The sequence below is a fragment of the Demequina pilifera genome, from assembly GCF_048814985.1.
GTDB lineage: Bacteria > Actinomycetota > Actinomycetes > Actinomycetales > Demequinaceae > Demequina.
The window spans coordinates 354,745-412,146 of the sequence record NZ_JBMDTW010000004.1 but is presented as its reverse complement, the minus strand read 5'-3'; the positions used below and the strand labels follow the sequence as shown (position 1 = coordinate 412,146).

Here is a 57,402-nt window from a genome sequence, read left to right as displayed (position 1 = left end):
GCGCTACCTCGCTCTCATCGACCGCATGCTCGACCGCGGCGCTCCCCTCGACGGCATCGGCCACCAGTTCCACGTGAACCTGGCCCTGCCCGTGGGGGCACTCGAGGACGCCATCGTCGACTCCATGGGTCGCGGCCTCAGCCAGGCGGTGACCGAGCTTGACGTGACCACTGGGGTGCCGACGTCTGAAGCCAAGTTCATCGATCAGGGCTACTACTACCGGGACGCATTCGACATCTTCCGGGAGTACCAGGACGAGTTGGACTTCGTCACCATCTGGGGTCTCGTCGACACCCGGTCATGGCGCAACGACAATGGCGGCCCGCTCGTCTTCGACGGCGCCTACCAGGCGAAGCCCGCCTACTACGGCATCGTGGAAGGTGCAGGGACAGGGGAGCCGCCGCTGCCGCCCCGCACGCGCACTGCGAACGCCTTCGAGGGATCAGTCGAGCTGAACGACGACGCCACCACCTCTCCGGTGTGGGAGCGGCTCCCGCTGCTGCCGATCGAGAGCAAGGGTGACTTCCAGTTCCGGTGGGCTCAGGACCACCTCACGGTGTTCGTCACCGTCGAGGACGGCACTGTGGACGCCGCTGATGGGCTCGAGTTCACCGTCAACGGCACGGACTATGCAGTCGACCGCTCTGGCGATGGTGACGCAGACGCCGTCGTGACCGCGACGGCGGGTGGCTACGACGCAGTCGTGCACCTGCCTCTTGCAGCGGCGGCAGAGTCTGACGACCTGTCCTTCGATGTCCGCATTGTGGACGGGGATCAGACCGTGGGTTGGAACACCGCAGGCGCCACCGGCTCAGTGACGTTGGTGGAGCCGCTGTCGTACGTGGAGATTCCACAGACCGCGGTCATGCCGACGATCGACGGCGAGGCGGAAGCGGCATGGTCCGCCGCCCCGATGGTGACCACCGACAAGTTCGTCGACGGCAACACCGCCGCACCGGGCGAGTTCTACACGCTGTGGAACGACAACACCCTGTACGTCTACGCCGAGATCCCAGATCCCAGCGTCGACGTGACGGGTTCGGACCCGTGGACGCAGGACTCGGTCGAGATCTACGTCGATGGGGGCAACTTCAAGAATGGCTCCTACCGCTACGACGACATGCAGGTGCGGATCAACGCCGACAACGTGGTGTCGTTCGGAACCGGTGACGAGGGCTTCCAGGCCAACCGTGTCGAGTCGGCCACCAGCCGGTTCGATGGCGGTTGGACGGTCGAGGCAGCGATCTCGCTGCTGGAGTACGGCGGCGAGGGCAGCTTCCACGGCGTCGACTTCCAGATCAACGGCGCGACCGACGGTGCGCGTCACACGATCCGCAACTGGGCAGACCCCACGGGAGCCGGCTACCAGTCGACTGCTCGCTGGGGTGTCGCACAGCTGGTGGACGGCAGCATGCCGTTCTCGGACGTCGACGACTCGTTGGAGCACTACGAGGCGATCGAGTGGATGTGGGAGAACGGCCTCACGACCGGTTTCGAGGATGGGACCTTCCGTCCCTTCGCTCCGCTGTCTCGTGACGCCATCGCCGCATTCCTCTACCGTCTCGAGGACCCCGAGTACACGGCTCCCACCGAGCCGATGTTCTCGGACGTCACGCCGGACAGCTCGGAGTTCTACACCGAGATCAGCTGGATGGGCGACACGGGCCTGTCGACCGGATGGGAGGACGGCACCTTCCGCCCGTTCGACTCGACCACGCGCGACGCGATGGCGGCCTTCCTCTACCGGTACGTCGACCCAGAGGGCTACGAGGCGCCGGCGCAGCCGATGTTCTCGGACGTCACACCGGGCAGCACGGAGTTCTACACCGAGATCAGCTGGATGGGCGACACGGGCCTGTCGACGGGGTGGGACGACGGCACGTACCGGCCGCTGGAGCCGCTGACGCGAGACGCGTTCGCTGCGTTCCTGTACCGGCTCATGGGTGACGACGCCTAAGTCTCAGCCCGCAAGCCTCTCGCGGAGGCGCCTGTCCGCATCGCTCGGAACGGCGTCTCCGCGGGAGCACGGACGCGGTGTTTCGGGGCGTGTCAGCGTCGCTCCGACCCGACTCTCGAGTCGTGGTCGGAGCGACGTGCGTCCACCCACTGCCGGTGCCGACCGGCGCCGGTGACGGGCGAGGCCCACTCCCCGTCGACATAGAGCAGGCGGGTGCCGGGACGCTCCAGCCAGCGCAGGACGATCTCTTGCTCCTCCACCAAGGGTGCGTCGATGTCAAGAGCGTCCCAGCGCAGGCGCAGGGAATCAGCCGCCTCCCACACTCCCGCCTCCACACGCCGCGAGCCGGCCAGGACGCCATGAGCGATCGATGCCAGCTCCCACGCACCGTCGACCCATCGCACCGCGACGATCCGGCACGCGCGCAGCGCTGCGAGCCGGTCGCGTCGCATGGCCCCGTCGACGAGCGCGCTCAATGCGTCTCGCATCTCGCCGGCCCTCTCGTATTCGAGCCGGTCCGCGCGGGCGGCCACCTCCGTCTGCATCGCGGCGACGACCGGGGAGACGTCACGGTCCAGCGCGTCTCGTGCCGCGAGCACCGCGACGTCGTAGCCCGATTCCTCGCCCCGAACGCACGGGGCGGCGCAGGCGCCCAGGTCCTTCAGAATGCACGCGTGCGCGCCCACGCGCGGAACGATGGTGAGCCGCGTCGTGCAGGTCCGCACGCGCATGGCTTGCTCGACCGCGGACGCGGCGAGGCGCGCATCCGCCATCGAGCGCATCGGCCCCAGCCAGGAGGACTGGCCGTGGGCGGACTTCACCGCGGACAGGCGCGGATAGCGCTCGTCCGTGAATCTCAGCCACGCGGTCCGCTCAGGACGGGTCGACCTGCGGTTGTACCGCGGTCGCCACTGATCGATCATGCGGACCTCGAGAACGTTCGCCTCGAGCTGCGTGGGGCACACCACGGTGTCGACGTCCACCGCGAGCTCCAGCATGTCTCGGATGCCGCGCCGGCTCTCGCCGCGAGTGAAGTAGGACTTGACCCGTGAGCGCAGATTGCGTGACGTGCCCACGTACAGTCGCTCGCCCAGGGGGCCTCTGAACGTGTACACGCCCGGCTTGGCCGGAACGCGGTCGGCCATCGTCGCCTTGCGTCGCAGGGTGCTCGGCACCGGGTTGCGCAGCGTGTCGAGGTCCTCGCGGTGCGTGACGCCGAAGGCGGCGAGGCGCTCGAGCATGCCGTGCAGCACCTCGGAGGTGGCACGGGCGTCCTCGAGGGCGCGGTGGTTCGGGGTCACTCGCGTACCGAAGACCCGGGCCAGTGTGGCGAGCTTCTTGTTGGGGGCCTCTTCCTTCGTCGTGGCGCGGCGTGCGAGCAGCACGGTGTCGACGATCTCGGGACCGGGCCACGCGTATCCGTGCCGGCGGCACGCCTCCTTCAGGAACCCCACGTCGAAGCGCGCATTGTGCGCCACGAGTACGGCGTCACCCAGGAACTCGAGGAAGCTCGGCAGCACCTGTGCGATGGGCGGCGCGGTCGTCACCATCGCGTCGGTGATGCCCGTGAGGGCGACGATGAACGGCGGGATCGGCCCGCCCGGATCCACGAGCGTCTGGAACTCGCCGATCACTTCGCCGCCTTGCGTCTTCACCGCGCCGATCTCAGTGATCTCGCTCTCGCGGGGCGAGCCGCCCGTGGTCTCCAGGTCGACGACCACGAACGTCGTCGCGGACAGGGGCTCGCCGATGTCTGCAAGGCTGCCCTGCACCGCCGCTGTCATGGCGTCGACCCTACGTCGCGGGTGTGACACGGCCGCGGAGCGGGGAAGCGAGACGCGATGTCAGAGGTCGGTCGTAGCGTGCGGAGCATGATCATTGATTGCGATTCATGCGAGGTCCGGGGCAAGGCCTGCGGCGACTGCGTCGTGTCCTTTCTGACGATTCCGGTGCGAGAGCCGCAGCCGGTCGAGATGGACGACGATCAGGCGGCGGCGGTGGACGCGCTCGTGGAGGGCGGCCTCGTGCCGCCACTGCGCCTGGTGAGCCGCGGCATCGCTAGCTGACCGGGACAGGACGTCAGTCGGGGCGGCCGTGTGCGTAGATGTCCTCGATGCTGTCACCGTGCGCTTCCAGCACTCGGTTCCTCTTGACCTTGAGCGAGGGCGTCAACATGCCGTTGTCGATGGTGAGGTCGCCGTCGAGGATGCGGAACGCGCGCACCGACTCAGCCCGCGACACGGCACCATTCGCACGGTCGATCGCCTTCTGAATGCGGGCCACGATGCGCTCGTCCTTCGCGGCCTCCGCAGGCGACATCGCCTCGATGCCCTTGCTCTCCAACCAGCCGGGAAGAGCATCCGCGTCGATCGTGACCAGGGCGGCGATGAAGGGCTTCCCGTCGCCGACGACCACACACTGGCTCACCAGCGCGTACGCGCGGATGCGGTCCTCGAGCTCCGCGGGGGCGACGTTCTTGCCCCCGGCGGTCACGATCAGCTCCTTCTTGCGTCCCGTGATGGTGAGGTATCCGTCGTCGTCCTGAGCGCCGATGTCTCCGGAATGGAACCAGCCGTCGGCGAACACCGCGCTGGTCGCGTCGGGGTTGTGGTGGTAGCCCTCGAAGAGCTGCTCTCCACGCAGCAGGATCTCGCCATCGTCCGCGATGCGGACCTCGATGCCGGGCAACGGCGGCCCGACGGTGCCGATCTTGGCGAGGTCGGGCCGGTTCACGTGCGAGGCCGCGTTGGTCTCAGTGAGTCCGTAGCCTTCCAGCACCGTCAGGCCGAGCCCGCGGTAGAAGTGACCCAGCCGGTCTCCCAGCGGCGCCGACCCTGAGATCGCCCACTCGGCTTTGCCGCCGAGCACGTCGCGGATCTTGCCGAGCACGAGCGCATCGGCCACCTTGTGACGCAGGCGCAGCGCCGCGCCGGGACCGGCGGCGGTGTCGAGCGCCTTCGAGTAGTCGATGGCCTGCTTCGCGGCCCACCTGAAGATCCGCACCTTGCCGCCCGCGGCGGCCTTCTGTTCCGCAGAGTTGTAGACCTTCTCGAACACTCGGGGCACCGCGAGCACGAGCGTGGGGTGGAAGGTCTGCATCGCGGGAACGAGCTTGGACGGGTCGGAGCAGTAGCCGATCACCGTGCCGGAGGCCACCAGGGCGATCTCCACCAGTCGCGCCAGCGAGTGCGCGAGGGTGAGGAACAGCACGGTCGAGGCGCCCTCCCCGAACAGCACGGGCCGCAGCTCCTCGTGGATGCCCGCGATGTGGCGCACGTAGGAGAAGTGGGTGAGCCGCACGCCCTTCGGCCGGCCCGTGGTGCCGGACGTGTACATGATCGTGGCGAGCGAGTCGTGGCCCAGCGTCGCGATGCGGGACGCAAGCGCGTCGTCCGAGACGTCCGCTCCGGCCGCAGCCAGGTCGTCGAGCGCGCCATCGTCGATGACGAGCACGCGGCTCACCGGGCTCTCGGCGTCGTCGGCCACCGCGCGCGCCCGAGCGGCGTGCTCGCTGTCCTCAGCGACGACGACGCTGACCTCCGCGTCCGAGGTGATCCAATCGACCTGCCCCTGTGAGGAGGTGTCGTAGATGGGAACGGGGATCGCGCCCGCGGACATGATCGCGAAGTCGAGGACGGTCCACTCGTAACGGGTGCGGGAGTAGATCGCGACCCGGTCTCCTGCGGAGACGCCCGTGGCGATGAGACCCTTGGCGACGGCGTTGACGTGGGCCTGGGCCTGGGCGCCGGTCACGTCGACCCACTCGTCGTCGGCATCCGGGTAGCGCAGCACCACCTTGTCCGCATGCACGTCCCACGCATGGCTCACAAGAGCGATGATGCTGGCCGGGTATCCGGCGGCCGGGCTTTCCATGGCGCCTCCGTTGGCATTCACGACAGTGAGGCTCACGATACCCTTTTCCCCAAAGCCAACCGAGCACCCAGGGAGCACCGTTCATGCACGCGATCGGCGTAGACATCGGTGGAACGAAGATCGCCGTGGGCGTAGTCGACGAGTCCGGCCACATCGTGGAGAAGACCCGCCGCGCCACTCAGCCTGAGGACGCCGCGAGCATCGACGCCGCGATCGCCGATGCGGTCGCAGACCTTGCCGATCGTCACGAGATCCATCATGTGGGCCTCGCCGCCGCCGGTTTCGTCTCGTCAGATCGTCGGCGCGTGCTGTTCGCGCCCAACATCGCATGGCGCGAGTACCCGCTCGCCGAACGGGTCGAGGCGCTGATCGGTCGGGATGACGTCCACGTGGTGGTGGAGAACGACGCGAACGCGGCCGGATGGGGCGAGTACCGCTACGGGGCGGGTCGTGACGTGCGTGACATGGTGATGCTCACCATCGGCACCGGACTCGGTGCGGCCATCATCTCCGAGGGGCAGCTCGTGCGCGGTGCGTACGGTTTCGCCGCCGAGCTGGGGCACATGCGCGTGCAGCCTGGCGGCCACCCGTGCGGCTGCGGGCACCGCGGCTGCTGGGAGCAGTACGCGTCCGGCTCGGCGCTCGTTCGCGAGGCACGCAGGGCCGCCCGCGAACGCCCTGTTCGGGCCGCGGGCCTGATCGGCCTCGCAGGCGGAGACGCCGCCGCGATCTCTGGCCCCGACGTCACCCAGGCGGCTGCCGATGGTGATGAGCTGGGGATCGAGCTTCTCGCCGAGTTGGGCGAGTGGATCGGTGCGGGCTGTGCCTCGCTCGCCGCGGTGCTCGACCCCGAGTCCTTCGTCGTCGGCGGTGGGGTCATCGCCGCCGGCGACCTGATGATCCTCCCTGCGCGCGCGGCGTACCAGGAGCACCTGCCGGCGCTCGGGCATCGACCTGTCGCCCCCATCGTCGCCGCCGCCATGGGCAACGACGCCGGAATCGTCGGCGCCGCTGCTCTCGCACGCGAGGTCCCGCATTCCCACGACTGATAGAGGATTGCCCACGAACGTTCGAGCACAGGAAGTCGAGATCGTCTCCCGATGAGCGCCTACTACACGCTGTTCAAGCACGTGCTGATCGGCCCACCGCTGAAGGGCTACTACCGCCCGTGGGTCGAAGGCGCGGAGCACGTTCCCGATTCGGGCGGCGCGATTCTGGCCTCGAACCACCTCGCGGTGTCCGACTCCTTCTTCCTTCCGCTCGTGATCCAGCGCAAGGTGGTCTTCCTCGGCAAGTCCGAGTACTTCACCGGCAAGGGCGTCAAGGGCTACGCCACCCGCTCCTTCATGGAGGGAGTGGGCACCATTCCCGTGCATCGCGGTGGCGGACGCGCCTCCGAGGCGGCTCTGCGCACGGGTCTCCAGGTGCTGCAGTCCGGGCAGCTGCTCGGGGTGTACCCCGAGGGCACGCGCAGCCCCGACGGGCGTCTGTATCGGGGCAAGACCGGCGTCGCGCGCATGGCGATCGAGGCCGGCGTGCCCATCATCCCCATCGCGATGATCGGAACCGATGTGGCGCAGCCCATCGGTCAGAAGGTGCCGAGTCGCACTGACATCGGCGTGCGCATCGGCGAGCCGCTGCGGATCGATGCCTACGCCGGACGCCAGGACGACCGCGAAGCGTTGCGTGAGGTGACGGACAACGTGATGGTCGCGATCCAGTCGCTGTCCGGCCAGGAGTACGAGGACCGCGATGCCGCGCAGTACAAACTCGAGTTGGAACGGGGCGATCACACGCGCCGTGACTCACAAGACTCCCCCTAGAATGGGCGGGAATCCAACCCTCCACGAAAGGTTCACTATGTCGGTCCGCCGTGTCGCCCTCCTCACCGCGGGTGGTTTCGCTCCGTGCCTGTCGTCCGCCGTCGGCGGCCTGATTGAGCGCTACACCGAGATTGCGCCGGAGATCGAGATCATCGCGTATGAGCACGGCTACTGGGGGCTGCTTCAGGGCAAGTTCACGACCGTGTCCGATGAGGTGCGCAAGAAGGCCGGCACGCTCCACGAGTTCGGCGGCTCGCCCATCGGCAACTCGCGGGTGAAGCTCACGAACGCCGGGGACTGCGTCAAGCGCGGGCTCGTCCAGGAGGGGCAGAACCCCCTCGAGGTCGCAGCCGAGCAGCTCAAGGCCGACGGCGTCGACGTGCTGCACACGATCGGCGGCGACGACACGAACACGACCGCAGCCGACCTGGCGGCGTACCTGCACGACAACGGCTACGAGCTGACGGTCGTGGGGCTGCCCAAGACGATCGACAACGATGTCGTTCCGATCCGCCAGTCGCTTGGCGCGTGGAGCGCTGCCGAGCAGGCGAGCGAGTTTGCGCAGAACGTCATCGGCGAGCACCGCTCTGGACCCCGCATGCTGATCGTCCATGAGGTCATGGGCCGAGCGTGCGGATGGCTCACCGCCGCATCTGCGCTCAAGTACCGTCAGTGGCTCGATGGGCTGGACTTCGTCCCCGAGATCGGCCTGTCGCGTGAGCGCTGGGAGATCCACGGCCTCTACCTCCCCGAGCAGAAGCTGGACCTGAACGCCGAGGCCACGCGCCTCAAGGCGGTCATGGACGAGATCGGCAACGTCAACATCTTCCTCTCGGAGGGCGCCGGAGTGCCCGAGATCATCGAGGAGATCGAGGCATCGGGCGGCGAGGTCGCCCGCGACCCGTTCGGCCACGTGCGCCTGGACGAGATCAACCCGGGCCAGTGGTTCGCCAAGCAGTTCGCGGAGCGACTGGGCGCGGAGAAGGTGATGGTGCAGAAGTCCGGCTACTTCTCGCGCTCCGCCAAGGCCAACGCGCAGGATCTTCGCCTGATCAAGTCGATGACGGACTACGGGGTCGAGTGCGCGCTGCGCGGCGAGTCCGGTGTGATCGGCCACGACGAAGAGGACGGCGACCGCCTGAAGGCGATCGAGTTCCCGCGCATCGCGGGTCACAAGGCCTTCGACGTCACGACGCCCTGGTACACCCGCACCCTGAGCGAGATCGGCCAGGCCTGACACGATGACTGAGGCAGCCCTCGAGGCCGCCGGCGTTGACTCCTACCTCCAGTGCGAGGCGAAGCAGCAGCCGGAATGGCCCGACCGCCAAGCGCTTGAGCGCACCACCGAGCGGCTCCGGCAGGTTCCGCCGTTGGTGTTCGCCGGTGAGGCCGACGTCCTGCGAGATCACCTCGCCGCAGCCGGCCGTGGGGAAGCGTTCGTGCTCCAGGGCGGAGACTGCGCGGAGATCTTCGCCGAGGCGACTGCGGACCGGATCCGCAACAAGATCAAGACCATCCTCCAGATGGCCGTGATCCTGACCTACGGCGCATCGACGCCGGTCGTGAAGATCGGTCGGATGGCCGGCCAGTACGCCAAGCCGCGTTCCGCAGGCACCGAGACCCGTGACGGCGTCACCTTGCCGACCTACCGCGGCGACATCGTCAACTCCTCGGCGTTCACCGAGGAGGCGCGGATTCCCAACCCCGAGCGCCTCGTGGACGCATATCACGTGTCCGCGGCGACGCTGAATCTGATCCGGGCCTTCACGCACGGCGGCTTTGCCGACCTGCGCCGGGTGCACGCGTGGAACAAGGGCTTCGCCGCCAACCCCGCGTACGCGCGGTACGACCAGATGGCCGCGCAGATCGACCGCGCCGTGCGCTTCATGGGGGCAGCCGGGGGAGACTTCGACGCCCTCAAGACCGTCGACCTGTTCTCGAGCCACGAGGCGCTGCTGCTCGACTACGAGCGCGCGCTGACCCGCATCGACTCGCGCTCCGGGCTGCCGTACGACTGTTCGGCCCACTTCCTGTGGGTGGGCGAGCGCACGCGCGAACTTGATGGTGCGCACGTCGAGTTCATGTCGCGTATCCATAACCCCATCGGCGTGAAGCTCGGCCCGACGGCCACGGGCGCCGATGCCGTGGCGCTTGCGGAGCGCCTCAACCCGGACAACGTTCCGGGCCGGCTGACGTTCGTGGCGCGCATGGGCGCCGACAAGGTGCGTGACGCACTGCCGCCGATCGTCGAGGCCGTCCGTGACGCCGGGGTGTCGGTGACCTGGCTGACGGACCCGATGCACGGCAACACGTTCACGTCCGAGTCCGGCTACAAGACGCGCCGCTTCGACACGATCCTCGACGAGGTGACCGGCTTCTTCGAGGTCCACCGTGCGGCGGGGACCATTCCCGGAGGGATGCACGTCGAGCTCACCGGCGACGACGTCACCGAGGTGATGGGCGGCACGGAGGACATCGACGACGAGGGCCTGGCACGGCGCTATGAGACCAAGGTCGACCCGCGTCTGAACCACCAGCAGTCGCTCGAGCTCGCCTTCCAGGTATCGGAGCTGCTCAGCGAGCGGTGACCGCGGCCCGTCGGGTCGCGGCTCAGTTCAGCTGTCGTAGATCAGCGTGACCGTCGAGCCCACCTCGAGCTGAGTGCCCGGGTCCGGACGCTGGCCGACGACGAACTCCGGTGTGGTCCACGGCCAGATGTTGTCCGCCTCGAGGTTGACCTCGAGGCCCAGCTCCTCCAGGTCGGCGGTCGCGCGGTCGACTCGGTCGTAGGTGAAGTCCGGGATCTCGACCAGCGGGGGACCGTCTGACACCCAGATCGTGATCTCCTGGGTGCGCACCCCATCCGCCCCGGCCCCGGGGTCCTGGCGGAACACCTCGCCTGCAGGGGCCTCGGTGGTGCGCTCACGCTCCACGGTGACCACCAGAGCGAACTCCTCGAGGGCCGCTTGTGCCTCGGCCTCGGTGTTGCCCACCACCTCGGGTACGGTGATCGGCTCGGGTCCGTCAGACAGTTCGAGAGACACCTCGGTGTCATGTCTCTCGGTAGCGCCCTGCTCGGGAGTGGAGCCCATCACCTCGCCCTCAGGAACGGTGTCCGAGTACGTGAAGGTGGGGTCACCCACGGGGAAACCTACCTCGCGCAGGCGATCGATCGCCTCGCTCTCCTCGAGTCCGACCACCTCGGGAACAGTCTCCTGACGGGCGCCCTGGGACACGATGAGGGCGACGTCCGAGCCATTGAGCGCCCTGGCCTGCTCGCTCGGCTCGGTGCCGATGGCGATGCCCTCGGCGATCACGTCGTTGTATTCATACTCAGGTGAGACCACGAAACCGAGCGCCTCAAGTGACGCTGTCGCATCGGCCTCCGTCTGTCCCTCGACTGACGGGACGGTCGTATAGGCACCTGGGCCGATCGAGCTGTACCACCAGAGACCCAGGCCGCCCAGAACGACGAGGGTCGCGAGCACCGCTCCGATCCACCACCCGGTGCGCCTGGTGCGGTGCTCGGGCTCGATGGCCTCGGGGTCGTCGTCGAGGATCTCGGCGTCTGCGTGGCCGGTGACGACGGCAGTGGATCCGCCCAGGCCGATGGGAAGCGCGATCGTCGACCCTGAGGGAGCGTCGGAGAGCACGGTCGTCGCGCCGTCGTCGTGCGTGATGGGCAACGATCCCGACGGGGGGTCGGCCCTGCGGTCAAGAGTGGGGTCGTCGATGAGCGCGCGAGTGTGGCGCACGAGTGCCAGGGCCGCCGCGGCATCGGCCGGACGGCCCTGCGGGTCACGGGCCGTCATCGACGCCACGAGCTCATCGAACTCGACGGGCAGCCACGGCACCGAGCCGGAAGGAGCCGGCATGTCCTCGTGCAGGTGACGCGACGCGACGCCGATGGCCGTCTCGGCCGGGAAGGGCTGACGCCCGGTCACCATCTCGTAGAGCAGGATGCCGCACGAATAGACGTCTGCACGCGCGTCGGCGTCGCCACGCGCCACGAGCTCGGGGGCGAGGTACGCGACGGTGCCGAGCAGCATCCCGGTCGATGTGCTGGTGACCTCCGTGACCGCACGCGCGAGCCCGAAGTCGGCGAGCTTGGGGCGACCGGAATCGTCCAGCAGCACGTTCTCGGGCTTGACGTCGCGATGGACCAGGCCCTGGCGGTGCGCCGCGGCGAGCGCATCCAGCACCGCGTCCGTGATCCCGAGGGCCTCTCCGACGGACAGGGTGCCCTCCTGGGACACCCGCTCGCGGAGATTCTCTCCCTCGACGTACTCCATGGTGAGGTAGGACAGATCCCCATCGACGCCCTGGTCGTACACACGCACCATGCCGGGGTGGGTGAGGCGCGCAGCGGACTTGGCCTCGCGGCGAAAGCGCGACACGAAGTCGGCCTCGCTCGCGTCGGACGCCAGGTGTTGGTGCATGATCTTCAACGCGACATCGCGCTCGAGCCTCTTGTCGAATGCGACGTAGACGGTCGCCATGCCTCCCGCCGCGACCCGTTCGCGCACCTCGTAGCGGCCGTCGATGAGACGGCCGAGCAGGGGATCGGTCAGGGTCTCGGACACGGGTTCATTGTATGCGGGTCGGATGGCGCTGGCGGCGGTGCGTCAGCGGTGCGCCGCAGGTCAGGAGAAGCGGCCCATGAGTGCGAGGACGCTGGCGACGTAGCGCTTGGTGTCGGCGTACATCCCGTACTTCCGCACCCCGGTCTCGCCCTGGTAGTAGCCCGCGATGGCGGTCTCGAGCGCCCGACCGTCGCGCTGCAGGTGCCGCAGCACGGCCACACCAGCGGTGACGTTGTCCTGGGGGTCCAGGAGATTGAGCTCGCGGCCCACCAGGTCGGAGGCCCATTCGCCGGTGGTCGGGATGACCTGCATCGCGCCCACCGCGTTGGCGGGGGACACCGCACGCATGTTGAAGCCCGACTCCTGAAAGGCCACCGCCTGCGCGAGCGCAGGGTCGACCCCCATGTCCCGGGCGGTCGCGACGATCATCTGCTGCATCTGCGCGCGCGATGGAACGTCCATGGCGTTCAGCGTCGCCTTGTTCTGGTTGGCGGCGCCCACCACGCCGGCGGAGTACGTGCGACCGAGGAACGTGTCGCCGACCAGTCCGGTGGGGGCTCCGCCGGGAATGGTCAGCTTCTGGCCGATGCGGATCATCGAGGGGTTCTTGATCGCGTTCGCGGAGACGATGGCACTCACGCTCACGCCGGACCGCTCCGCGATCCGGGCAAGCGTGTCGCCAGGGGAGACCGTGTGCTGCTGCGTGGTGCCGCCGAACTCCGAGAGGTTGGTGTCCGTGGCGACGGTCGTGGAGGCCGATGCGGGGGCGTCTCCCACCGCGGTCGCGCCGGGAATCGTCAGGGTCTGCCCCTCGCGGATGACGGCGCGGGAGTCGAGTCCGTTCGCGCTCACGATCGAGGAGACGGACGTGCCGAATCGTCTGGCGAGGTCCCACACCGTGTCGCCCGCGCCGACGGTGTGGCGCGCCGTTCCTGTCGGCGCAGACGTGGCGGAGACGGGCGAGGCCGCGCCGCCGCCGGGGACCGTCAGAGATTGGCCCTCGCGGATCACGGCGCGCGCATCGAGCCCGTTCACGGCGACGAGCGCGGACACCGTGGTGCCGTAGCGGCGGGCGAGGTCCCACACGGTGTCGCCCGCGGCGACGGTGTGGGTTCCCGATGCGGCAGTGGCGCTCTTGGCCCCGGCCGTCGGGATCGTGAGCTGCTGGCCCACGATGATCAGCGCGCGCGAGCCGAGGTCGTTGGCCTCGATGATCGAGCGCACGGACGTTCCGTAGCGGACCGCCAGGGCGCTGACGGTGTCGCCGTCGGACACGCGGTGCCGCTCATCGGCGGCGGCAGGGAGAGCTGTGAACGCCGTGGCGGCGAGCGCGGTCGCGGCTGCGAACGCCGCGGTGCGCGCGCGACGGGCGGGGGAGATCGAGGGGGCCACGGTGTTCTCCTAGCTGATACACATGAGACTGATGTGACAAGTGTGACTGATGTGACTGTAGCTCCGGCCAGGTGGATGCGCAACAGTTCAGATCGTTCGTATCCTTGGAGACGTGACTGACACTGATGGCTGGCTTCCCGTACCTGATTTCGCCGACCGGCTCGGCATCACCGCCGCGCGCGTGCGCGAACTGTTGAGGGAGCGGGCGCTTGTGGCCACACGCCGCGGTGACTCGCAGGCATGGCACCTGCCAGAGGGGTTCATCGACGACGCGGCGGCCGATGGCCCGCGCGTGCTGCCTACGCTTCGAGGAACGATCACGGTCCTCGCGGATGGGGGATTCTCCGACGACGAGATCCTCGAGTGGCTGCTGGAGACCTCCGAGGAGCTGGGCGCCACGCCCCTTGAGGCCATGCGCGAGGGGCGTCGTGCCCCCGTCCGGAGGGCCGCTCAAGCGCAGCTGTAGGGCTCAGGCGACCCTGTCGACCGCCCGCGTGATGAGGGACTCCAGCGCCGCGAGGCCGCGGGGTGTCAGCTGCTGCTCGCTCAGCGAGCGCCGTGCCTCGTCTGCCGCGCGCGCAATCTCCTCCTCCGACCACGCGATCGCGTCGGTGGAGTGGACGACGTCGAGGACTCGGGCGACCGCCTGATCCGATGCGTTGCGCACGCCAAGTGCATCACCGATCACGATGCGCCCCTGATCGTCGGTGCCGCGCCACGCTCGCCACATCACCAGCGTGCGCTTGCCCTCGCGCACATCGTCGCCCGTGGGCTTCCCGGTGGCGGCAGACGAACCGGTCAGACCCAGCAGATCGTCGCGGAGCTGGAAGGCGTGGCCGAGCGAGAGCCCCGCTCGACGCATCGCGTCGACGCCCTCCGGATCGGCGCCCGCGAGCGCGGCCCCCAGCCCGAGGGGAAACTCTGCGGTATAGGACGCGGTCTTGGCGCGCATCACCGACCTGATCTCCTGCTCCTGGTCCCCCAGACCCGCGATAGGGGCGGCGGCGGCGCGCATGTCCGCGTACTGGCCGAGGGTGACGATGTCCGCCATGTCGAGGAAGAGCCGCGACACGGTCTGTGCGACGGCACGGGGACGATCGAGGACCGCATCGCTGAGTGCACGCTGGCAGCACATGAGGGCCAGGTCGCCGCCCAGCACGGCACCTGCCTCGCCGTACTCGGCAGAGTCCCCGTGCCACCCCTGCTCGCGATGCAGCGACTCGACCCTGCGATGAGTGGACGGCCTGCCGCGCCTGGTGTCGGAGCCATCCAGCACATCGTCATGCACCAACGCGGCGGTCTGGAACAGTTCGAGGGCGGCGGCCACGCTCGTGGCGGAGCGGTCCTGGGTGCCGCCGAACGCGTCATGAGCGGCCAGCAGAAGCAGCGCACGCACACGCTTGCCGCCGGACGAGATGTCGTGAAGCGGCTCCAGCAGCTCGCCCGACACGGCGCCGAGAACGGCGCCCGCGCGAGATTGAGCCTCAAGCGCGGACGCGATGGCGCGGTCGGTGTCCTCGACCCATCTGTCGAACTGGTCAGTCACCAGGCCAGCCTAGGCGCTCGCGTCCACAGTGCCGTGCGGACCGTGAGCCTCCACAGTTCGCGGACCGCCCGGGTGCGCCGGGCTGGCACGAGCGGTGAGCATGCCTTCATGCAGACACGACACCTGATCGGACCGGGCGAGCTCATCGCCGCCATCCCGATGATGCTGGGGTTCATCCCTCGAGAGTCGCTGGCCGTCGTCGGACTGGACGGCACCGGGGAGGTGGTGGTGGCACTCCGGGTGGATCGCCGTGACGCCATGGTCCGAGAGTCCGCGGCTTCGCTGGGACGGGCCATCGCCGCGAGGCTCCGCGGCGTGACGGCGAGACGCGCATTCGTCGTCACCTTCACGGGCGACGACGTGGCACTCGCGTGTCCCGCGGTGGACGCGCTCAGGCCGGAGATCGACCGTGCAGTCGAGCGTGTCGACGTGTGGGCGTGCGACGGCGACAACTACCTGAGTCCCGGGTGCGCCGATCCGCAGTGCTGCCCGGTGGGCGGCCGCGCAGTGCCGTGGGGATCGCACGAACCGGCGTCCGCGATGACCGCCAGCGCCGTCGCGCACGCCGCCCCTGACGATCACGAGGATCCTGCGCCCGCCGCACGCAGACGCAGCGCCGCGCGCGCGGCGGATCGGTGGTGGGAGCGCCGCGACATCGACGCCAGGGGGTGGCGGTACGACGCATGGCAGCGGTGCAGCGAGTCCTTCCCGCTGCACGCCAGTGCTCCCGCGATCGGCCGGGCGATCGCGAGCGTGCAGGACGTGCGGGTGCGCGATGCGCTCATCGTCGAGTGGCTTGGAGGCTCGTCTTGCGCGGTCCTGGATACGCTCTACGGAAGGGATTCCGCCGCTGTGGCGGATGTGTTGGACGGCGCGATGCGAGATCCCGAGTGCGAGCCGCCCGACACCGCATCGGTCGTGGCATCGTTGCGCTGGTGCCGGCGCTTGCTCTCTCACGCTCGGCGCCGACAGCAGGCACCGGTGTTGTCGCTCAGCGCCGTGCTGCTGTGGTGGAGCGGCGACCTGGGGGCGGCCCGTCGTGCCGCAGCGGCCGCCTTGCACCGTGACCCGTCGTACTCTCTCGCGCGGCTCGTGCATGATGTCGCAGACGCAGGGCTCACCCCGGCCTGGATGGAGGGAGTGGAACGAATCCATTGACAATGTCGTTATACTTTAATGGATTTGCGCGAGGCGGAAGGGGCCTCATTGCCCCCTATTCCAAGCTGAGAGGTTTGCAGTGCCCACCACGTCATCCGAGCGCCGCGGCTTCTCGGACAGCACCGCGCACAACCCACCACGCTCGGCGGGCGCATCGCGCGTCCGCATCCACGAGGGCAACACGACCTCGCCCGCGTCCGCCTCCAGGCGGCCGACATGAAGGAGAAGGCCACGACTACCGCAGCCGCTTCCAGCGCCCGCAAGACCTCAGCAGCGAAGAAGGCGTCGTCGTCGACGACCGCCGAGTCCGCTCCGGAACAGGACGAGGCCACCGAGACCACTCGCAAGCCCGCCGCGAAGAAGGCGCCCGCGAAGGGCGCGGCCTCCGCGAAGGCCACGGCCGCCGCCAAGGCGAGGCGCGCATCGGCCGCCGCGAAGGATGTGCCCGTCCAGGACGCAGATCCGGACGAGGCGGAAGAGAAGGAACCCAAGGACGAGACCCCGGTGGTCGAGGAAGAGGACGAGAAGACCGGCTACGTCCTCGGCAACGCTGAAGACGACGCGCCCGTCCAGCAGGTGATGACCGCGGGAGCTACGGCTGACCCGGTCAAGGACTACCTCAAGCAGATCGGAAAGGTCGCGCTGCTGAACGCGGAGCAGGAGGTGGACCTCGCCAAGCGCATCGAGGCCGGCCTGTTCGCCGAGGAGAAGATCGCCGCCGGCGAGAAGATCCCCGCCGCGATGCGCCGTGAGCTCGAGTGGATCGCCAATGACGGGCGCCACGCGAAGAACCACCTGCTGGAGGCCAACCTTCGCCTGGTGGTGTCGCTGGCCAAGCGCTACACGGGCCGCGGGATGCTGTTCCTGGACCTGATCCAGGAGGGCAACCTCGGTCTGATTCGCGCCGTGGAGAAGTTCGATTACACCAAGGGCTACAAGTTTTCGACCTATGCGACTTGGTGGATCCGTCAGGCGATCACGCGCGCGATGGCCGACCAGGCCCGCACCATCCGCATCCCGGTGCACATGGTCGAGGTCATCAACAAGCTCGCGCGCGTTCAGCGCCAGATGCTTCAGGACCTCGGTCGCGAGCCCACTCCTGAGGAGCTCGCACGCGAGCTCGACATGACGCCCGAGAAGGTCGTCGAGGTGCAGAAGTACGGTCGCGAGCCCATCTCGTTGCACACCCCGCTCGGCGAGGACGGCGACAGCGAGTTCGGCGACCTCATCGAGGACTCCGAGGCCGTCGTGCCCGCCGACGCCGTGGGCTTCACCCTCCTGCAGGAGGAGCTGACCAAGGTCATGGACACGCTCAGCGAGCGCGAGGCCGGTGTGGTGGGCATGCGGTTCGGCCTCACCGATGGCCAGCCCAAGACCCTCGACGAGATCGGCCGCGTCTTCGGGGTCACCCGCGAGCGCATTCGCCAGATCGAGTCGAAGACCATGTCGAAGCTGCGCCACCCGTCGCGCTCTCAGGTGCTGCGGGACTACCTGGACTGAGGCCAGCCCTCACGGAATCTCTGGAGGGACGCCGGCCCCGAAGCCTTCTGGGGCCGGCCCCTCACGGGCACGTTCACGCGCGGTCTGAGCGACCACGATGCCGACGATCACGATTGCCGCACCCACCAGCTGAACGGGTGCGAGCGTCTCGCCCAGCCACCACCACGCGACGACGAAGGCGAACAGCACCTCCGACGAGGCGAGGATGCCCGATGCCGTCGCGCTGATGTGACGGAGCGAGATGAATATGAGTGTGAACGGCGCGAAGCCGCCGAGGACGACGATCAGCGCCACTGGCACCCACATGGGTGCAGTGACGTGGTCGAGGCTGCCGCCGAACGCCACGTCGGCGGTCAGCGCGCCGGGAGAGAGCGTCCACCAGCGGGACAGCAGCAGCCAGAAGGCGCTTGCGAACGCGGCGGCCCAGAACGCCACTGCCATGGGCGGCCTGCCGGCCACGGAACGCTCGCCGACCAGAAAGTAGAACGCGTACGACACCGCCGCCCCGAGCCCGGCGAGCACTCCCATTCCGGAGAGCGCCGAGTCCCACACTTGCGCGACGACCGCCAACCCGATGAGCACCGCAGCGATCGCGCCCCACAGGCGAGGATGCACCCGCTCCTTGAACACCGCCCACGCGAAGAGCGCGATCAACACGACGGCGGTGTACTCGAACAGCAGGGCCACGCCGACCGGCAGCAGCGAGATCGCCACGGAATAGCACCACTGGACCATCGCGAGGCCGCCGATCCCGAGCGCGGCAAACCAGGCCAGATCCCTGCGGGGCAGGTGGAACTGGGAGCGGTCCGTGGCGAGCAGCACGGTCCCCGCGATGATCGCGGTGCCGAGCACGCGGAACAGGGTGAGCTGCTCGGGAGTGACGCCGGCCTGCATCACCACCTTCGACATCGAGCCATTGAGTCCGAAGAGGAAGGCTCCAGTGAGCACGGCGGTCGCGCCGATCGCCGGCGAACGGCGGTGCGGAGGGGCTGGCGTCACGGGCCTCATGCTACGTGGGCGTTGCGCGGCGCTAATGGTGCGGGGCGCGGTACCATCGGGGGCGTTGTCACGAGAGTCTAGGAGACCATGAACGCGCTGCGCTACGCCCTGTTGATCCTTCACTTCATCGGTTTGGCGGCCATCCTCGGGCCCGTGCTCGACCAGCTTCGCGCCCAAGCGAAGCGGGTCACCGGTGCCATGGTCTGGGGAGCGCGCGCGCAGATCGTCACCGGTCTCGCGCTCGCGGGTGTCGCCTATGCCGGCGACAACGACCCCGACCACGTCAAGCTTGCCGTCAAGCTCATGGTCGCCGTCGCGATCGCCGGTCTCGCCGAGGTCGGCGCCCGGCGCGAGAACGGTGTCGAACGGTTCTGGCTGATCATCGGGGCCCTCACGGCAGTGAATATCGCCATTGCCGTGATCTGGCGCTGACGTGACCGCCGTCCGGATCGCGACATCGGCCGACGCTGCCGAGATCGTTCATCTCGGCGCGCTCATGTATAAAGCGGTCGGCGCGAAACCGACCCCGATGTGGGCCGTCGACGCCACTCGTGTGGTGAGGGCCCGGCTGGGCCGCGACCTGATCGGCATGGTCATCGATGCTCCCGAGGGCGGTCTGGCGTGCTGCGGCCTCGTCAACATCGCGCCGCGCCTGCCGCGACCCGGGGCGCTCGCCCACCACATGGGATACGTCCAGTGGGTGTCGACCGCGCCTCAGCACCAGCGCAAGGGATACGCGCGCCTGGTGATGGAGGCGCTGCTTCACGAGACGGACAAGCGGGGCATCGAGGTGGTGGAGCTCCACGCCAGCCCCATGGGCCGAACGATGTATGACGATCTCGGGTTCTTCATCAAGAACGACAACGTGGCCATGACCACGGTGCGCAACCGCCCCACGGATTAGGATTCGGCGTCGCCCCGCCCGGTGGGGCGCGGCGGACGGTCCCGCGAGAAGTCGAAGACCGCGAACGGGGCGCAGAACGCCACCACCGCCGCGAGGCCTGCAGCCCACATCACTGACAAGCTCGCGGGCTCGCCTTCAGCGCGCGCTGCGGCGATCCACGCCAGCCCCCAGGCCATGGCGAGTCCGGTCGCGACCACGAGGGCGGGCCGACCCCGCATCTTCACCGCGAAGGTCACCGCGATGGCCGCCACCGCCGCCAGCACCACGACGGCGAAGGCGAAGCCGTCTTCGGGTGCGGTGCCGAGAGAGTCGCGGCCGGTCGCGGCGATGTTCGCGGCGGTGGCCACCGACACCCACCCGAGGTAGAGACCGACGGGCACGTCCGTGGTGACGCGGTCCTTCCAAGACGAGGGCGCGATGCGCAGCAACGTGACGGCCACACTTGCGAGGACGGCCACGATCGCCACGATCACGAGGACGGACACCCACAGCCAGCCAGCCTGAACGGTGCCGATCCATGCGGCGTTGAGCACCATGGACGCGAGAACGGGCCAAGCGACGGCCCGCAGCCGCGGGTCGGCGCCGCGACCCGGCAGGACTTGGTAGACGGCGAACAACGCGAGCCCCGCGTAGATCACGCTCCAGATGCCGAAGGCACCGGTGGCGGGCGCAAGCAGAGTCGCGTCGGCAGCGAGCGCACCGTCGGCGGCCTGGGCGATGGGCGTGCCGCCGAAGGCGCCCGCCCCCCATGCGGCCGCGACGATCGCGAGGGCCGCGCCGAGCGCGACGGTGATCTGGCGGATCCTGTCCGTACGTGTGGCGGAGTCGTGCACCTGAGCCGTCATAGCGTCCTCCTTCCTCGAGGGACAACCGTCGTAGGGGGCAGGGGATTCCGATACGGCCGATGCGCCAGCCGGCTCGGTGCCTGGCGGCGCCTCGGGTGCGGCGCGCCCGCGTCGCCGGGTCGCTGGCCACGCCTATCCTTGGGTCCGTGGCTGCATCTGACTATTCCGCACGACACCTGTCCGTCCTCGAGGGGCTCGAGGCGGTGCGCAAGCGCCCCGGCATGTACATCGGCACCACCGATTCGCGTGGGCTCATGCACTGCCTGTGGGAGGTGATCGACAACTCCGTCGACGAGGCGCTCGGTGGGCACGGCGACACGATCGAGATCATTCTTCACCCGGACGATTCGGTCGAGGTGCGCGACCACGGGCGCGGCATCCCCATCGACATCGAGCCCAAGACCGGCCTGACCGGTGTCGAGGTCGTGATGACCAAGCTGCACGCGGGCGGCAAGTTCGGCGGCGGCTCGTACGCGGCCTCGGGAGGACTGCACGGTGTGGGCGCCTCCGTGGTGAATGCGCTCAGCGAGCGACTCGACGTATGGGTCGACCGCGGCGGTGCGACGCACCACATGGCCTTCAGGCGCGGCGAGCCTGGACAGTGGGACGACCCGGCTGCGGGCCCCAGCCCCGACTCCGACTTCGCGCCCTTCGTCACCGGCTCCAAGCTCGACACCATCGGCAAGGTGGCGAAGGGCCGGACCGGCACGCGGATCCGCTACTGGGCGGACCGGCAGATCTTCAACAAGACTGCGCGCTTCACGTTCGAGGACCTGATCGGACGAGCCCGTCAGACGGCTTTCCTCGTCCCCGGCCTCACGCTCACCGTGCGGGACGAGCGGAATCCCCTCGAGCCGTCGGAGGAGAGCTTCCGGTACGACGGTGGGCCCAAGGACTTCGTCGACTTCATCGGTCACGACGTGGCGGTGACAGACACGTGGGAGCTCAAGGGCTCGGGAACGTTCCGCGAGACCGTTCCCGTGCTCAAGAACGACGGCACGCTGGTGTCCGAGGACATCGAACGCGACTGCCTGGTCGACGTCGCGCTGCGGTGGGGCAACGGGTACGACACCGAGGTCCGCTCGTTCGTCAACATCATCGCCACTCCCAAGGGCGGCACCCATCACGCTGGATTCGAGGCCGGCCTGAGCAAGGTGATGCGCAAGGTCATCGAGACCAACGCGCGTCGCCTCAAGCTGACGGGCAAGGACGGCGCGGAGCGCGTGGAGAAGGACGACATCATGGCGGGGCTGACCGCCATCGTCACGGTGCGGATTCCCGAGCCCCAGTTCGAGGGCCAGACCAAGGAGGTGCTCGGCACCGGTCCCGTGCGCGGCATCGTGTCCAAGGTGGTCGAGCAGGAGCTCATGGCCATCCTCACGTCGACCAAGAGAGACACCAAGGCCCAGGCGAACACGGTGCTCGAGAAGATCGTCGCCGAGATGCGTGCCCGAATCGCCGCGCGCAAGCAGAAGGAGATCTCGCGGCGCAAGAACGCGTTGGAGACGTCGTCGCTGCCCGCGAAGCTCGCGGACTGCCGCTCGAACGACGTCGAGCAGTCCGAGCTGTTCATCGTCGAGGGGGATTCGGCGCTCGGCACGGCCAAGCTCGCGCGCCACTCCGATTTCCAGGCGCTGCTGCCGATTCGCGGAAAGATCCTCAACGTGCAGAAGGCCTCCGTGACGGACATGCTGCACAACGCCGAGTGCGCCTCCATCATCCAGGTGCTGGGCGCGGGTTCCGGTCGCAGCTTCGACCTCTCGCAGGCCAGGTACGGGAAGATCATCTTGATGACGGACGCGGACGTCGACGGCGCGCACATCCGCACGCTGCTGCTGACGCTGTTCTTCCGATACATGAGGCCGCTTGTGGATGCGGGGCGGGTCTACGCGGCCGTCCCGCCGCTGCACCGCATCGAAGTGATGGGCTCGCCCCGCCGGGAGAAGGAGTACATCTACACGTACTCCGAGAAGGAACTGAACGACACCATGCGGGACCTCAAGCGCTCCGGCCGCCGGTTCAAGGACGAGATCCAGCGGTATAAGGGCCTGGGGGAGATGGACGCGGACCAGCTCGCGGAGACCACCATGGATCCCGAGCACCGCACCCTGCGCCGCATCACCGCGGCCCACGCCGAGGGCGCTGAGCGGGTCTTCGAGCTGCTCATGGGCAATGAGGTCGCCCCGCGGCGCGACTTCATCGTCGCTGGCGCCGAGACCCTCGACACCGCACGGATCGACATATGAGCGACGACGACGCGCTGGCCGGCCCGTCATGCCCGGTGCACCCCTACGGCTACCACTCTCGCTCGAGGGTGAAGCAGCGCCGTGCTGAGGTGCTCGTCGAACCCAGTCTTGTCGGCCTGCCTGCTCGCTGCCTCGCACTGGAGCGCGACCTCGAGGAGTCGGGGCGGGTCGATGAGTTCGTGCGGCAGCTGTGGGTAGCCGAGCGCGATGGCAGGACGGGTGCGTCGGTGATGCTCGTCGTCGGTGCGGTTCTGGGCGCGCTGTTCGGCACGCTCGCCGTCGCAGACAGCCAGGCGTCTGGCTGGTACCTCGTGGGCTGGATCGGGGCCTTCCTGCTCGCGGGCGTAGTCATCGAAGGCCTCCTGGTTCGCACCCACCGCACGCGCCTGCGACGCGTGTACGAGTGGCGCGAGTACGTTGGCTTCCACATCTGAGGCCCTTGCAGACCTGCACTTCGGGACGGTAGCGCGGCCGTGATCAGTTGTCCTGCGAGCCGAGCTCAACGTCCGCCGTCGCGCCGCCCTTGGCAGTGACCTGCGGAGCACGTGCGGGGTACGCCACCACATGCTGGTGCGTGGTGCGGTAGTACGCGAGAAGCGCGGACAGCACTGAGTCGACGAAACCCGATCCTCGACCTCCCCGCCGTGCGGTCCCAAGCTCCGAACGGATTGTGATGCGCAGTTTCACGACGTCGCTCTGCAGCGAGGAGTAGAAGGGTGCTGGGTCTTCACGAAGGGAGCCGAGGCTTGTCGATGGGCCGGACGAATGGTTCTTGGCAAGCGCCTCGATCTCGAGAGCAGGAGGAGCATCGGAAAGCTGCCTCACCAGCCAGCTGACGCTGCCGCGGGCTCTCTTGTCGTGGGGTGCGCGAATGGTGGTGCCGATGCTCAACTGACGCCCGCGGAGGTCCGCTGTCACATCGATGTCGCCCACGGAGTCGCGCACTCGGAGCGCACCCGACAGCGTGCCCGAGTCGCTGAGCTCCCGAGCGAAGTGCTTGGTGCGCGTCGGAGCGTCCTCCCGTTGTGCTCGTGGCATCAGTTCTTCAACTTCTTCACCAATCTGGATTCCGAGCTTGAGAGCCGCGAAGGTGAGGAGTTGATCCCAGCGCCGAGCGATGTCGAGTACAGCGGGATCGGTGCGTCGGAGTGTGGCCGCTCGCGCTCCGTCCTTGACCGCTGTCCACTCAGGGCCCATGTCGTCGAACTCGAGCGCGCCGGATGATTGGTGCTCCAGGTAGCGGATGAGTTCGGCGAGTATCCAGTCCTGCTCAGCGTCGTCGATCCCAGTGCGATCGCGGACCCGGGCCGCGATGGCCGCGACGCGGGTCCAGGAGAAATGGCTGACCTTGACCTTCGAGTCCTTGCGGACCCTGAGGCCCTCAGTGGGATGGATGCCGTCAGAAGGTGCGATCTCATTGGATACCGTGATGAGGTGGTCATACTTGTTGTCGCGTGCACACTCGATGTATGCATTGATCTGCTCGAGCGTCAACGCGTTGGTGCCGGTCTTCACTTCGACTAAAGCGGTCCAGGACTGTTGGTTGCCATACTGCACGCGAACCAAACCGTCCGGTCGGATATCCCCACCGTTGGCAGCCTTGAACGGGGGTTCTACGTAGGCGTCCACAGTGGCCCGTGCGGCTCGAGACGCGCCTAACGGTGCGAGAAGCTCGACAGAGAATGGACGGACGATGGAGAGTACTGCGAGAAGTGCCGAAGTCGCACGCTGCTCTCGTTCCTTTCCGGAAGCCGTGCCAACTACCGGAATCAATCGAGCGCGCTGCCATTTCTCGGACATATTCACCCCTATGTGAAGCAGTCGTTTTCACCACACCCTAGTGACACCGACCCGACGCCCGATAGAACTCCGCGGCGATCCGACCAATCCGTTCCCTCCGCCCGGGCGAACCCTGTGTGGAGAGTCCTTGCGGGGAGCGTCGACATGGACGTCGCCGTGGGCTTTCCGGGAAGGGCCGGCAGATCGCCGGTTCTCGACGGAAGGAAGCATTATGAGGATTCTGCGATCCACACTCGTGGCGGCCGGCACGGCCGCACTGTTCGCCGCCGGAGCATCGGGCGCCGCTGCGGCCGAGGGCTACAACGCCACGCTCGATGAGTTCAACGGCTCTGGCGCCGAGTCGACTGCGATGGTGACCGTTGACGGCACCACAGTTCGCGTCGAGATCGAGGGCACCGGCTTCACGCCCAACGCCCCGCACGCCCAGCACCTTCACGGTGGGACCGACGGCACGGACTTCATGTGCCCGACGGCGGATGACGTCGAGGAACTCGACGAGGACGGCGATGGCCTGCTCAGCACGGTCGAGGCCGCTTCCGTCTACGGCGGCGTCATGGTCGCGCTCACCACCGAGGGCGACACCTCGGGAGACTCCGCCCTGGCCGTCGACCGCTTCCCGGTCGCGGACGACAACGGCGACCTGAACTACAGCCGCACCATCGAGGTGTCGCAGGACGTCGCTGACTCGCTGAGCAACATGCACATCGTGCAGCACGGCTTCGACATCGACGGCTCCGGCGAGTACGACGGCGAGGCTGTCTCCTCGCTCGACGAGTCGCTGCCGCTCGAGGCGACCATCCCCGCGACCTGCGGCGCCTTCGGAGACTCGCAGTCCGCCGCACCGATCGGCGGCGTCGACACCGGCAACGCCGCGGCCGACACCTCGACCGCCGTCGCGTTCGGCTCGGCCGCAGCCGTGACCGCGGCCGCGGGTCTCGGATTCGCCGCGTACAGCCGTCGTCGCGTGCAGCAGTAGGCACCGACACCACGGACCGCCGGCCCGGGCTCGCCGAATGGCGGGTTCGGGCCGGCCAACGCCCGCAGCCCCGAAGGAGAGTCATCGTGAAACGACGGACAGCACTCATCATTGCCGCGACCTGCGGAGTCCTCGCGCTCGGTGCCACCGCCGTGGCGGTGGACGCGATGCGGGTACAGGCACCCGCACCGCTGGCGTCATCGCCCAGCGCGTCGCCCACACCCCCGAGCGCATCGGCACCGGTGACCGCGCCGAGCCCGGAGGCCGCGACACCTGCTGCTCCCGAGGTGGCGGTCGAAGCGCGAGCGCCACAGGCCGCGCCGACGTCACTGACCATCCCCAAGATCGGCGTCGACACCGAGCTGGAGCAGTTGGGAGTTCAGGATGACGGCGCCTTGGCGACTCCGGTCGACACAGACTTGGCGGGGTGGTTCTCCGGTGGCCCGCGTCCAGGGGCCGTGGGCCCTGCTGTCCTCGCAGGCCACGTCAGCTGGAACGGCGACCCCTCAGTGTTCTTCCGCCTCACGGAGCTCGAACCGGGCGACATCGTCACGGTCCACCAGGAGGATGGCGGCGAGGTCGACTTCGAGGTGACGCGCCTCGAGCAGCACGACAAGGACGAGTTCCCAACGGTCTCGGTGTACTCCAACACGGAGGAGCCGGAGCTCCGGCTCATCACATGCGGCGGCGAGTTCGACTCGTCCATCGGCCACTTCGACGACAACATCGTGGTCTTCGCGGAGCTGGTCGACGACTGAGCGACCCTGCGTGCGCCGTGGCGGGAAGAACCCGACGGCGCACGGCGTTTCAGGAGGCGCGCGCACTGGTGCGCTGCCAATCTGCCGAGACGTCAGGAGACAAGCCATGGGACGATCCGATGCGGCCGCGACGTGGGGCGCGCCCCAGTACCTCGCACGGAATGCCGGGCTCCCGGACATGGGGATGTCTCCGCTCGGACCCGTGCCGCTCACGAATGGCCACACCGACGCGATCATGGCGTGCGAGGACACCGCAGCCGTGGCCGAGTTGAAGGCGTATGCACGCTCGTACATGGGAGTCGGTGGGATGGTGATCGCCAGCACGGTCGCTACCGTCGCATTCGGCTTTGCCGGCAAGCGCGGTCTCGCCGCTGGTGCAGCTGCCACCGCGATCGCGAGCGGAAACTTGGTCCTCGAGGCACGCAGGCGCGGCCGACAGTGGGAGGCCGTCGCCGATGCGCGTCTCGCGTCGGGGCCGGTTCACGCCTGACGGCGGCGAACCAGGGCCTCGGTCGGTAGGTCCTAACTGTGAGATGACCAGGTGCGCCACAATGGCGACGTGACTGATTCCGCGGACACACCAGACCAGGAGGTCGACGACACCCAGGTGCGCGCCATCGCAGACCTGGAGGAGTCGCTCGAACCCGTCTCGCTCATCGAGCAGTCCGGAGCGATCATCCGCACCGGGCGGATGATGCTCGCCGCCGGCACCGCCAGCTATCGCGTCAAGCAGGCCATGCGGGCCGTCGCGGCCGCGCTCGGCGTCGACACGCACGTGAACCAGGTGGCGCTCACCGACATCGCCGCGACCTCGCACCGCGGCCGCATCTTCCGCACCGAGGTGGCCGAGAACCGTTCGTTCGCCGTCAACAGCGACCGCCTGGCGCACCTCGACCGTCTGCGTCGCACTCTGCCCGAGCGCACCACCCCCGCCGAGATTCACCGCGCCCTCGACGAGATCGAGGAGCGTGGAAGCCTGTACCCGGCTCTCGCGAACGCCTCCTTCGCGGGCGTCGCGTGCGCAGCCTTCGCGGTGCTCAACCACGCCATGCCGTGGGAGGTGGCCGTCGTCTTTCTCGCGGCCGCGCTCGGCCAGCTCACGCGCCGTGCGCTGCACCACCTCGGATTCAACCCCTTCGGCACCACGGTCGCCGCGGCGACGATCGCCACGGTCGTGTATGTGGCCGGGATCGGCCTGCTGAACTGGTCGGGCGTGGAGTTGGACACCCACGCGGCGGGCTACATCTCTTCGGTGCTGTTCCTGCTTCCGGGGTTCGCTCTCATCACCGGGGCCCTGGACATGGCGAAGATGGACCTCCAGTCGGGCATCCAACGCATCGCATTCGGCACCATGATCACGCTGGCGGCGGGAGTCAGCGTCTGGGCGGTGTCGCTGCTGTCGAGCCTCTCGACGGGCCCGCGCGTCGATGCGCAGGTCGCGTGGGGATGGCAGTGGGCGCTGTGGGCGGCGGCCTCGGCGGTGGGAGTGGCGGGCTTCGCCTTCATGTTCAACAGCCCGTGGCGGATCGGGCTGAGCGCCGCCGGCATCGGCATGGTCGCCAACACCCTGCGCATGGTCGCGATCGACAGCGACGTCCCGGTGCAGGCGGCCACCGCCGTCGCATGCCTGGTGGTGGGCGTGCTTGCGGCCGCGGCCTCATGGCGCGGCCGGTTCCCGGTCATCACGCTGTCGGTGCCGGCGGTGCTCGTGATGATTCCCGGCGTGTCCGCCCACCAGGCCCTCGTCGCGCTCAACAGCGGCGACTTCGCCGCCGCGACGGCGGGCATCCTGCAGGTGATTCTGGTGGTGCTGTCGATCATGGTCGGCCTGGTCGCGGCCAAGCTGGTCACCGATCGAGAGTGGGCCTTCGACCACTGAACCGCCGATCGACGTGCGCCACGCGCGCGGCCGGGGTCAGCCGATGCCGTGCACCGGCGCGGACAGCGGCAGCCCCGAGCCGTCGCGCCGGCCGTGCTCTGCCGGCAGCTCGACGGGCTGTCCCGCACCCGACGTGGCTCTCGCAGGCGCGGTGCCCACCCACGCGGTCATGAGCGCGTCCTCGCCCTTCAGGAACCGATGCGCGCGGACTCCGCCCGTCGCACGCCCCTTGCCCGGATACTCGCTGAAGGGCGTGACCTTGGCCGAACCGGGCGTCGTGCCCGGCAGGGCCGTTGACGAACCCGCGATGGTGACCACGACCGCATCGGCCGGGCTGTCCACGACGCCGAAGTAGGCGGCGCGCCGACCTGGCGCAAGCTTGATCCCGCTCATCCCGCCGCCCGAGCGGCCCTGCGCACGGACCTTGGCGGCAGGGAAGTGAAGCAGCGGTCCGTCGTCGGCGACGAACACCAGCACCGCGTCATCGGGAGCGAGAGCGGACCCCACCACGACGTCGCCGTCCTGCAGGGCGATGGCCTCCCATGCGTCCTTGTTGGGTGCGGGCTCGGGCTTGACGCGCTTGACGATCCCGGCGGCGGTGCCGATCGCGAGAGGAGTCTCGGATCCGAGCGGCACGAGTGTCACGGCCTCCTCGCCCTTGTCCAGCGGCACCAGTTCAGTGATGGGGCTGCCGCCTCCCAGCGACGGCGGCTCGCTCGTGGGGGCGAGCGCCGGCACCTCGAGCAGGGACAGGCGGAGGATGCGGCCCTGGGTGGTCACGACGCCCACGTCGGCACGCGCCGATGCGGGGATGGCCGCGCGCAGCACGTCGTGGGGGCTGCGCCTTCCGTCGCGCGTCGGCACGGTGTCATCGGCGGTGCGTGCGACCAGGCCGGTCGCGGACAGCAGGGCGAAGCAGGGCGTGTCCTCGACTTCGAGGGGCGCGGCGGACGATGCTCCGGGCGCGGAGGCGGCGGATGACACCACGCCCGCCTCAGCGAGCAGGATGGTGCGGCGGGCCGTGCCGTACTCTGCGGCGGCGGCGTCCATCTCGAGCCCGACGACCTCGCGCAGCCGGGTGGGCGAGCCGAGGATCTCCTCGAGCTCGGCGATCTCGGCGAGCAGCTGGGCCTTCTCGTTCTCGAGCTCGAGGCGCGAGAACTTGGTGAGGCGGCGCAGCCGCAGCTCCAGGATGTAATCGGCCTGGGTCTCCGACAGGTCGAACGCAGTCATGAGCCGCGAGCGGGCCTCGCCGGCGTCCTCCGAGGAGCGGATGATCTGGATGACGTCGTCGATGTCGAGGATGGCGACCAACAGGCCGTCGACCAGGTGGAGCCGATCCTTGCGGGCCTGCAGGCGGTGCTCGGAGCGGCGCTTGACCACCGCGATGCGGTGGTCGACCCAGACCTGCAGCATCTCCTTGAGGCCCAGCGTGCGGGGCTCGCCTGCGACCAGAGCCACGTTGTTCATCGAGAACGATTCCTCGAGCGGTGTGAGCTTGTACAGGCGCTCCAGCACCGCCTCAGGGTTGAAGCCGTTCTTGATCTCGATCACCAGGCGCAGGCCGTGCTTGCGGTCGGTGAGGTCGGTGACGGCCGTGATGCCCTGCAGCTTCTTGGCGGACACCGCGTCCTTGATCTTCTCGATCACCTTCTCGGGGCCCACGAGGTATGGCAGCTCGGTGACCACGATGCCTTGGCGCCGCGGCGTGACCTTCTCGATGCGGGTGGTCGCGCGGGTCTTGAACGCGCCTTTGCCGGTCTCGTAGGCCTGGCGCACTCCGTCGAGGCCGACGATCTTGCCGCCGCCGGGCAGGTCGGGGCCGGGGACGAAACGCATGAGCTCGTCGAGGTCCGCGCGGGGGTTCGCCAGCAGGTGGCGTGCGGCGGAGACGACCTCGACCAGATTGTGCGGCGCCATGTTGGTCGCCATGCCCACTGCGATGCCCGAGGCGCCGTTGACGAGCAAATTCGGGATGGCCGCGGGCAGCACGGAGGGCTGGGTGAGCTTGTTGTCGTAGTTGGGGACGAGGTCCACGACGTCCTCATCGAGGTCCGCGAGCATTGCGCGCGCGGCCGGGCCCATGCGGGCCTCGGTGTATCGCGACGCGGCCGGGCCGTCGTCCAGCGAGCCGAAGTTGCCGTGGCCATCGACCAGCGGCAGCCGCAGCGAGAACGGCTGCGCCATCCGCACCAGCGCGTCGTAGATCGCCGTGTCTCCGTGCGGGTGGAGCTTTCCCATGACCTCGCCCACGACGCGGGAGGACTTCACGTGCGCGCGGTCGGGCCGCAGCCCCATCTCGCCCATCGAGTAGATGATGCGGCGCTGCACCGGCTTGAGGCCGTCGCGAGCGTCAGGCAGTGCACGCGAGTAGATCACCGAGTACGCGTATTCCAGGAATGACGTCTCCATCTCGGCGCTGACGTCGATGTCGACAACCTGCGAATCGGGCGCGTCGGCCATGTCTCTCCTCACGAAGGGTGGTCTTGGGGCTGCACGCATTGTCGCGCCGCGGCGATCCCGCCGGGCGGTGCCACGCGGTGCGAGTGGTGACCCCGCCGGTGAAGTGGAAGAATAGCCTCCATGTCTCACACGCTCGACCAGGCGGTCGCCGTCGCCGGGTACTACCCGGCCCTCGCGAACTCCGTGCTCCGCAATGCAATCCGTGACGAGTCGATCACGGCTCACTTCGTGCACGCCGAGACCACGTTCGACGACCGCGAGGTGCGCCGCCACATGACGGTCCTGGTGGTGACCGAGACCCGCCTCATCCGCGTCCACATGGACGACGGCTCGGGACACAGCGCCGAGGGCGCGCACGAGGCCTCCGCGACCGTCGAGACCGCACTGTTGACGGGAATCTCGAACATGGCGATGACCCATGTGGTGCACCACCCGGAGAACTTCCGCGACGGCGACTCGCCGAGCGAGCTGGTGTTGGCCGTCGGTTGGGGAGTGCACTCGCGCGTCGAGCTCGAGCCCGCCACCTGCGGCGATGAGAACTGCGAGGCCGACCACGGCTACACGGGCGGCATCACCGGCGACGACACCTTGGTCCGCGTCAGCGCCATCGCCGATGGCGTGGAGACCGTGCGCGCTCTCGAGGACTTCGCGGCGACGCTGCAGCGGGTCATCGGGCCTCGAGGGTGAGCCGCGCGAGCGAGCTGGCCTCGCTCGGCCTGAGCCTGCCCGACTACGGCGGGCGCGAGCTCGGAGCGGTGCTTCCCGCGGCGCTGTCTGCCGTCGGGGCAGGTCATGTGGTGTCTCACCGCGATGCGGATGCCGACCGCGCCCGGCTGGGCCTCGGCACCGCACGTCACGTGGTCGTGGTGCTGCTCGACGGGCTGGGCCATCTTGCGCTCGACGCCCGCCGCGGCCACGCGCCGTTCCTGCGTTCGGCCGAACAGGGCGTCATCACTGCCGGCTATCCGACGACGACCGCCGCCTCGCTCGCGCTGTTCGGGACCGGACAGCCGTCGGGGCGCACGGGCCTGACCGGGTACACGGCGCGCAACCCGCGCACCGGTGGGCTCGCGAACCTCGTGTCGTGGGAGGGCGCCTACGACGCTGCGGAGTGGCAGCGACAGCCGTCGCTCCTCGAGAGCGCCGCCCACGCCGGATTCCCCGTCACCACGTTGGGTCGCCGTCGCTTTGCGGGGTCGGGCCTCACGCAGGCGGTGCTGCGCGGGGGGCGGTTCGTGGGCGCGGAGCGCCTGTCGGAGCGCATCGACACGGCGCTCGCCGCGGCGCGCGAGCCTGGAGTGTCGTACTGCTATTGGGGCGAGATCGATGCCGCCGGTCACCAGCACGGGTGGGGATCGGAGCAGTGGGTGACCGCGCTCGAGGATGCGGATCGCGAGCTGAGGCGTCTCGCGGAGGGCCTGCCGCGAGACGCGGTGATGGTCGTCACCGCGGATCACGGCATGGTGGACGTGCCAGGGGCCCCCAGGTGGGATGTCGCGACGGATCCCGAGCTGAGTTCCGGAGTCCCCTTGGTCGCGGGGGAGCCGCGTGCGCTGCACGTGCACACGGAGCCCGGAGTGGATCCCGAGGACGTCGCTGCGCGGTGGCGCGAGAGGCTCTCCGGCCACGCCATGGTGTGGACGCGTGAGGAGGCCCGTGCCGACGGGCTGTTCGGCGAGCTGCTCGACGAGGTGGCCGACCGCGTGGGCGACGTCGTGGTCGCCATGGCGGGCCGTGCCACCGTGGTCGACTCCCGCACACAGTCACCGAAGTCGATGGCGCTGGTCGGCATGCACGGCTCCCTCACCCCAGAGGAGCTCCAGGTGCCATGGCTCGTGGTGGACGCGACGTAGCCTGGCTCATCCGCGCCCTGGTGCGGTGGGGATCAGGCCGACGCGGCCCTTGCGGTCCAGCGTCCCTCGGTGCGCTCGATCGCGATCGGGTGCGCGAAGGCCTTGCTGACCGCGGCGGTGGTGAGCACCGCATCGGCCGTGCCCGCCTCCACCACCCTGCCGGCGCGCAGCAGCACGGCATGAGTGGTGGACGCCGGCAGCTCTTCGAAGTGATGGGTCACTGTCACCACGCCGAGCGCCGGATGTGACGTCGCGAGGGCGTCGAGAGTGGTGAGCAGCTGCTCGCGCGCCGCGACGTCCAGACCGGTGGTGGCCTCGTCGAGAAGCAGCACGGCCGGGTCGGGCATCAGCGCTCGCACGATGAGGGTGCGGCCGCGCTCTCCTTGCGACATCGTGGACCATCGCAGGCCCCGGTCCGCGTCGACTCCGAAACGCGTCAGCAGGGTGCGGGCCCGCTCGACCTCCTCGTGCGAAGGCTGCCAGCGGGGAACCAGTTCGAGGGTGCCGGTCGCACCCGTGAGCGCCACCGACAGTGGGTCGAGATCGCTCGTGAGCCCGTGACGCGATGTGACGAGGCCCACGTGGGCGCGCAGGTCGCGCACGTCGACGCGTCCCAGCCGGTAGCCGAGCACCTCGACCGTCCCGCGAGTGGGGTGGGCGCCAGCGGCGAGCAGAGAGATGAGCGTCGACTTGCCGGCTCCGTTGGGGCCGATCAACGCCCACCGTTGACCTCGCCGGACAGTGAGGCTGACGTCGTCGAGGATGGTCGTGTCGCCGCGCACGAAGGTGACGCCGGCCGCGCGGAGCAGCGCATCGGAGCGACCGTCATGCTCGATCGATGCGTGGTCGGTCACGGTCGGAGGCGGCGTGGTGCGCGTCGGTCGTCAGTCGTTCTTCGCACCGAACACGATCTCGTCCCAGCTCGGGACGGATGAACGTCCCCTGCGCGACGGCTTGGGCTCGGCTGCCGAAGACTCGGAGGATGGGCCATCGCTGGCGTCATCGGGGGTCTGTGCCGAGTCGCCGTCCTCACCCGAGGACGAGTCGCGACGCGCGGATCCCGCAGGGTGCGGCATGGTGCGACCCGCCTTGGGGCCCTGCGCGAACCCCACCTCGGCCTCGCGCTTGCGCTGCGCCGGCCCAAATCCTTCGAAACCGCCGTCGTCGTCGAAGTCCTCATCCGCCTCGGCGTCGACCGAGTCGCGGGTGCCACGCCGTTCTTCAAGGTCGGCCAGCAGCAGTTCGGTGGACGAGGGCGCGTCCTGGTCGGCCTTTGCGCTGTCCGTCGCGGCGCCGTCCGTGTCGGAGGGGACGGGCATCAGCGGTCGAGACTTGTCCAGGGGGACGTCGTCCTGCTCCGGTCGCACGGCGCTGAGGTGGCGTCGCGGGATCGGCACGTCCAACAGCTCGGTCTCGGTGAGCCACCGCGACTCGTCGTCCTGGGCCGTGACGGCGCGCGCGGTGTGGTCGAACTCCCACAGCGCGCGGACCTTCCTGCCGTCCACGGTGAAGTCGACGGCGACGAGCCACGGCTCGTCGACCTCACGCCAGGCGTCCCACGCCACTTCCTCGGGATCGACGCCGCGGCTCGCGAGACGATCCGCGACGAGATCCGTCAGGACGGGTGCGCCGCTGTCGCGCCCGATCCGCGTCCCACGAGCGAGATCCGCGATGTATGCGCGCTCGGCGAGCACCGGGGGCTCGTAGCGCTGCAGCGCCTCGTACGGCTCGCCGGTGAGCTCCGCCAGCTCGTGAGCGTTCAGACCGCTGCGGATGCGCTGCTGGATCTGCTTGGGACTGAGGGAGGTCGATTCGCGCTCGTCCTCGTCCGCGCTGTCGGTGTGCACGCGCGGGCGGGTGAGGGCGACGGCACGGCGGAGTTCGTCGGTGAGCGCAAGCTCGAACTCCTCGCCAGACTCGGTCGCGACGACGAGGTGTTCACCGTCGTCGCCCGATCTCACCAGGGACAGTCCAGTCATGGCCTCAGCCTGCCACGCAGGCGGACGCTTCGCAGGATGCCGCGCCCGGCGCGCCGCCCTTGCTCCGGCGGTGCGGCACGATGGGTGACATGTCCTCACCAGAGTCGCTCATGCAGGTGGCGCGCACGGTCGCGACCGAAGCCGCCTCGCTCATCATCGACGGCCGTGCGCGCGCCGAGGTCGCGGCCACCAAGTCCAGCCCGATCGACATCGTCACCCAGATGGACCTCGCGGCGGAACGGCTGCTCCGCGACAGGCTCGCCGAGCTCCGGCCCGACGACGCGATTCTGGGGGAGGAGGGCGACGACTCTCCCGGGACGTCCGGCATCACCTGGGTGTTGGATCCGATCGACGGCACGGTGAACTACCTCTACGGGCTGCCGCACTTCGCGGTGTCGGTGGCGGCAGTCGCAGGAGAGCCGACCCCGCAGACCTGGACGGCCCTGGCAGGCGCGGTCCACGACGGCAGCGGCGTGCTGTGGTCCGCGAGCCGTGACGGGGGAGCCTGGCGCAACGGCGAGCCGTTGGTGCGCACGGACGCACCCGGACTCGACGGCACTCTGCTCGCGACCGGCTTCCAGTATGTGGCGCAGCGTCGCGTGCGTCAGGGAGAGATCGTCACGTCGATGCTCGGCAGGGTCCGCGACATCCGCAGGCTCGGGGCCGCCGCGGTGGATCTGTGCCTGGTGGCGGCCGGGCACCTGGACGCGTACTACGAGCACGGGCTGCATCCGTGGGACTTCGCGGCGGCGGCGCTCATCGCCGAGGAGGCGGGCGTGCGCGTCGCGGGGATCGACGGCGGCGCACCGGACGAGAGGCTCACGATCGCGGCGATGCCGGACGTCTGGGAGCAGCTGCGAGACGCCCTGCTCGAGGCCGGGGCGGCGCGCTCCTGGGACGCGTCTGAGGCGTAGAGTCGCGCTCGCGAGATTTTTGTTGCACAATGCGTGCGCTCGGAGGGAACAAATCCACCGGCAAGAGCATTCAGTACTCACACACCACCGGTGAAGGGACCACTGCCTGATGGCAACCGATTACGACGCACCTCGCAAGACCGACGACGAGGTGTCTGCTGACTCCATCGAGGAGCTGAAGGCCCGCCGCAACGACAAGACCTCCGGCGTCGTTGACGAGGACGAGGCCGAGGCGGCCGAGGGATTCGAGCTGCCGGGCGCAGACCTGTCCGGCGAAGAGCTGTCGGTCCGCGTGCTGCCGGCTCAGCAGGACGAGTTCACCTGCATGTCATGCTTCCTTGTCCACCACCGCAGCCAGCTCGCGACCTTCAAGAACGACCAGCCGATCTGCTCGGAGTGCGCGGCCTGAGCGCCGCTTCGTGATGACCTCTGTCGACGTGCTCGTCAGCACGACGGATGCCGACGTTCCGCTGCCGGCGTACTCCCATCCCGGAGACGCCGGGGCGGACATCACCGCCCGCGTCGAGGTGACGCTGGCGCCGGGCGAGCGTGCGACCGTGCCGACGGGGCTGCGCATCGCGCTGCCCGCCGGCTACGCAGCCTTCGTGCACCCCCGCTCGGGCCTCGCGGCCAGGCACGGCGTGACGATCGTCAACGCCCCTGGCACCGTCGATGCCGGGTATCGGGGAGAGATCGCGGTCACCGTGCTCAACACCGACCCGCGCGAGACCGTGGTGCTGCGCCGCGGCGATCGCATCGCGCAGCTTGTCATCCAGCGCGTCGAGCACGCGGCGTTCGTCGCGGTGCAAGAGCTTCCGGGCTCGCACCGCGGGGAGGGCGGGTTCGGCTCGACGGGGGCCGCCGCCCCAGGAGCGACGCCGTGATCGCGCAGGCGACCCCGATCTCCGACCTTCGGCCCCGTGAGGTCGTGGCGGTGGCAGGGCGAGTCGTGTCGATACAGGTCGAGCCGCGCGACGCCGCGCCCACGTTGACGGCGCGCGTGGACGACGGCACCGGTCGGGTGGAGGCCGTCTTCATGGGCCGGCGGGCGATTGCCGGCGTCGAGCCCGGCGCCAGGATCCGGCTCGAGGGCCGGGTGTGCTCCACCGACGCGCTGCCGCGCCTGTACAACCCTCGCTTCGAGCTCGGCTGATGGGCCAGCGGCGAGACGACGAGGGGCGCACGGAATCCCTCGAGAAGGAGCCCGAGACTGACGCCCGTCAGCCAGGGGACGAGGAGGCCGCTGCGCCCGTCCCCGCTCAAGCCTCCCGCATGGGCCAGTTGGTGGCGGGAGAGGAATTCTCCCTCGCCGAGGCTATGGGAGGCTGGCGCGGCTTCCTCGAGGCGGCGGCGCCCGGGGTGGTGTTCGTCGTCGCCTACCTCGGCTGGGGCGGATTCCGCATCCCCGTGATCGCCTCCGTGGCCACCGTGCTGGTCATGGTGGTCGTGCGGCTGGTGCAGCGCTCGAGCATCCAGCAGGCCCTGTCGGGAGTGCTCGGCGTGGCACTCGGCGCGATCTGGGCCTGGCGCTCGGGTGACGCCGGGGGCTACTTCGTGCCGGGCCTATGGATCAACGCCGCCTACGCAGCCGGCACGCTGATCTCGATGGCGGTGCGGTGGCCCCTGGTGGGGATCGTCGTCGGGCTGTTCAAGGGCTGGGGAACGTCCTGGCGCGACGACCCGCGCACGATGCGCACCATGCAGTGGGGGACGGGGATCGTCGCCGCGGTGTTCCTCCTGCGCCTCGCGGTGCAGGTGCCGCTGTACGTCGCGGACGCTATCGCCGCACTCGGCACCGCGAAGCTCGCCATGGGAGTGCCGCTGTTCGCGCTCAGCCTGTGGGCGGTGTGGCTCCTGGTGCGGTCCGCAGCACCTGATCCAGCGCCTCAGGATCCGCCTCCGCCGACACGATGAACAGCAGCTCGTCGCGCGCCTCGAGCGTGTCGGCGGGCGTCGGTGCGATCGTGCGGTCGCCACGCACGATGCACGACAGCACGGTCTCGCTCGGCCAGCCGATCTCGCGGACGGTCGCGCCGATCACCGGAGAGTCGGTGGGCAGCGTCACCTCGATGATCGAGGCCCCCGACTGGTGGAACGTGAAAACCTTGACCAGATCGCCGATGGCGACGGCCTCCTCGACCATCGCCGTCATGATGCGCGGCGTGGACACGGCGACGTCGACGCCCCACTGAGCGTCGTACATCCACTCGTTTCGCGGGTTGTTGACCCGCGCCACCGTGCGCGGCACCCCGAACTCGGTCTTGCACAGGAACGACACGACCAGGTTGGCCTTGTCGTCGCCGGTCGCCGCGACGACGACGTCCATGCCCTCGGTCGCCGCCTCGCGAAGCGCCGCCATCTCGCATGCGTCGGCGAGCATCCACTCGGCCTCGGCCACTTGCGCCACACGCATGGCGGACGGGTTGTGGTCCATCAGCATGACCTCGTGCCCGTGATCGAGCAGGTCACGCGCGATGGACCGTCCCACTGACCCGGCTCCGGCGATCAGTACCTTCACGATTCGCCTCCAGGGGGGCGTGACAGCACGCGCTGCGCATGGGTGCCGACGGCGTCGGGCACCACGAAGTAGACCTCGTCGCCCGATTGGACGGACATGGCTGACGTGGGCAGCACTCCCTCGGAGAACCTCACGAGGTACGCGACCCGCGTGCCAGTGGCTTCCTCGAGGTCCTTGATCGGGCTGCCGATCCAGCCGCCGTGGTACGCGAGCCTCCGCACGGCGACGGCGGCCGTGGAGTCGACGTACACGTCGTCGGAACCGCCAGGCAGGAGCCGCGACACGATCTGCGCGCTCGTCCACGGGACGGGGGCGACGGTGGGGATGCCCAGCCGGCGGTAGACCTCCGCCCGGCCGGAGTCGGAAATGCGCGCGACCACGTTCGCCACGCCGTACGTCTCGCGGACCACGCGGGCGGCGAGGATGTTGGAGTTGTCGCCGGAGGACACCGCGGCGAACGCGTAGGCGTCCTCGACGCCGGCGGACACGAGGGTCTCGCGGTCGAATCCGATCCCGGTGATCTTCTGACCCTGGAAGTCGGCGGGGAGGCGTCGGAACGCATCTCCCATCCTGTCGATGACGGCGACTGAGTGGCCTCGCGACTCGAACTCGGATGCGAGCGCGGCGCCAGTGCGGCCGCAGCCCATGATCACGATATGCACGAGACCCCACGCTATACCCGTCCGGCCTAGGATGGTGCGACGTGCGACGTATTCTCGAAGGACTGCGCCGGCTGGCCTTCGGCCAGCCGATCGCCACCGACTCCTTGTCCCCGGTGCCGCTGCGCACCCGGCTCGCGCTGCCGGTGTTCGGCGCGGGCATCCTGTCCGCGGTCGCGTATGCGCCCGATGCGGTGGTGGACGCCCTGCGCCAGGGCAGTCAGCAGGGCGCGATTCCGTACATGGCCGGCGGCGTGGTCCTGATCATGCTGCTGCTGGGCCTCGCGTACTGGTCGAACGTGCGCACCCGTCCGGACTCGCTCGGAGACTACGGGACGGTGCGCGACCTGCTGGGCCGCAGGTCCGGCGTCGTCACCGGAGCCGCGCTGCTGGTCGACTACCTGTTCACCGTCGCGGTGTCCGTTGCCGCGGTCACTCAACTGATCGCGTACCTGATCCCGTCGCTGCGCGAGTGGGTGTCGTTGATGGGGGTCGCGCTGCTCGCAGTGATGACGCTCTTCGCGCTGCGCGTGGTCCGGGACCGCGTCCGGGTGCTGCTGGCGGTGTGGTTCGGGTTCCTGATCGTGATCGCGCTGATGCTCGTCTTCGGCGTCGCCCGCCTGACCATCGAGCCCGCCAGCCCCATCGCCGCCAACCCGCCCACGACCTGGGCGATCCTCGTGGCCTACGCGGGCGCAATCTCCTCGGGTGCCGTGATGGTCACCGGAATCGAGCACCTCGCCTCGGCCGGCCCCAACCACGCCGCGCCTCGCGGCAAGCGAGCCGGACGCACGCTGGTCATCGCCGTCGCCGCATCGGCCGTCGCGTTCTTCGCGGTCGCGCTGCTGTCGTGGATGTACCGCATCACGGGCTGGGCCGACGGACCGATCCTGCTGCAGACCGTGAACCAGGTGTTCCGCCAGCCGTGGGTCATCTGGGTCGTGGCCCTGTCCGCCGCCGCCATCTTGTACGTGGCGGCAACGGCCGTCTTCCGGCGATTCTCGAGCCTCGCGGAGAGCCTCGCGAAGGACGCCTACCTGCCGCGCCAGCTCGCGATGAAGAACGACAGGCTGGTGCTGCGTGGCGGCATCTTCATCGTCGCCAGCGCCTCCGCGCTGGTCGTCGTGGTGACCGGGGCGAACGTCGAGACGCTCATCCACATGTACGTGGTCGGGGTGTTCGCCTCGATCGTGCTCAGCCAGGTCGCGATGGTGCGGCACTTCACGAACCGGATCGGCCTGGCGACCGATTCGCGCTCGCGGCTGCGCCACTCGGCCTCGCGAGCGCTCCACGTCACCGCCGCCGTGGTCGCCGCGCTCGTGTGGATCGTCGTGGCAGTGTTCAACTTCCTCAACGGCGCCTGGTTCGCGATCGCGCTGATCATCGGACTCGTGGTGCTCATGCACGCCGTCAATCGGCACTATGCGGCGGTGCGGCAGGACGTGCGGCTCACCGCCAAGGACCGGGCCGTGGCGCTGCCCAGCGCCACGCATGGCCTGGTGCTGGTCGCGCAGCTCCACCGCCCAGCGGTGCGCGCTCTCGCCTACGCGAAGGCCGCCCGCCACTCGACGCTCGTGGCCGTGGGCGTGCAGATCGAGCCCTCCGCCGCAAAGGAGCTCCAGTCGCGCTGGGGCGAGATCGACGCGGGGATTCCACTCGTGATCCTCGACTCTCCGTACCGCGACCTGGTCGAACCGGTGATGGAGCACGTGCGGTCCATCCACCGCCGCAGCCCGCGCGACGTGGTGGTCGTGTACGTGCCCGAATACATCGTGGGCCGCTGGTGGGAGACTTTCCTTCACAACCGCGCCACCCGCCGACTGCGTGCCCAGCTCCTGGAGCTCGACGGCGTCGTGGTGTCCGCCGTGCCGTGGCACCTCGCATCCGCGCGCGACCGTCGAGCCGAAGAAGAGGCCCCGCCATCTCCGAACGAACAGCTGCCATGACCGATCTCGTCGAACTCGAGATCGAGGCTCCCGCGCACGGTGGTCATTGCGTCGCGCGACACGAAGGCCGCGTCGTGTTCGTGCGCCACACCCTGCCGGGCGAGACGGTGCGCGCTCGCCTCACGGAATCAGGCGACGACGCTCGGTTCTGGAGGGCCGATGCGGTCGAGGTGGTCGAGGCCTCTCGCGATCGCGTCGACTCGGCTTGGCCCGAGGCCGGGCCGGGCGGCGTGGGCGGGGGAGAGCTCGCCCATGTGTCCCTCGCGGGACAGCGGGCATGGAAGCTCAGCGTGCTGCGCGAGTCGTTCGAGCGGTTCGCCGGACGAGCGTACGAGGGCGACGTCCTGCCCGTGCCGGCGGCTCTCGGTCGCGCCGAGGATGAGTCGAGTGGTCTGCGGTACCGCACGCGGGTGACCGCCGTCGCCGACGGCGAGGGCCGCGCGTCGATGCACCTGCACCGCTCGCGAGAGACCCGGCCGCTGGCGTCGATGCCCCTGGCATCCGCGGCGCTCGAGGAGGCGCTCGTCTCCGGCCGGTTCCCGGCTCGTTCGCGAATCGCCATGGCCGAGTCGAGCACCGGCGAGCTGAGAGTCGTGGCCGACGGCGTCCCGTGGCGCGCGGGCAAGCTCGACAGGAGACCCAATGCGCCGCGCGCCGTGACCGAGACGGTGAGTGTGGGGGAGCGCACGTGGACCTTCCGCGTCGACGCCGCGGGCTTCTGGCAGGTGCACCGCGACGCGCCCGCGGTGCTGGTGTCGGAGGTGCTCGACCGTGTGGGCGACGCCGAGCGGGTCGCCGACCTGTACTCGGGTGCCGGCCTGCTGTCCGTGCCTCTCGCGGACAGCGGTCGCGAGGTGATCGCCATCGAGTCCGATGCCGACGGTGCGCGCGCCGCGCGCCGCAACGCCCACGAGACGCCGTCGCTGCGGGTGATCCACGCGGACGTGCGGAACACCCTGGCGGAGGGCATAGGGACGCTGGACGCCGTCGTCCTCGACCCGCCGCGCAGCGGGGCGGGAGGGGCCACGATCGCCGCGCTGGCGGGCACCGAGGCGCAGCGGATCGTGTACGTGGCGTGCGACCCAGTGGCGTTGGCACGCGACGTCGCGCTGCTCGCCCAGCACGGCTACGAGCTCGAGAACGCCCAGGCCATCGACCTGTTCCCGATGACCCACCACGTCGAGACTCTGGCGACGTTCGAGCGTCGCTGATCCCCCGCATCGGCCGTCCGCTTGTGGCCGATAGGATGGTCGGCAGACTGCTACGGAGGAGATTGCATGAGCGAGAACACGCTGGGAGCGAAGGCCACGCTGGACGTGGACGGCACGGGATACGAGATCTACCGCCTCGACGCGGTGCCCGGACTGGAGAAGCTCCCGTACTCGCTGAAGGTGCTCGCCGAGGCGCTGCTGCGCACCGAGGACGGCAAGAACATCACCGCGGACCACGTTCGCGCCCTCGCTGAGTGGGACTCCAAGGCCACTTCCAGCACCGAGATCCAGTTCACGCCGGCGCGCGTGGTGATGCAGGACTTCACCGGCGTCCCCTGCGTGGTCGACCTCGCGACCATGCGCGAGGCGGTGGTGGACCTGGGTGGCGACCCGTCCATCATCAACCCGCTCGCGCCCGCCGAGATGGTCATCGATCACTCCGTCGTCATCGACGTGTTCGGCCGCCACGACGCCCTGCAGCGCAACACCGACCTGGAGTATGAGCGCAACCGCGAGCGCTACCAGTTCCTGCGCTGGGGCCAGACCGCCTTCGACAACTTCAAGGTCGTGCCGCCCGGCACCGGGATCGTCCACCAGGTGAACCTCGAGTACCTCGCACGCGGCGTCATGACGCGCGAGGCGGACGGCGTCACTCAGGCGTACCCGGATTCGTGCGTGGGCACCGACTCGCACACGACCATGATCAACGGCCTGGGCGTGCTCGGCTGGGGAGTGGGCGGCATCGAGGCCGAGGCCGCGATGCTGGGCCAGCCCGTGTCGATGCTCATCCCCAAGGTCGTGGGCTTCAAGCTCACGGGCGAGATCCCGCCCGGTGCCACGGCGACCGACGTGGTGCTCACCATCACCGAGATGCTCCGCAAGCACGGCGTGGTGGGCAAGTTCGTCGAGTTCTACGGCGATGGCGTGGGCGCGGTGCCGCTGGCCAACCGCGCCACGATCGGCAACATGTCGCCCGAGTTCGGCTCGACCGCCGCGATCTTCCCGATTGACGGCGTGACGATCGACTACCTGCGGCTCACCGGACGCTCCGACGAGCAGGTGGCACTCGTCGAGGCGTACTGCAAGGAGCAGGGGATGTGGCACGACCCCTCCGCCGATGACTACGTCGAGCCGGTGTTCTCCGAATACCTCGAGCTCGACCTGTCGAGCGTGGTGCCGTCGATCGCCGGCCCCAAGCGTCCGCAGGACCGGATCGCGCTCACGGACGCCAAGACGTCGTTCGGCCGGTCGATCCTCGACTACGTGAACCACGACGAGCAGGAGACGCACGGGCTCGACGAGTCCGTCGAGGAGACCTTCCCGGCCTCCGACCCCATCGCGGCTGAGTCGCACGCGGGTGACGCACCCGAGCCGCGTGAGGGCACCTCCGAGGACAGCCGCGCCCGCCCGCACAAGCGCGTGCCGGTGACGCTGGCGGACGGCACCGAGACCGAGCTGGACCACGGGGCCGTCGTGATCGCGTCGATCACCTCGTGCACCAACACCTCGAACCCGTCGGTGATGCTCGCGGCCGCCCTGCTGGCCCGCAACGCCAACGCCCGCGGACTCTCCGTGAAGCCGTGGGTGAAGACGTCGATGGCCCCCGGCTCGAAGGTCGTCACCGACTACTACGAGAAGGCCGGGCTGTGGCCCGACCTCGAGGCGCTCGGCTATCACCTGGTGGGCTACGGCTGCACCACGTGCATCGGCAACTCGGGCCCGCTGCCCGAGGAGGTCTCGCAGGCGGTCAACGAGCACGACCTGTCGGTCGTATCGGTGCTGTCCGGCAACCGCAATTTCGAGGGGCGCATCAACCCCGACGTGAAGATGAACTACCTGGCGTCCCCGCCGCTGGTCATCGCGTACGCGCTCGCCGGAACCATGGACCACGACTTCGACACCGACCCGCTGGGCACCGACTCGGACGGCAACGACGTCTACCTCAAGGACATCTGGCCCGATGCCGCGGAGGTCGAGAGCATCGTGCAGTCCTCCATCGACAAGGGCATGTTCACCGACGGCTACGACGACGTCTTCGCGGGCGACGAGCGCTGGACCGGCCTGCCCACCCCGGACGGCAAGACGTTCGAGTGGGAGGACGACTCGACCTACGTGCGCAAGCCCCCGTACTTCGATGGCATGGGCAAGGATCCCGAGCCCGTCGCCGACATCTCGGGAGCGCGCGTGCTCGCCATGCTCGGGGACTCCGTGACGACGGACCACATCTCTCCCGCAGGCGCGATCAAGGCCGACAGCCCGGCCGGACGCTATCTTGCGGACAACGGCGTCGAACGGCGCGACTTCAACTCCTATGGCTCACGCCGTGGGAACCACGAGGTCATGATCCGCGGCACGTTCGCGAACATTCGCCTCCGCAACCTGCTCCTCGCCGATGAGAACGGCGGCGCGGGCGTCGAGGGCGGCTTCACGCGCAACCTCCTCACCGGCGAGCAGGACTCGATCTACGATGCCGCTCAGGCCTACGCCGAGCAGGACATCCCGCTGGTCGTGCTGGCCGGCAAGGAGTACGGCTCGGGCTCGTCCCGCGACTGGGCTGCCAAGGGCACCCGGCTGTTGGGCGTGCGTGCCGTCATCACCGAGACCTTCGAACGCATCCACCGCTCGAACCTCATCGGCATGGGTGTTCTCCCGCTGCAGTTCCCCGAGGGCCAGAACGCCGCATCGCTGGGTCTCGACGGCACGGAGACGTTCGACATCGAGGGCGTGGCTGCGTTCAGCGACGGCGAGCACCCGCGCACTCTTCCGGTCAAGGCCACCAAGGACGACGGGTCGACCGTTGAGTTCGACGCCGTCGTCCGCATCGACACGCCTGGCGAGGCCGACTACTTCCGTAACGGCGGCATCCTCCAGTACGTGCTGAGGTCCCTGGTCGCGTGACCGCAGTTGCGGCGCCGTCGGGCGCCTGTGCGGCACGTAGAGTGGTGAGACATGTTTCCCAAAGGAGGGCCTGTGCTGGAGCGCATCGCGTCGCCGGCTGACCTGCGCGGGCTGACCTACGAGGAACTCGACGGTCTCGCGCAAGAGATCCGCGACTACCTGGTCGCGTCCGTGTCGCTCACGGGCGGCCACCTGGGGCCGAACCTGGGAGTGGTCGAGTTGTCGATCGGTCTGCACCGGGTGTTCGACTCGCCGCACGACACGCTCGTGTTCGACACGGGACACCAGAGCTACGTGCACAAGTTGCTGACCGGCCGGCGCGACTTCTCTCAGCTGCGTTCGCGCGGCGGCGTCGCCGGCTACCCGTCGCGGGCAGAGTCCGAGCACGACGTGGTCGAGAACTCGCACGCCTCGACCGCGCTGTCGTGGGCCGCAGGCATCGCGCGAGGGCGCACGCTGGCGGGCGAGACCGAACGCACCACGGTGGGCGTGATCGGCGACGGGGCTCTCACCGGCGGGATGGCCTGGGAGGCGCTCAATTCTCTTGCGGCCGCCCACGACCGCGTGGTGATCGTCGTCAACGACAACGGGCGCTCGTACGCCCCCACGATCGGTGGCCTCGCACGCCGGCTCGACGGCATCCGCACCAACCCGCGCTACGAGCAGTTCCTCGGCTGGGGCAAGCGCACATTCCAGAACCGCGGGCCGTGGCGCAACTTCGCCTACCGATCGGTGATGCACGGCAAGCGCGCGGTCAAGGGACTGATCGCCGAGCCCGGCATGTTCGACGACCTCGGCCTCAAGTACGTGGGACCGATCGACGGGCACGACCTGCGCCAGGTCGAGGCGGCACTCACGCATGCCAGAGACTTCGGCGCGCCCGTCATCGTCCACGTGCTCACCGAGAAGGGCCGCGGCTACACGCCTGCGATGGAGGACGTCGCCGACAGGTTCCACGCCGTGGGGCGCATTCACCCTGAGACGGGGCTGCCGGTCAAGCCCAGCAGGTTCGGGTGGACCAAGGTGTTCGCGGAGGAGATCCTCGCGGTGGGTCGGGAACGCGATGACGTGGTGGCGCTGACAGCGGCCATGCTGGCTCCCGTCGGCCTGCAGCCCTTCGCCGACGAGTTTCCCGACCGCGTGATCGACGTGGGCATCGCGGAGCAGCATGCGGTGACCAGCGCCGCCGGTCTCGCGTTCGCCGGCCGCCACCCGGTGGTGGCGGTCTACGCCACGTTCCTCAATCGTGCGTTCGACCAGGTGCTGATGGATGTGGGCCTGCACCGCGCAGGCGTGACCTTCATGCTCGACCGCGCCGGCATCACCGGCGACGACGGTGCCAGCCACAACGGCATGTGGGACATGGCGCTGCTCAGGCACGTCCCCGGACTGCAGCTCGCGGCGCCGCGCGACGCCCCCACCATGAGGCGCGCGTTCCGCGAGGCGCTGGACGTGGACGATGCCCCGACCGTGGTGCGCTACCCCAAGGGCCCCGTGGGCGATGAGCTGCCGGCGGTGCGATCCGTCGGCGAGATCGACGTGCTCGCGGAGCATGGCGGGCCTCCGCGCGTGATCGTGGTGGGAATCGGCTCGATGGCCACCACCGCCATCGATGCCGCAGAGAAGATCGCAGCCGACGGCGTCGACGTCGCGGCAGTGACCGCGACATGGGTGCACCCCGTTCCCCAGGGCCTGCTCGAGGTGCTGGGCGACGCGGAGCTCGTGCTCACGGCAGAGGATGGGCTGGCCGATGCCGGAATCGGCGAGGAGTGGGCCTCCTGTGCCCGTCTCGGCGGTCACGAGGCGCGGTGGATCCACCGCGGCGTGCCGCTCGAGTTCCTGGATCACGCCACCCGTGACCAGATCGTCGAGCAGGTGGGGCTCGACGCCTCCGCGATCGCGGACGTCGCGATCGCCGCTCTCGACTGAACCACTGACGGACGGGTCGCTCAGGACCGCTGACGCCAGCGCATCGGCCGCCTGCCAGGGCGTACCCTCCCGAACATCCTCACCTCAGACACCCCGGGCTGACGCCTATGTCAGGGCTAGTGGTGGTGAGTCGCCCCCCTCAGATGTTCAGGACGGTTCAGTGGATTCGTCTTCGGTCGCCTCAGACTCCGCCTCGATCTGGGCCTCGGCCTCCTCGAAGGCGTCGGCCAGCAGCGGAGCGATGAGTTCGATCTGCCACGCCCGCGCCCCGCGTCCTCGCAGGAACTCGCGGATCCAGTCCTCGCCGCCCGATCGGTACTCCCAGCAGCAACGCCGCAGTGCATCGGGCTGGAGCAGATTCTCTGCCGGGATCTCGAGCCGTTCGGAGTCCGCGGCGATCGCCTCGCGTGCGAGCGCGAGCCGAGCGGCCGCATCGGGACGCTTGTCCTTCCACATGCGCGGCTGCGGCGGGCCGTCGCCACGAGGGCCGCGCTTGGCCGGCAGTTGCGACTCGGGCAGCGCCATGGCGGCCTCGATCGCGGGATACCAGAACGCGGCCCGGCGCTTGGTGCCCTTCGACTGCCACTCGCGGATCTTGACGAGCTCGTCGACGCTGCGCGGCTTGGCCTGAGCCGCCGCGACGATCGCCGCGTCGCGCAGCACCCGCCCCGGCGAGATGTCACGGTGCTGGGCGTCCTGCTCGCGCGCCTCCCACAGCGACTTCACGATGGCGAGTCCGCGCTGGTCACGGACCTGCGCAGAGCCCGAGGTGCGCCGCCACGGATCGACCCTGGGCGGCGGCGGGGGCGCGGTGCGCACCGCCTCGAACTCCTCGCGCGCCCACGCGATCTTGCCGGCGTCGACGAGGTGAGCGTGCAGACCGTCGCGCAGCTCGAGCAGCACCTCGACGTCGAGCGCCGCATAGGTGAGCCACGAGTCGGGGAGCGGTCGGGTGGACCAGTCCTGGGCGGAGTGCTCCTTGGCGAGCGTGAAGCCGAGCTCGCGCTCGACCACTGCGGCGAGGCCCACCTTGGGCCACCCCAGCAGTCGCGCCGCCAGCTCGGTATCGAAGATGGAGGCCGGGGTGAGGCCGAGGTCGCGCATGCCGGGCAGATCCTGGCTCGCCGCGTGGAACACCCACTCGGCGTCGCCGAAGGCCTCGTTGAGGATCGACAGGTCGGACACGGCGGCGGTATCGACGAGTGCGATGCCGGCGCCCTTGCGCTTGAACTGAGCGAGGTACGTGTCCTGGCCGTAGCGAAAGCCGGACGCGCGCTCGGCGTCGGCGGCGACCGGTCCGGTGCCTGCCGCGAAGCGCTCCGCCATCTCCGCAAGCGCCTGAGGCGTCTCGATGATGGCGGGGACGCCATCCGCAGGCGTGCTCAAGGGGGTGGACGTCGACTCCTCGTCGGTCACGTCGTCGGTCATCGTTCTCCTCCTGGCAGCACGGTCACGCCCTCCGGTATGGGAGGCACGCCCGCGCACGAGGCCATCAGTTCGGTCCACGCGGTGATGTGGGGGCCGAGGTCGGTATCGGTGGGGGTCCAGGACACGCGCAGCTCGACCTGAACCTCCGGCGGACGCGTCGAGAGCTCGCCGAATGACTCGTTCACGGTCTTGGTGACCGTGCCGCCGCTGGCGCGGTGCGGAACGGACTGCAGGGCGTCGTCGAGCCAGGACCACGCGGCCTCGGCCCACAGATCGTCGGCGCCGACCTCGGCGTCGACCTGAGCCTTGACGAGCGCGACCACCCGGAACACGCCCTCCCATGCATCCTGCCCCTCGGGGTCGTGGAGGACCACGAATCGCCCGCTCGCCTGCACGTCCGGAGCCGTGACGTGACCGTCGATCGCGGCCGCGAACGGTGCGATGCGCGACGGCGCTGGGGTCTCCGTGAGCGCCACGTCGCCGCGCGTGCGCGCGTGCGCGAGCGACCGCAGGGCTTCCTGGAATGCCTGCGGCGCCGATGCGAGATCGCGGGCCATGACCCCGAGCCTAGGTGCGTGAGGCCAACGCCCCAGGTTCGCCACGCGGCGACCCTCTACTAGGCTGGCTCCGTACCCCGACGCCCACCCAAAGGACGCGACAATGGCTCTTGCTCAGATCGGTGTGACTGGACTTGCGGTGATGGGCCGCAACCTGGCCCGCAACTTCGCACGGAACGGATTCACGGTGGCGGTGCACAACCGCTCCCCGGAGCGGATGCACTCGCTGGTCGCGGACCACGGAGACGAAGGCACCTTCATCGGTTCGGAGTCGCTCGAGGACTTCGTGGCGTCCCTCGAGAAGCCGCGCAAGGTCGTCATGATGGTCCAGGCGGGCGGTCCCACGGACGCGGTCATCGACGCGCTGGTGCCGCTGCTGGACCAGGGAGACATCGTCGTCGACGCGGGCAACGCGCTGTACACGGACACCATGCGTCGCGAGAAGGACCTCGCCGCCAAGGGTCTGCACTTCGTGGGTTCCGGCGTGTCCGGAGGCGAGGAGGGCGCGCTGCTCGGCCCGTCGATCATGCCCGGCGGTCCCGCCGAGTCGTACGTCACGCTCGGCCCCATCCTCGAGAAGATCGCCGCCAAGGCGGAGGACGGCACGCCGTGCTGCGTCCACATCGGCCCCGACGGCGCCGGTCACTTCGTCAAGATGGTCCACAACGGCATCGAGTACGCGGACATGCAGCTCATCGGGGAGGCGTACGACCTGCTGCGCACCGGCCTCGACCTCGAGCCCGCGGAGATCGCGGACATCTTCGCCGAGTGGAACCAGGGCGACCTCGAGTCCTTCCTCATCGAGATCACCGCGGAGGTGCTGCGCCAGACCGACGCGCGCACCGGCAAGGCGCTCGTCGACGTCATCAAGGACGAGGCCGGCCAGAAGGGCACCGGCCGCTGGACCGTGAAGTCCGCTCTCGACCTCGGCGTGCCCGTGACCGGGATCGCCGAGGCCACGTTCGCTCGCGCCATCTCCTCGCAGAAGGCCCAGCGCGAGGCCGCCCGTGGCGTGCTCGCCGCGAACACCGAGCCCTTCGCGCTCGAGGACCGCGCCGCGTTCATCGAGGACGTGCGGCTCGCGCTGTACGCGTCGAAGGTGGTCGCGTACGCGCAGGGCTTCGACCAGATCCAGGCCGCCTCGGAGGAGTTCGGCTGGGACATCGCCCGCGGCGACATGGCGAAGATCTGGCGCGAGGGCTGCATCATCCGCGCCCGCTTCCTGGACCGCATCACCGAGGCCTTCGAGCGTGACGCCGCGCTGCCCACGCTGCTGGTGGACCCGTACTTCGTCGACGCGGTGGCGGGCGGCGTGGCATCGTGGCGCCGCGTGGTCGCGCAGTCCGCGCTCACGGGGGTCCCGGCTCCCGCCTTCGCGTCCTCGCTGTCGTACTACGACTCGCTGCGCGCCGAGCGCCTGCCCGCGGCGCTGATCCAGGGCCAGCGCGACTTCTTCGGCGCGCACACCTACAAGCGCAACGACGTCGACGGCACGTTCCACACGCTGTGGTCGGGAGACCGCACGGAGGTGGAGGCCTGAGCGCATCGCAGCAGCCGCGGACCGTCCCCGTCCCCGTCGTCGTCGGCGGTGACATCGGGGCGTACGCGCTGCTGCGGGCGTTCCACGACCGGTTCGGTGCGCGCGGGGTGGTGGTCTCGAGACTCGAGACGCGCGCCTTCGCGCGCACCCGGATCGCGGACGTGCGCATCGCGGACGTCGAGGACGCCGATGCGCTCGTCGAGTCGCTCGTTTCCCTCGCCCAGGAGCGTGAGGGCGAGCGCCTGGTGCTGCTGTCCAACGCGGACTGGTACGTCGAGACCATCATCAAGGCGCGCGAGCGCCTGGCGCCTCACTACGAGATCCCCATGTGCTCTCCCGAGGCCTTCGAGCGGGTCTCGTCGAAGGAGGCCTTCCAGGCGGACTGCGACGCGCTCGGCATCCTGGTGCCCCAGACGGTGCCGGTGCGCTTCGCGGACGGCCAGCCATCCGCCGACGGCGACCTGGATTCCCTGACCTACCCGGTGATCGGCAAGGCGAGCTCCTCCGCGGAGCACCACTACGCCGAATACCAGGGTAAGAAGAAGGTGCAGCATCTCGAGAGCCGTGCGGAGGTCGACGACCTCCTGGCCCGCATCGCGGGTTCGGGATTCGCGGGCACGTACCTCTTGCAGGAGTTCATCCCGGGCGACGAGACGCAGATGCGCTCGCTCACGGCGTACCGCGACGCGCGCGGGCAGGTGACGATGCTCTGCACGGGCCGCGTGCTGCTCGAGGAGCACACCCCTGGCACCCTCGGCATCCCCGCCGCGATTCTCACCGAGCCGTACACCGATGCGATGGACGCGATGGAGCGCTACCTCGAGCGCGTGGACTATCGCGGGTTCGCCAACGCGGACTACAAACGCGACCCGCGCACCGGCGAGCACGTGTTCTTCGAGGTCAACCCGCGCATCGGCCGCAATAACTGGTACGCGAGCGCCGCGGGCGCGGACCCCGCCGCGCACGTGATGGCGGACCTCGATGGCGAGGAGCGCGACCAGGTGCGCGCCACGCGCGAGGTGCTGTACTCCGTGGTGCCGCTGCGGCTGCTCACGCGGTATCTGCTGGACGCGGACCTGCGTGCGCGGGTGGTGCGCGCCGCGCGCCGCGGCATCGCCCGGCCGCTGCACAACCCGGCGGATGCGTCGCCGCGCAGGCGGGCGATCATCGCGCTGCTCACGCTCAACTACCGTCGCAAGTACCGCCGCTACTACCCGGAGCCCACCGCCACGGGCCACTGACCCACAGGTGAGAGCGCTAGCGGGGTGCGACCCACCTCTCCATGGCGAACGGGCCGCCCTCGAGGCGGTGCGCCAGCTTCATCGCGGCGGGCACCTCCGGGACGGCCTTGGCCGATGCGGCGCCCTCGACGTCCACCGTCGTGAGGCAGTACTCGTCGACGAGTCCGCGCGACAGCATGCGGGTCGCGAGCGTGGGGCCGCCCTCGCACAGCACCCGCGTGAGCCCGCGAGAGTGCAGTTCGCGCACGACCGTCCGGGGAGAGATCTCGGTGCCGCCGGCTTCGATCACGCGAGAGGCCCACGGTCCGCCGAGCGCCGCGGCGCGTGATCCGGACACGGTCACGACCCACGTGGTCGCGGGATCGAGACCGGGCGGGAGGATTCCGGAACGCGTCACGATGGCGAGGTGCGGCCGGCGCGACCGCAGCGACGTGCGCGTGGCCGCGAGCGCATCGGGCAGAGCGATGTCCCCGTAGCGTTCCCGCCGGGCCGTCTGCGCCCCCACCAGCACCACGTCGGCGACCGCTCTCAGCGTGCGCAGGATCCGCAGGTCCTCCGGTCCGCCCAGGGACCGCGACGAGCCGTCCGGCCCCGCCGCGCGCCCGTCGCGCGAGCGGATCATTCCGAGCCGCACCGTGCCGGGGCGGTGGGCGTAGAGAGTGCGCAGCGCATTCTCCGAGTCGTCCGTCGCGATCCCTTCCCCAGGGGGTGAGACCCTCGCCAGAGTCGCATCCGAAGTCGTGGGCTCCACCGGCTCTCCTGTCCCTGAGCGACCCATCGCGTCAGTAGTGTGTGGTGTCATGACCGCTCGCCTCGTCGGACGCCGGCCCCACGTCGAGCCAGAGGCTCTGATCGCGGCTCTCGTCCCCCCGCCACACTTCTCGGGGGCCTCGTTTTCATCGTACGTCCCGGATCCTGACTTCACCTCACAGCACGAGGCGCTGGAGGAGGCCCGCGCCTTCGCTCGTGGCGTGGGACGGCGGGGACTGGGCCCGTTGCGACGGTCGAGCGGCGGCAGGGGTCTGTACCTCGACGGCGGGTTCGGCGTCGGCAAGACCCACCTGCTGGTGTCCATGGCGCGCGAGGTGGGCAAACGGGCCGCCTTCGGCACGTTCGTCGAGTACACCAGCCTGGTGGGTGCGATGGGCTTTCAGGCCACGCGCCAGGCGCTGCAGCAGTTCGCGCTCGTGTGCATCGACGAGTTCGAGCTCGACGATCCGGGCGACACCGTGCTCATGGCGCGGCTCATGCGCGAGCTGGCCGATGCGGGGGTCGCCTTGGCCGCGACGTCCAACACCGCGCCGGGCTCACTGGGTCAGGGCCGCTTCGCGGCGGACGACTTCAAGCGGGAGATCCAGGCGGTGTCGGGCGTGTTCGAGATCCTGACGATCGACGGCCCGGACTACCGCCATCGCGGCGACCTCGTGTTTCCGCGCCCCGCCACCGTCGACCAGGTGCTCGAGGCGTGCGCGGGGGACGGCGGCGCGTGCGAGGAGTGGTCAGCGCTCATGGAGGACCTGCGCCACGTGCACCCGAGTCGGTTCGGCGCCTACGTGGAAGGAATCGATGTCCTGGGGCTGCGCGGCGTGCGGCCGCTGCCGGATCAGGCGCAGGCGCTGCGCGTGGTGGCGCTCGTGGACCGGCTCTACGACCGGGACGTGCGGATCGTGGCCTCGGGGCACTCGCTCGCCGAGATCTTCTCCCAGGACATGCTGCGCGGCGGCTACCGCAAGAAGTACCTGCGGGCGCTCAGCCGCCTGCGGGCGATGGTGACGGGGGAGGAGCGAGGCTAGCTCCCGTTCTCCGTCGGGACCTTGGTCCCCGCGCGCCCTCACCGTGCTGCTGGTAGACCAGAATTGCCACAAGGGCACTCAGGAAGGGGGGCCGGCATGAGCAGCAACGGCTCAGCAGCGGCTGGGGGCGGGGCCATCTACGGACTCGGGATCTTCGGCGGAATCGTGTACTACTGGCAGGTCGCCGACGGGTTCTGGGAGCACGTGGGCGCCATATTTCAGGGCATCTTCTGGCCTGCGTTCATGGTGTACGAGGGGTTTCGGGCGCTCGGAGGCTAGTGTCCCAAGCGTCGCACCTGCGCGATGCGCGCGCGCTCGGCGTCGAGGTCGTAGTCGGGGGTGGGCCACTGCAGGTCCATCGACTCGAGCGCCGACGTGAGCAGCTCCGTCACCGCGAGCCGGGCGTACCACTTGCGGGTCGAGGGGATCACGTGCCACGGCGCGGCATCGGTGGACGTGCGGTCGAACACGGCCTGGAAGGCCTCCATGTACGCGGGCCAGTGGGCGCGCTCGTCGAGGTCCGCGGTGCTGTACTTCCAGTGCTTGTCCGGCCGCTTCAGGCGCTTCTCGAGCCGATCGAGCTGTTCGTCCTGAGAGACCATGAGCGCGCACTTGACGATGGTGGTGCCGCTCTCCGTCAGGCGGCGCTCCCACTCGTTGATCTCGTCGTACCGCGGCTCCCAGACGTCGCGCGGCACGAGCTCGTGGACGCGGGCGATCAGCACGTCCTCGTAGTGCGACCGGTCGAAGACTCCGATGTGCCCCGCCTTGGGCAAGGCCTTCTCGATGCGCCACAGGAAGTGGTGCTCGAGCTCCTCCTCGGTGGGCGCCCCGAACCCGCGCGCCTGGACGCCCTGCGGATCCACCATGCCCAGCACGTGGCGCACGACTCCGCCCTTGCCCGCAGTGTCCATCCCCTGGAGCACGAGGAGGAGAGAGCGTTCGTCGCCCACGCGTCCCTGCGCGAACAGCCGTTCCTGGAGCTCCGCGAGCAGGTCGCCCCGGTGCTTGCGCAGGCGCTTGCCGTCCTTCTTCTTCCCGGTGAAGCCGGGCTTGGCGGTGGGGTCGAAGTCCTCGAGGCGAAAGCCCTCGCTCACGCGGAGCGCCGATGACGGGTGCTCCTCCCAGCGCTCGCTCGTCGCCACGGCTCAGCCCGCGGGAACGACGGCAACGGCATCGGCCGCGAGCAGCAGCTCTCCGTCGCCGGCCTCGGTCACGTCTCCGAACACTGCGACGGGCGACGCACCCATCACCGTGGCGGGTGCGTCCGTCAGGTTCGCGTGCACCGTCAGCGGGCCGTGCATGGTCAGCACGCGCGGCGCGGATTCGCTCGCGCCCGCAGGGTGGGCGGCCCAGGCCTCGCGCGAGTCGACGCGGGAACGCAGCGCCATCAGGTCCGCGACCCAGGCGCGGATGGCGTCATTGCCCGCGCTCGACGAGCCGATGCCGGAGCCGAGCTTCGAGCGCAGGAAGGTGACGCGGTCCTGCGGGTCGGGCACGTGGACCTCGCCGCCGTACAGCTCTTCCCAGCCGTGTCCGGCGAACTCGCCCATGCGCCCCTCGGACACCGCGCTGCCCAGCGGCTCGTCGTGGTCGGTGAAGAACATGAACGGCCGGGTCTCGCCGTACTCCTCGCCCATGAACAGCATGGGGGTGAAAGGGCCGAGCAGCACCAGCGCGAGAGACGTCGCCTGGGCGCCGGGGGACAGGGACGATGCGGGCCGGTCGCCGATGGCGCGGTTGCCCACCTGATCGTGGTTCGAGGCGCACACCACGAACCGGCGCCTGTCGACGCCGGCGGGCACGGGAGTGCCCCACTCGCGACCGCGGAACGGCGAGAACGTGCCGTCGTGCCAGAACGCGTTGCGGTAGACCTTGTCGAGGGCCTCGATGCTGCCGAAGTCGACGTAGTAGCCGTGGCGCTCGCCCGTGAGGTACGCGTGAATGGCGTGGTGGACGTCGTCCGCCCACTGCGCGGTCATGCCCAGCCCGCCCTCGGACGTGGGGGTCACCATGCGCACGTCGTTGAGATCGGATTCGGCGACGAGCGACAGGGGCCGTCCCACGCGCCCCGCCAGCACGGCGGTGTCGTCGGACAGCTGCGCCAGGATGTGCCGGTCGGAGTCGTCCTGCAGCTCGTGCACGGCGTCCAGGCGCAGGCAGTCGATGCGGAACTGGTCGAGCCAGCGCGACACGTTGTCGCGGATGAAGCCGCGCATGCCCTCCGCATCGGGCTGGTCGAGGTTGACCGCCCAGCCCCACGGGGTGTGGTGAGCGTCGGTGAAGTACGGGCCGAACTTGCTGAGGTAGTTGCCGTCGGGACCCAGGTGGTTGTACACGACGTCCAGGCACACGCCCAGCCCGGCCTGGTGCGCGGCGTCGACGAACCGCTGCAGCGCGGCAGGGCCGCCGTACGCCTCGTGAACCGCATACAGCGATACCCCGTCGTAGCCCCAGCCGTGGCGACCGGGGAAGGCCGCGACGGGCATGAGCTCGACGATGTCGACGCCGGTGGCCTTGAGGTCGGGCAGTTGCACGATCGCGGCGTCGAGGGTGCCGGTGGGGGTGAAGGTGCCGATGTGCAGCTCGTAGAAGACCGCGCCCAGCGCGTCGACGCCCTGCCAGCCATCGTCCTGCCAGCGATGCAGGCCTGGCTCGAACACCCGTGACGGTCCGTGGACCCCGTAGGGCTGCTGCGCCGACCGCGGGTCGGGCCACGGTCCGTCGCCGTCGACCTCGTAGGCGTAGTCGGTGCCGTGCGGCAGTTCGGGGCCGCTCCACCACCCGTCATCGCCCCGTGTCATCGGCTCGCGCGCCCGCTCGGAGTCGGGGGCGCCGATCACCGCCACCACGTCACGGGCCTCGGGAGCCCAGACTCGTGCGCGCATCAGGCGGCCACCAGCAGTGCGACCGGCATGGCGGGCAGCAGGTCGTGGAGGTCGACGTTGCCGCCCTCGAACTCGCGGCCGGACAGCACGTCACGCCAGCGGCCGTCAGGCAGCGTGACGGTGTGCTCGCGCCATCCGCCCAGCTTCTCGAGGTCGAGTCCCAGGCGGGTTGCGACCGTGATGACCTGGGGCTCGTCTCCCGCGGTGCGCGCGTAGACCACGGCGTGGCCGGAGGAGGCGGCCAGTGGGTGATATCCCGCGGATTCGCCGATGAAGGCCTCGGGGTGGTCGCGACGGGCCTGCACCGCTCGGGCGGTGACGAGCAGCTTCTCCTCGTCGAGGGTCTTCGGCTTGGCGCGCCCCATCACCTTGCGGAGGGCCGATGCGCGGGCGGAGAAGTCGACCGGGCGGCGGTTGTCGGGGTCCACCAGCGACGGCGCGACCATCTCGGTGCCCTGGTAGATGTCCGGGACCCCGGGCATCGTGAGCTGGATGAGCTTCATCGACAGGACCGCAGCGCGTGTGCCGATCGAGACCGCCTTGTGCCACCCGAGCACGATGTCGCGGATGGCCGGGTCGGAGTGCGTCGACTGCGCGAACCACAGCACCGCGGACTCGTAGTCCGCGTCGACGGCCGTCCAGGTGGTGTGGGTCTTCGACTCCCGCATGGCCTTGACGAGGTATCCCTCGAGCCGGTCCCACTCCATGACGTCGTGCTCGTCAGAGGTGCCGACGAGGGTCTGCCACCAGAGGTTCTCCATGCGGCCGTCGAGCAGCGCGGGCCGAATGCGGGAGGCGGCCTCCTGGAGATGAGTGACGGTGACGTCCCAGTCGTCGGCGGCCTCGGACAGCACGCCCAGGCGGGCGCGCACGTCCTCCGACCGCTTGGTGTCGTGTGTCGTCAGGCACGTCATGGCGTGGGGAAAGGCGAGCTGCTGCTCGTCGGCCCACGCGTGGAACGTGGCGGGCGGCAACGCGAAGCGGCCGGCGGGGGAGCCCACCTCGCACAGCGGCAGCAGGTGGGTCCAGCGGTAGTAGGCGGTGTCCTCCACGCCCTTGGCCATGACGGCGCCGCAGGCCTGCTGGAAGCGCGTGATGAGCTCGCGGCGGTTCGCGTCGTCGGTGCGCCCCGCGGAGCCCACCTCGGCGCCCTTGAGCAGGTCGACGACCACCTCGAGGGTCTCGTGACGCTCGGGGTCGAGCTGCGCCTGGGCGCGCTCGGCGGCGTGATCGATGGCCTCGAGCGACGGCGGCTTGGGTGGCACGCCCGCGACCACGTAGGCGCGGTAGCGGTCGAACTCGACGAGCAGGGTGCGGAGGCAGTCGTACAGCGACCGCCACGTGTG

The 57,402-nt window shown here is 69.5% G+C and carries 51 protein-coding genes (2 of these 51 cut by a window edge); 32 read left to right on the top strand and 19 right to left on the bottom strand.

All coding sequences use genetic code 11. The features are described from left to right. Positions 1 to 1,957: the final stretch of an endo-1,4-beta-xylanase gene (locus tag ACNI14_RS09750; protein WP_420519813.1), read on the top strand. 2,822 nt of this gene lie to the left of the window's left edge; the window shows 1,957 of its 4,779 coding nt (coding positions 2,823-4,779); its start codon lies off the left edge, out of view; it ends in the stop codon at positions 1,955 to 1,957. A 92-nt stretch (positions 1,958 to 2,049) separates the two neighbouring features. On the opposite strand, the gene ACNI14_RS09745 is transcribed toward ACNI14_RS09750, so the two are convergent. Beyond that, the gene (locus ACNI14_RS09745) at positions 2,050 to 3,741 is read right to left on the bottom strand and encodes a DEDD exonuclease domain-containing protein (protein ID WP_420519811.1); all 1,692 of its coding nucleotides are present in this window, start codon (positions 3,739 to 3,741) and stop codon (positions 2,050 to 2,052) included. A gap of 87 nt (positions 3,742 to 3,828) precedes the next feature. Here ACNI14_RS09745 and ACNI14_RS09740 point away from each other — a divergent pair, with 87 nt between their 5' ends. Continuing rightward, the gene (locus tag ACNI14_RS09740) at positions 3,829 to 4,023 is read left to right on the top strand and encodes a hypothetical protein (RefSeq protein WP_420519810.1); all 195 of its coding nucleotides are present in this window, start codon (positions 3,829 to 3,831) and stop codon (positions 4,021 to 4,023) included. Positions 4,024 to 4,036: 13 nt separating this feature from the next. Here ACNI14_RS09740 and ACNI14_RS09735 read toward each other — a convergent pair whose 3' ends face one another. After that, positions 4,037 to 5,851, bottom strand: coding sequence for an AMP-dependent synthetase/ligase (locus ACNI14_RS09735; protein ID WP_420519809.1), 1,815 nt, complete (start codon positions 5,849 to 5,851; stop codon positions 4,037 to 4,039). A gap of 62 nt (positions 5,852 to 5,913) precedes the next feature. Between ACNI14_RS09735 and ACNI14_RS09730 the strand changes: the two genes are divergently transcribed. The 4 genes from ACNI14_RS09730 to ACNI14_RS09715 are packed head-to-tail and all read left to right on the top strand — an operon-like array spanning position 5,914 to position 10,241. Next, the gene (locus tag ACNI14_RS09730) at positions 5,914 to 6,879 is read left to right on the top strand and encodes an ROK family glucokinase (protein WP_420519808.1); all 966 of its coding nucleotides are present in this window, start codon (positions 5,914 to 5,916) and stop codon (positions 6,877 to 6,879) included. 51 nt (positions 6,880 to 6,930) lie between these two features. Further along, positions 6,931 to 7,653, top strand: a complete 723-nt coding sequence (locus ACNI14_RS09725) for a lysophospholipid acyltransferase family protein (RefSeq protein ID WP_420519807.1) — start codon at positions 6,931 to 6,933, stop codon at positions 7,651 to 7,653. A 37-nt stretch (positions 7,654 to 7,690) separates the two neighbouring features. Further along, positions 7,691 to 8,890, top strand: a complete 1,200-nt coding sequence (locus tag ACNI14_RS09720) for a pyrophosphate--fructose-6-phosphate 1-phosphotransferase (protein ID WP_420519806.1) — start codon at positions 7,691 to 7,693, stop codon at positions 8,888 to 8,890. A gap of 4 nt (positions 8,891 to 8,894) precedes the next feature. Next, positions 8,895 to 10,241, top strand: coding sequence for a class II 3-deoxy-7-phosphoheptulonate synthase (locus ACNI14_RS09715; RefSeq protein WP_420519804.1), 1,347 nt, complete (start codon positions 8,895 to 8,897; stop codon positions 10,239 to 10,241). Positions 10,242 to 10,268: 27 nt separating this feature from the next. Here the strand turns inward: ACNI14_RS09715 and pknB are convergent, their stop codons facing one another. Together pknB and ACNI14_RS09705 are read right to left on the bottom strand one after the other, a co-directional pair. Beyond that, positions 10,269 to 12,236, bottom strand: a complete 1,968-nt coding sequence (gene pknB, locus ACNI14_RS09710) for a Stk1 family PASTA domain-containing Ser/Thr kinase (RefSeq protein ID WP_420519803.1) — start codon at positions 12,234 to 12,236, stop codon at positions 10,269 to 10,271. Positions 12,237 to 12,296: 60 nt separating this feature from the next. After that, entirely contained in the window at positions 12,297 to 13,628 is a 1,332-nt protein-coding gene (locus ACNI14_RS09705; protein WP_420519802.1) for a LysM peptidoglycan-binding domain-containing protein, read from the bottom strand. 112 nt (positions 13,629 to 13,740) lie between these two features. Here ACNI14_RS09705 and ACNI14_RS09700 point away from each other — a divergent pair, with 112 nt between their 5' ends. Then, entirely contained in the window at positions 13,741 to 14,094 is a 354-nt protein-coding gene (locus ACNI14_RS09700; protein ID WP_420519801.1) for an Rv2175c family DNA-binding protein, read from the top strand. A gap of 3 nt (positions 14,095 to 14,097) precedes the next feature. Here ACNI14_RS09700 and ACNI14_RS09695 read toward each other — a convergent pair whose 3' ends face one another. After that, positions 14,098 to 15,174, bottom strand: coding sequence for a polyprenyl synthetase family protein (locus ACNI14_RS09695; protein WP_420519800.1), 1,077 nt, complete (start codon positions 15,172 to 15,174; stop codon positions 14,098 to 14,100). Positions 15,175 to 15,282: 108 nt separating this feature from the next. Here ACNI14_RS09695 and ACNI14_RS09690 point away from each other — a divergent pair, with 108 nt between their 5' ends. Then, complete coding sequence (locus ACNI14_RS09690; protein WP_420519798.1) at positions 15,283 to 16,332, top strand: DUF4192 family protein; 1,050 nt, start codon at positions 15,283 to 15,285, stop codon at positions 16,330 to 16,332. A 153-nt stretch (positions 16,333 to 16,485) separates the two neighbouring features. Further along, the gene (locus ACNI14_RS09685; protein ID WP_420519862.1) at positions 16,486 to 17,832 is read left to right on the top strand and encodes an RNA polymerase sigma factor; all 1,347 of its coding nucleotides are present in this window, start codon (positions 16,486 to 16,488) and stop codon (positions 17,830 to 17,832) included. Between the two features lie 9 nt (positions 17,833 to 17,841). Here ACNI14_RS09685 and ACNI14_RS09680 read toward each other — a convergent pair whose 3' ends face one another. Continuing rightward, the gene (locus tag ACNI14_RS09680; protein ID WP_420519797.1) at positions 17,842 to 18,831 is read right to left on the bottom strand and encodes a DMT family transporter; all 990 of its coding nucleotides are present in this window, start codon (positions 18,829 to 18,831) and stop codon (positions 17,842 to 17,844) included. An 87-nt stretch (positions 18,832 to 18,918) separates the two neighbouring features. Here ACNI14_RS09680 and ACNI14_RS09675 point away from each other — a divergent pair, with 87 nt between their 5' ends. After that, positions 18,919 to 19,263 (top strand): hypothetical protein, encoded by a 345-nt coding sequence (locus ACNI14_RS09675; RefSeq protein ID WP_420519796.1) that lies wholly within the window; start codon positions 18,919 to 18,921, stop codon positions 19,261 to 19,263. Between the two features lies 1 nt (position 19,264). Beyond that, a complete protein-coding gene (locus tag ACNI14_RS09670; RefSeq protein WP_420519795.1) occupies positions 19,265 to 19,735 on the top strand; it encodes a GNAT family N-acetyltransferase in 471 nt (156 codons plus the stop codon). On the opposite strand, the gene ACNI14_RS09665 is transcribed toward ACNI14_RS09670, so the two are convergent. After that, entirely contained in the window at positions 19,732 to 20,580 is an 849-nt protein-coding gene (locus tag ACNI14_RS09665) for a TspO-related membrane protein (protein ID WP_420519794.1), read from the bottom strand. The two genes, ACNI14_RS09670 and ACNI14_RS09665, sit on opposite strands and share 4 nt — an antisense overlap. A 146-nt stretch (positions 20,581 to 20,726) precedes the next feature. Between ACNI14_RS09665 and ACNI14_RS09660 the strand changes: the two genes are divergently transcribed. Both ACNI14_RS09660 and ACNI14_RS09655 read left to right on the top strand, forming a co-directional pair. Continuing rightward, positions 20,727 to 22,826, top strand: a complete 2,100-nt coding sequence (locus ACNI14_RS09660) for a DNA gyrase/topoisomerase IV subunit B (protein WP_420519793.1) — start codon at positions 20,727 to 20,729, stop codon at positions 22,824 to 22,826. Continuing rightward, positions 22,823 to 23,260 (top strand): hypothetical protein, encoded by a 438-nt coding sequence (locus tag ACNI14_RS09655; protein WP_420519792.1) that lies wholly within the window; start codon positions 22,823 to 22,825, stop codon positions 23,258 to 23,260. The genes ACNI14_RS09660 and ACNI14_RS09655 overlap by 4 nt, the downstream gene beginning before the upstream one ends. Positions 23,261 to 23,303: 43 nt before the next feature. On the opposite strand, the gene ACNI14_RS09650 is transcribed toward ACNI14_RS09655, so the two are convergent. Continuing rightward, complete coding sequence (locus tag ACNI14_RS09650; RefSeq protein ID WP_420519791.1) at positions 23,304 to 24,341, bottom strand: hypothetical protein; 1,038 nt, start codon at positions 24,339 to 24,341, stop codon at positions 23,304 to 23,306. A gap of 496 nt (positions 24,342 to 24,837) precedes the next feature. On the opposite strand from ACNI14_RS09650, the gene ACNI14_RS09645 reads away from it, so the two are divergent. The 4 genes from ACNI14_RS09645 (at position 24,838) to ACNI14_RS09630 (ending at position 28,239) form a co-directional block, all read left to right on the top strand. Then, on the top strand, positions 24,838 to 25,602 hold the full coding sequence (locus ACNI14_RS09645) for a hypothetical protein (protein WP_420519790.1): 765 nt from the start codon (positions 24,838 to 24,840) through the stop codon (positions 25,600 to 25,602). Between the two features lie 86 nt (positions 25,603 to 25,688). Continuing rightward, positions 25,689 to 26,360, top strand: a complete 672-nt coding sequence (locus tag ACNI14_RS09640; RefSeq protein ID WP_420519789.1) for a class F sortase — start codon at positions 25,689 to 25,691, stop codon at positions 26,358 to 26,360. A gap of 106 nt (positions 26,361 to 26,466) precedes the next feature. Beyond that, complete coding sequence (locus tag ACNI14_RS09635) at positions 26,467 to 26,850, top strand: hypothetical protein (protein WP_420519788.1); 384 nt, start codon at positions 26,467 to 26,469, stop codon at positions 26,848 to 26,850. A gap of 69 nt (positions 26,851 to 26,919) precedes the next feature. Then, positions 26,920 to 28,239 (top strand): threonine/serine exporter family protein, encoded by a 1,320-nt coding sequence (locus ACNI14_RS09630; protein ID WP_420519787.1) that lies wholly within the window; start codon positions 26,920 to 26,922, stop codon positions 28,237 to 28,239. 36 nt (positions 28,240 to 28,275) lie between these two features. On the opposite strand, the gene ACNI14_RS09625 is transcribed toward ACNI14_RS09630, so the two are convergent. Next, a complete protein-coding gene (locus tag ACNI14_RS09625) occupies positions 28,276 to 30,702 on the bottom strand; it encodes a DNA gyrase/topoisomerase IV subunit A (protein WP_420519786.1) in 2,427 nt (808 codons plus the stop codon). Positions 30,703 to 30,822: 120 nt separating this feature from the next. On the opposite strand from ACNI14_RS09625, the gene ACNI14_RS09620 reads away from it, so the two are divergent. Further along, positions 30,823 to 31,389 (top strand): DUF5998 family protein, encoded by a 567-nt coding sequence (locus tag ACNI14_RS09620; RefSeq protein WP_420519785.1) that lies wholly within the window; start codon positions 30,823 to 30,825, stop codon positions 31,387 to 31,389. Beyond that, on the top strand, positions 31,386 to 32,555 hold the full coding sequence (locus ACNI14_RS09615) for an alkaline phosphatase family protein (RefSeq protein WP_420519784.1): 1,170 nt from the start codon (positions 31,386 to 31,388) through the stop codon (positions 32,553 to 32,555). Before ACNI14_RS09620 ends, ACNI14_RS09615 begins: the two co-directional genes overlap by 4 nt. A gap of 32 nt (positions 32,556 to 32,587) precedes the next feature. Here the strand turns inward: ACNI14_RS09615 and ACNI14_RS09610 are convergent, their stop codons facing one another. Next, positions 32,588 to 33,409 carry an ABC transporter ATP-binding protein gene (locus tag ACNI14_RS09610; RefSeq protein WP_420519783.1) on the bottom strand — a complete coding sequence of 274 codons (822 nt, stop codon included), beginning with the start codon at positions 33,407 to 33,409 and terminating at the stop codon, positions 32,588 to 32,590. Positions 33,410 to 33,439: 30 nt separating this feature from the next. Next, positions 33,440 to 34,534, bottom strand: a complete 1,095-nt coding sequence (sepH, locus tag ACNI14_RS09605; RefSeq protein ID WP_420519782.1) for a septation protein SepH — start codon at positions 34,532 to 34,534, stop codon at positions 33,440 to 33,442. A gap of 89 nt (positions 34,535 to 34,623) precedes the next feature. Here sepH and ACNI14_RS09600 point away from each other — a divergent pair, with 89 nt between their 5' ends. The 5 genes from ACNI14_RS09600 to ACNI14_RS09580 all read left to right on the top strand — a co-directional run bounded on the left by ACNI14_RS09600 (position 34,624) and on the right by ACNI14_RS09580 (position 37,362). After that, positions 34,624 to 35,448 (top strand): inositol monophosphatase family protein, encoded by an 825-nt coding sequence (locus ACNI14_RS09600; RefSeq protein ID WP_420519781.1) that lies wholly within the window; start codon positions 34,624 to 34,626, stop codon positions 35,446 to 35,448. Positions 35,449 to 35,557: 109 nt separating this feature from the next. Then, positions 35,558 to 35,857: a DUF4193 domain-containing protein gene (locus ACNI14_RS09595; protein WP_062133478.1), complete on the top strand. Its 300-nt coding sequence runs from the start codon at positions 35,558 to 35,560 to the stop codon at positions 35,855 to 35,857. Between the two features lie 13 nt (positions 35,858 to 35,870). Continuing rightward, entirely contained in the window at positions 35,871 to 36,332 is a 462-nt protein-coding gene (gene dut / locus ACNI14_RS09590) for a dUTP diphosphatase (RefSeq protein WP_420519861.1), read from the top strand. After that, positions 36,329 to 36,601, top strand: a complete 273-nt coding sequence (locus tag ACNI14_RS09585; RefSeq protein ID WP_420519780.1) for an OB-fold nucleic acid binding domain-containing protein — start codon at positions 36,329 to 36,331, stop codon at positions 36,599 to 36,601. The genes dut and ACNI14_RS09585 overlap by 4 nt, the downstream gene beginning before the upstream one ends. Then, entirely contained in the window at positions 36,601 to 37,362 is a 762-nt protein-coding gene (locus tag ACNI14_RS09580) for a DUF3159 domain-containing protein (RefSeq protein WP_420519779.1), read from the top strand. The genes ACNI14_RS09585 and ACNI14_RS09580 overlap by 1 nt, the downstream gene beginning before the upstream one ends. Here ACNI14_RS09580 and ACNI14_RS09575 read toward each other — a convergent pair. Both ACNI14_RS09575 and ACNI14_RS09570 read right to left on the bottom strand, forming a co-directional pair. Continuing rightward, positions 37,280 to 37,966, bottom strand: coding sequence for a potassium channel family protein (locus ACNI14_RS09575; RefSeq protein ID WP_420519778.1), 687 nt, complete (start codon positions 37,964 to 37,966; stop codon positions 37,280 to 37,282). The two genes, ACNI14_RS09580 and ACNI14_RS09575, sit on opposite strands and share 83 nt — an antisense overlap. After that, positions 37,963 to 38,628: a potassium channel family protein gene (locus ACNI14_RS09570; protein ID WP_420519777.1), complete on the bottom strand. Its 666-nt coding sequence runs from the start codon at positions 38,626 to 38,628 to the stop codon at positions 37,963 to 37,965. The genes ACNI14_RS09575 and ACNI14_RS09570 overlap by 4 nt, the downstream gene beginning before the upstream one ends. A 41-nt stretch (positions 38,629 to 38,669) precedes the next feature. On the opposite strand from ACNI14_RS09570, the gene ACNI14_RS09565 reads away from it, so the two are divergent. The 4 genes from ACNI14_RS09565 (at position 38,670) to dxs (ending at position 46,609) form a co-directional block, all read left to right on the top strand. Further along, complete coding sequence (locus ACNI14_RS09565; protein ID WP_420519776.1) at positions 38,670 to 40,571, top strand: APC family permease; 1,902 nt, start codon at positions 38,670 to 38,672, stop codon at positions 40,569 to 40,571. After that, complete coding sequence (locus ACNI14_RS09560) at positions 40,568 to 41,782, top strand: class I SAM-dependent RNA methyltransferase (protein WP_420519775.1); 1,215 nt, start codon at positions 40,568 to 40,570, stop codon at positions 41,780 to 41,782. Before ACNI14_RS09565 ends, ACNI14_RS09560 begins: the two co-directional genes overlap by 4 nt. Positions 41,783 to 41,848: 66 nt before the next feature. Further along, positions 41,849 to 44,680: an aconitate hydratase gene (locus ACNI14_RS09555; RefSeq protein ID WP_420519774.1), complete on the top strand. Its 2,832-nt coding sequence runs from the start codon at positions 41,849 to 41,851 to the stop codon at positions 44,678 to 44,680. Between the two features lie 51 nt (positions 44,681 to 44,731). Next, the gene (dxs, locus tag ACNI14_RS09550; protein ID WP_420519773.1) at positions 44,732 to 46,609 is read left to right on the top strand and encodes a 1-deoxy-D-xylulose-5-phosphate synthase; all 1,878 of its coding nucleotides are present in this window, start codon (positions 44,732 to 44,734) and stop codon (positions 46,607 to 46,609) included. A gap of 147 nt (positions 46,610 to 46,756) precedes the next feature. On the opposite strand, the gene ACNI14_RS09545 is transcribed toward dxs, so the two are convergent. After that, positions 46,757 to 48,037 carry an HRDC domain-containing protein gene (locus tag ACNI14_RS09545; RefSeq protein WP_420519772.1) on the bottom strand — a complete coding sequence of 427 codons (1,281 nt, stop codon included), beginning with the start codon at positions 48,035 to 48,037 and terminating at the stop codon, positions 46,757 to 46,759. After that, complete coding sequence (locus ACNI14_RS09540) at positions 48,034 to 48,594, bottom strand: DUF3000 domain-containing protein (RefSeq protein WP_420519771.1); 561 nt, start codon at positions 48,592 to 48,594, stop codon at positions 48,034 to 48,036. Before ACNI14_RS09540 ends, ACNI14_RS09545 begins: the two co-directional genes overlap by 4 nt. A gap of 103 nt (positions 48,595 to 48,697) precedes the next feature. Between ACNI14_RS09540 and gnd the strand changes: the two genes are divergently transcribed. Both gnd and ACNI14_RS09530 read left to right on the top strand, forming a co-directional pair. Continuing rightward, the gene (gene gnd, locus ACNI14_RS09535) at positions 48,698 to 50,134 is read left to right on the top strand and encodes an NADP-dependent phosphogluconate dehydrogenase (RefSeq protein ID WP_420519770.1); all 1,437 of its coding nucleotides are present in this window, start codon (positions 48,698 to 48,700) and stop codon (positions 50,132 to 50,134) included. After that, a complete protein-coding gene (locus tag ACNI14_RS09530; protein WP_420519769.1) occupies positions 50,101 to 51,375 on the top strand; it encodes a carboxylate--amine ligase in 1,275 nt (424 codons plus the stop codon). The genes gnd and ACNI14_RS09530 overlap by 34 nt, the downstream gene beginning before the upstream one ends. Before the next feature lie 16 nt (positions 51,376 to 51,391). Here ACNI14_RS09530 and ACNI14_RS09525 read toward each other — a convergent pair whose 3' ends face one another. Beyond that, positions 51,392 to 52,126, bottom strand: a complete 735-nt coding sequence (locus ACNI14_RS09525) for a dihydrofolate reductase family protein (RefSeq protein ID WP_420519768.1) — start codon at positions 52,124 to 52,126, stop codon at positions 51,392 to 51,394. Between the two features lie 49 nt (positions 52,127 to 52,175). On the opposite strand from ACNI14_RS09525, the gene zapE reads away from it, so the two are divergent. Together zapE and ACNI14_RS09515 are read left to right on the top strand one after the other, a co-directional pair. After that, the gene (zapE, locus tag ACNI14_RS09520) at positions 52,176 to 53,168 is read left to right on the top strand and encodes a cell division protein ZapE (RefSeq protein ID WP_420519767.1); all 993 of its coding nucleotides are present in this window, start codon (positions 52,176 to 52,178) and stop codon (positions 53,166 to 53,168) included. Between the two features lie 96 nt (positions 53,169 to 53,264). After that, positions 53,265 to 53,447 carry a hypothetical protein gene (locus tag ACNI14_RS09515; RefSeq protein WP_419392027.1) on the top strand — a complete coding sequence of 61 codons (183 nt, stop codon included), beginning with the start codon at positions 53,265 to 53,267 and terminating at the stop codon, positions 53,445 to 53,447. On the opposite strand, the gene ACNI14_RS09510 is transcribed toward ACNI14_RS09515, so the two are convergent. The 3 genes in view from ACNI14_RS09510 to treY are tightly spaced (at most 3 nt apart) and all read right to left on the bottom strand, a layout consistent with a single transcriptional unit that may run on beyond the window. Continuing rightward, complete coding sequence (locus ACNI14_RS09510) at positions 53,444 to 54,313, bottom strand: polyphosphate kinase 2 family protein (protein WP_420519766.1); 870 nt, start codon at positions 54,311 to 54,313, stop codon at positions 53,444 to 53,446. The two genes, ACNI14_RS09515 and ACNI14_RS09510, sit on opposite strands and share 4 nt — an antisense overlap. 3 nt (positions 54,314 to 54,316) lie before the next feature. Further along, on the bottom strand, positions 54,317 to 56,056 hold the full coding sequence (gene treZ / locus ACNI14_RS09505; protein WP_420519765.1) for a malto-oligosyltrehalose trehalohydrolase: 1,740 nt from the start codon (positions 56,054 to 56,056) through the stop codon (positions 54,317 to 54,319). Further along, a protein-coding gene (treY, locus tag ACNI14_RS09500; protein WP_420519764.1) for a malto-oligosyltrehalose synthase crosses the window boundary here: on the bottom strand, positions 56,056 to 57,402 show its 3' portion. It continues 1,167 nt past the right edge of the window; only the last 1,347 of its 2,514 coding nucleotides appear in the window; the start codon falls outside the window, past its right edge; its stop codon occupies positions 56,056 to 56,058. The genes treZ and treY overlap by 1 nt, the downstream gene beginning before the upstream one ends.

Coding starts and splice junctions, on each gene's coding strand:
- ACNI14_RS09730 (WP_420519808.1), top strand. CDS start 5,914: ATGCACGCGATCGGCGTAGACATCGGTGGAACGAAGATCGCCGTGGGC.
- ACNI14_RS09560 (WP_420519775.1), top strand. CDS start 40,568: ATGACCGATCTCGTCGAACTCGAGATCGAGGCTCCCGCGCACGGTGGT.
- ACNI14_RS09665 (WP_420519794.1), bottom strand. CDS start 20,580: ATGACGGCTCAGGTGCACGACTCCGCCACACGTACGGACAGGATCCGC.
- ACNI14_RS09580 (WP_420519779.1), top strand. CDS start 36,601: ATGGGCCAGCGGCGAGACGACGAGGGGCGCACGGAATCCCTCGAGAAG.
- ACNI14_RS09745 (WP_420519811.1), bottom strand. CDS start 3,741: ATGACAGCGGCGGTGCAGGGCAGCCTTGCAGACATCGGCGAGCCCCTG.
- ACNI14_RS09740 (WP_420519810.1), top strand. CDS start 3,829: ATGATCATTGATTGCGATTCATGCGAGGTCCGGGGCAAGGCCTGCGGC.
- ACNI14_RS09675 (WP_420519796.1), top strand. CDS start 18,919: ATGAACGCGCTGCGCTACGCCCTGTTGATCCTTCACTTCATCGGTTTG.
- ACNI14_RS09620 (WP_420519785.1), top strand. CDS start 30,823: ATGTCTCACACGCTCGACCAGGCGGTCGCCGTCGCCGGGTACTACCCG.
- zapE (WP_420519767.1), top strand. CDS start 52,176: ATGACCGCTCGCCTCGTCGGACGCCGGCCCCACGTCGAGCCAGAGGCT.
- ACNI14_RS09600 (WP_420519781.1), top strand. CDS start 34,624: ATGTCCTCACCAGAGTCGCTCATGCAGGTGGCGCGCACGGTCGCGACC.
- dut (WP_420519861.1), top strand. CDS start 35,871: ATGACCTCTGTCGACGTGCTCGTCAGCACGACGGATGCCGACGTTCCG.
- ACNI14_RS09725 (WP_420519807.1), top strand. CDS start 6,931: ATGAGCGCCTACTACACGCTGTTCAAGCACGTGCTGATCGGCCCACCG.
- ACNI14_RS09645 (WP_420519790.1), top strand. CDS start 24,838: ATGAGGATTCTGCGATCCACACTCGTGGCGGCCGGCACGGCCGCACTG.
- ACNI14_RS09625 (WP_420519786.1), bottom strand. CDS start 30,702: ATGGCCGACGCGCCCGATTCGCAGGTTGTCGACATCGACGTCAGCGCC.
- ACNI14_RS09515 (WP_419392027.1), top strand. CDS start 53,265: ATGAGCAGCAACGGCTCAGCAGCGGCTGGGGGCGGGGCCATCTACGGA.
- treZ (WP_420519765.1), bottom strand. CDS start 56,056: ATGCGCGCACGAGTCTGGGCTCCCGAGGCCCGTGACGTGGTGGCGGTG.
- ACNI14_RS09655 (WP_420519792.1), top strand. CDS start 22,823: ATGAGCGACGACGACGCGCTGGCCGGCCCGTCATGCCCGGTGCACCCC.
- gnd (WP_420519770.1), top strand. CDS start 48,698: ATGGCTCTTGCTCAGATCGGTGTGACTGGACTTGCGGTGATGGGCCGC.
- ACNI14_RS09595 (WP_062133478.1), top strand. CDS start 35,558: ATGGCAACCGATTACGACGCACCTCGCAAGACCGACGACGAGGTGTCT.
- ACNI14_RS09720 (WP_420519806.1), top strand. CDS start 7,691: ATGTCGGTCCGCCGTGTCGCCCTCCTCACCGCGGGTGGTTTCGCTCCG.
- ACNI14_RS09715 (WP_420519804.1), top strand. CDS start 8,895: ATGACTGAGGCAGCCCTCGAGGCCGCCGGCGTTGACTCCTACCTCCAG.
- ACNI14_RS09690 (WP_420519798.1), top strand. CDS start 15,283: ATGCAGACACGACACCTGATCGGACCGGGCGAGCTCATCGCCGCCATC.
- ACNI14_RS09540 (WP_420519771.1), bottom strand. CDS start 48,594: ATGGCCCGCGATCTCGCATCGGCGCCGCAGGCATTCCAGGAAGCCCTG.
- ACNI14_RS09545 (WP_420519772.1), bottom strand. CDS start 48,037: ATGACCGACGACGTGACCGACGAGGAGTCGACGTCCACCCCCTTGAGC.
- ACNI14_RS09635 (WP_420519788.1), top strand. CDS start 26,467: ATGGGACGATCCGATGCGGCCGCGACGTGGGGCGCGCCCCAGTACCTC.
- dxs (WP_420519773.1), top strand. CDS start 44,732: ATGTTTCCCAAAGGAGGGCCTGTGCTGGAGCGCATCGCGTCGCCGGCT.
- ACNI14_RS09555 (WP_420519774.1), top strand. CDS start 41,849: ATGAGCGAGAACACGCTGGGAGCGAAGGCCACGCTGGACGTGGACGGC.
- sepH (WP_420519782.1), bottom strand. CDS start 34,534: ATGACTGGACTGTCCCTGGTGAGATCGGGCGACGACGGTGAACACCTC.